This is a genomic window from Mycolicibacterium lutetiense, assembly GCF_017876775.1.
GTDB lineage: Bacteria > Actinomycetota > Actinomycetes > Mycobacteriales > Mycobacteriaceae > Mycobacterium > Mycobacterium lutetiense.
On record NZ_JAGIOP010000001.1, the window covers coordinates 1,712,817 to 1,768,416 of the forward strand.

Sequence of the window (55,600 nt, forward strand, 5' to 3'; positions counted from 1 at the left end):
AAGGAAGGTCGCGCTGTCGACCCGGCTGTGGAGGGCCGGTTCAAACAGATCATCGAGATCATGTGGGACACCGATGCAAAGGGCGACAGGGTTCTCGACGTCGCCGGTAACGGCCGCTTCGCCCGCAACGTCTTTGAGCAGGCGCAGGGTCTGTCTTCGCGCCGGCTGATGAGCGGCGGCGTCGATCTTGCATCACTGACCAACGAACAATTCATGCAGCTGTCCTCCGAAGATGTGCTTGGCGCGTCGGCCAACATACTCAAAGGGTTCGGCATCATCAACGTGGCCTAGCCGCAACGATATTGCGCACGCCGCCCCGGCGATAGAACAGATCACCGGGGCGGCGACGTCTTCGGCGTCAGGACAGTGGCGAGTTCTGCTGCAGAAAAGCGCGAATGCTCACGGCGCTGAGCTGGTTGCCGAACCGGTCGATGCCGACACGCGCCACGAGCCGATGCTGGGCGTACACGTGGACCATCGCGGTGTCCTCTCCGCATCGGAAGCGCAGCCTGATCCCGGCGACCGTTACGCAGTACTCGCGGCCGGGTCGAATCTGCCGGACGTCGCCCGAGATCAGTCCGAGCTTCGCCTCGCACGCAAGAGGATCAGGCACAGACACCGTCCCCGATCGCGCGCATCGCCGGTGCCGTGACGCACTGCACTGGGTCGGGAACGTCCGGCGGCCCGTGCTGGACCCATCGCGATGTTCCCGTCTCGAGCAGCCACTGATCGTCGCGAACCGCGAGACTGTCTGCCAGCACAGCGTATTCCTCGGCCACGCGCCGACGCTGTGCGCTGTAGCGGATCTCATAGGCCAGAACTCGGCGGTCCGGGTAGAGCTCTAGGATGCGCGGATCCTCGTCGTAGGTGAGCAGCCACCTAGCGCGGCAACCGGTGAGCGCACCAGAAAGCCGCTCGTGGTCGTCGATGGACATTCCACTCGAATACAGTCCGTTGCCGGCAACCAGGTACGGCGGATCGACGAACAACAGGAGTTCATCTTCGATCCCGACGGTTCCGTTCAGCTCGGCGATCCACACGATCCCGTCGCCTTCGCGGACCCGTATCCGGCTTCCCAGCCGGCCGATTCGGGCGATGCGGTCGGACAGCCCCTCAGGGTTCCACCGCGAACCCAGATGCCAGCGGCCGGTCTGGCTCTTCCCGCCGATCGGACCGACGCGAGAATTGACCATCCCGGACCGGGAGCACCGGTTGATGACCAACGCGGCGAACGCCAGGTCGATGTCGTCGACGTCGGCGCCGGACTCCCGGGCAGCGACCAGCTCGCGAGCGGCGTGCCACGTACCCATGTCGGGCTGGCTGGCACGTACCACCGCGGCCAACTCGGCGCTGTTGCCGGTGACGGTCCGCCACAGTGCTGCCAGCGCCGGGTTCCTCTCGGTCAGCCAGAACTCGTCGACGACACCGTGATCGAGAAGGTGTAGTCCTGCGCCGGCACCTCCGGCGAATGGCTCGGCCCACACTTCGACGTCCAGGAGGCCGAACTGCGACTGGAAGATCTCGGCGAGGGCAGAGGCCATGCGGGCTTTCCCTCCGGGGTAACGCAGTGGGCTCAGCCACCGGTCAGACTGTGGCGGCATTGGGGATGTCCTTCAGCCGCCGTGGATTACGCGGCATCCGCGCGACTGACTGGCGTGGGGCGAAGGCCTGACCAGTGGCCGTCGCCCGACACGACGACGGGCGCCTGCAGGTCACGATGTTGCGGGCGGTCAGCATTCGTAGCGCCCTCGTCCATCGAGACTGGGGTGTGATGAGCCAAGCCACATGATCCTTGTTTGCGCTCGTCAACACATCGACACACCTGACGAAGGACGATTACGTCAGCTGCCGCCACTGTGGCTCACCCAGATAAGCGACGAAGAACAGTACGTTCGGATCGTCGGCGTTCGCCTCGGAGGCGAAGCGTTCAGCCACATCAAGGGCGGGAGTGGGGCTACCCACTGGGCAAACCTCTCCATGCTGATTGCGGTAGGCGGCGGTATACATCTTCATGATTCTCCGATCCGATAATGGCGCCGATTACGTCAACCTGCGTGGGGGCAAGGGTCGCGGTCACCGCACTGCTCGAAGTGCTCACGCCAATGCTGGTGGTCACGGCGTTCCTCGTACTCGCGCTGCGTAGCCCTGCGTTCTGCTTGTCGGCGTTCTGCCCAGTTTGTGTCCATGCCGATAAATCTCCTGCTCTAACAGCGGGCCGATGACATCTGTCAGGCCGAGCGGCGTGCATTGGTGACCTGAAGCGTCTTCTGCTCGGTCATCGGCGAACCCTGGTAGCAGCGGCAGACTTTCGGCGAGTCTTGGGCAGAGCAGGGATCTGGTTATTGTCGATCCTGCCTGTGGTGAGCATCGCCGCGCTGACCTCGGCGGTGCTCACGTCAGCGGCGTCGGCAGCGAAACTCTCCCAGGCGGCGGCCATTGCACCGTCCACCTCGTCACTTGGGCGCACCCGGCTCGGGATGATCGTGCCGTCGGCCACCGCAGCGGTGACTTCCGCCAGCAGCGCGAACACCTCGGCGATTTCCTCAGCCCGCAACTCGTCGTCGGGGTCCTCCTCCAGCTCGGGGTGCAGGATCCCGCGGCCGGTGCACGCTGCGATCACTGCTTCGGAAATTTCCTCGGCGGTCTCGGTTTCCAGCGTTGCGGCGATCTCGTCGAAGAAACCGTCTGGGATCTTGGCCCCCCGTGGCGCTGTGTGCACCGGGAATGTAGGTCCGGTCATCGTCTATCTCTCCTTGGTGGAAGTCCACCCGTGCGCCGGTGGGGAAGGGCGGCGTATGAGTGGGGCCGACGTTATTGCCGAATCAGCCGCGCTCGAAGTCGAACGGCACGACACGCCGGGGGCGTGAGGTGGCAGCCCTCGGTGAGCTTGAGTGTGTGTCGCGAGCTCACGGCGTTGACCGTGACAGCTGTGCGGCGAGTTGGTCGTCCACGGCGCGCACCTCCACGGTCCCGTCCACTGTGACTTCGGCGGAGATCACCCGGAATGTGGTTTTCGTGTCGATGATGTCGGCGTTGGTGACCGGCATCGCGTCGCCGGTGAGGTAGCGCACTCGGACCCGGCCTGCGCCGCCGCGTACGTTGCCGTCCCTGCGGGTCAGCGTGTATCCCTTTGTGGTGAACGCGCCGCCGGTGGGGAACACTTCTGCGATGAACTCCGCTTCACGGCCTCGATAGACTGAGGGAACCACCTGCGTGGAGGTCAGTACACGAGGCTGATGGTCACGTCCAGCCACAGCGCGGTGTACTTCGAAGGCGCTGGCCAGCTTCGCCTCGGCCAGTAGAGCTTGCGCGCCGGCCAGTTCGGGGTTGCGGCCGTGGCGTGCAATCTGATTGGCTGCGGCCACCATTGCCACGCCGTCAGCGCGGACATCTGCGTGTTCGGGGCACAATGCCTTGCCGGGGGGATTCGTGTGCACCGGCGTGACGGCGTTCCAGTCAACGACCAGCTTCTCGCGAGCCCCCGGATAGTCCGCGTCCAGCGTGTTCGAGCGGTGGCGGATCTGGAACCCGGCGCGTGCGGCGGCATCGCGGTTGTCCTTGGAAACGCTTCCCGCGTAGCGCTTGAGCGTGGCCTGGGCGGCTCGTTCGGTCAGCAGCTCTGGCGGAACCTTCGTCTGCAGGAACTCTTTTCGCGCGGCTCGGGCGAAACGCAGGTGCCTGGAGAGGTCGAAGCCCTCTATCCGGGTGGTCTGCGCTTCGGTGTCTGCCCCGTGGCGCGAGCTGTGTGGACGAGAAGCCAACGCGGCTGCCGTGTGGGCGCGGGCCTTGCCGGCGAGCAGTTGCGCGCTGCCCGAAGCGTCGGCGGTGTATCCCATGGGTGTGTCACCGTAGAAGGTCCGCTCCAGGATGCGACGGCGTGCGGCCAAACGCATCGACTGTGCCCGTGGGCTTTTGCCGACCAACATCGACTGGACTGCCGTGTTGAGCCCTGAAGCGTTGGCTCCGGCCGGAACTCGGGTGAAGTGCTCGAAATCCACATCGGGAATCCGTGCCAGCACGTCTGCGACACGAGCGTCCGGCTCAACAGGCAGCCGCACACCGTCGACGAGCACTGCGGTCCCTCCACCGGCTCCCGCTACCAATGTGGCGCCGGAAGCCATTTGGATCCCGGCTGTGGAATCGATGTGATGGCGGCGTGCGCCGTCGATCAGGTCGGCCACGGTCAGGGGACGGTCCTGCTCGTCGTTCAGCCGCTTCACCAGATCGCTGGCGGGGCGTGGGGAGGCAGCGACCTGCGCCTGCTCTGTCACGTCCTCGAACAACTTGTCGCTCATGCGCTGCGACACCGTGGTCAGCGCCCCGATCTCATCGAGTGTGTGCCGCGCATAGAACTTCTGTGTGTGCTCCGGCAGCTGGTCGAACGCGGTGCCCGGCGCTGGAGCAGACATCGCCCCACTGGCGATCGCGTCGATGCGTGTCTCGATGCGCTCCAATTCGGCGGCGGCATCGAGCGGATCAACGATGGCGCCGTCGGCGACCAGGTCGCGCTCACATAGCGCCGAGGCCAACTGAATCTTGGTGACCACCATCGGATCGCTCTTGCCGCCGTTGATCTTGGACGAGGCCTCATTGGAGTTCTCGCGAACTTCACTGAACACGTCGTTGTGCATGCCCGGAACACGCCGCAGCGCCCCCGACTGGGACCGCAACAATTCCGAAGAGATTCCCGGCGAAACGGCTTCGAGGCTGACCAAGAGGTTGCTCAGTGATGAGGGCGCCAGAGATGCCACTGCCGCTGCGCTGGCGTTGCTCATCTGACTGCGAACGTTGTGGGTCACAGTGCGCACCGTGACCCGGTTCTCCTGACGCCGAGCCGAGGCGTCGGCACGCTTGGCGTCGGTCATGACACAGCGGCGGCACTGACGAGCTGATCCTGCGAATTCGCTGAGGGAAACGCACATGTCTGGGTTCTGGCCTTCCGATGCGACAGCTGTGTCATGTCCTTTCTATGCATTCTGGCATGCCTGTTCTAAATGCCGGGCAAAATACGCGGCAAATCACTGAACCTGATCCTTCAGGCAGAGGCCTGAAGGCGTTCGTCGAGCAGATTGAGCGCACGCAGCGTTGCGGCCTGATCTTCGGACAAACGTCCGCCGCGGTGCCGCCGTCGCTGGGAGACCACCCAGCTGTAGAACCGGTGCCCGGTGTCGATCGGCCGGCCACCCAGTTCAACGGACAATGCGACGGCACGGGCGTCGAAATCCGCTTCGCGCGCTGTCCATCGCCATCCGGGAAGTGCGGCCAGGGCATCAGTGCGGGCTGCGCTCAAATCACCGCGGCGGTGATTGTCGCGCTGGTCGCACACCCAGGCGGCGAGGGCGCATTCGAGGGCCTCTGCAGCTCCCGTCCGCGGGTAGTGTCGGTGTGCGCTCACGAAGTCACGCAGCGCTTCAAGCTGCTGGGGCCAGGAGATCGGGGACCGAGGGCCGGCCAACGACTGTGCCCAGCCCGGCAAGGTGTCCAACAACTGGGCCCGGCGCGCGGATAGTCGGCCTGAACGCAACTCGAAACGTTGCGTGGCAAGCCACCCGGCCAACGCTTCATCATCCCCACGTGCAGGGATATGCCCGAACGTGTCGACGAAGTCGCGCACTCGGGCGAATGCGGATTCCCAGCGGCGCTCCCCAGGGGTCCACGCGAACCCTGGGAGTCGACTCAGGAGTTCAGCGCGTCCGGCCGGCAGGGACCCTGCCATCGCCCGTCGCCGCTGGCGGCTCAACCACGCGGTGCGTGGGCCGCCGCTGAGATCGTCTCCGGCCTCGCCGCGGGCGGCGACCTCCAGGTAACGCGAGACCCAGATGTCGCGACGCAGGGACGTGATCCCGGCGGGCAACGCATCCAGTGCGAGCTGCTGGCGCTCCGACAGCTTGCCTGCCGCTCGACGGCACCACGACCACACCAGCCATGCGAAGTCGCCGGAAACAGGGTCGGGAGGGGTCGCGGAAGCGGCTACCGACGCGCAGCGCACCAGCCACGCGGTCTCGGTGTCAGTGGACGTGCCTTGGCGGGCGGGGGTATTCAAAACCGTCGGGTCCTCTCGAGCTTGTCGATGCAGAGCCGCACGACCGTAACCACCCGGGGGACGGGGGAGCGAGGGTAGCGCGGTGCTGCACAAGCACCCGTCAGACCAGCGTCGGCACCGCATTCAATAGCAGTGCTTCGTCGTCAGCCCACGCGACCAGATCGTCACCGGCACGCTGCAGCTGCGGGTTGCTGGCCGAGCGGGCCGCTGCCTCATGGACATGTCGGACCCAAGTTGCGGTGTCCATCAACCGCTTTCCCAGCCTCAGATCAACGGAGTAGATACGGCAACTGGGAACTGCGGCGTCCTTGGGCACCGCCGCCACCTTCGCGATCACCTGTGATACCGGGGGCATCGGTTCCCATCCGCTACCGTTCCACGTCAACATCAGCGACGCGGTCGCATATTGGGCGAGCTGCACCGCGATCGCCAACCAGGACAGGTCGATGGAGCTCGACGTCTTGAGGTCGCCGATCATGAGAGTGCCTTCAGCGTCAATGACCAGGAAGTCGAACGTCCCGACCATCCCGGTGGCGGGGATGAACACAGTGCGTTCGACCATGGAGGAGACGAAATTCAGGTTATGGCGGCGCATCGCCGCGAACAGCACCACAAGGTAGGGACGAATCATCGAGGGAACGTCATCGAGCGTCAAGACGCCCTCCAGTACGGCTTGCAGATAGCCGTGCACCATCGTGCCGAACTCGCTGCCGTCGTGGGCGCCGGAGCGGCGGGCCGCCTGCCACGCCACTGAACTCAGCGCACGCTTGGACGACCAGTCCAGTTCGGAGATGTGCTCGGCGCCGTCAAGGGCAAGTCCGTCGAGCAGTTCTGGGTTGCGGGCCAGTCCCAGCACCGTCGACCGCAGCTGCCAGTCGGTCAAGTTTCCTGTGTCGTCGAGGACCTTGGCGTGGCTGGTGGCGCGAGTCAGGGTGTCGGTCTGGCGGATCCCGTCCAGGCCGGGGACCACATAGCTCTTCTTGTCGCGGGTGTAGGCAGGCTGCCACTTGCCGGGAACCTCAGGAGGCGCGGGGATGGCGTCGGTGGGCGGTGCGTAGGGAGTCCGGGCCGGCGCCACCGGGTCGTCGCACATGGCCAAAACCTGCGACGGGGCTGGCGTGACGCTGCCAATGAGCGGTGCCGCGGATGGCCCCGCCAAGGTGCCGTTACTGATCACCGACGCAGTCGTCGAGCCGACCGGGGCGACGCTGCCGATTTCCGGGGCAGCGGACAGGGTCGTCACAGTGATCGAGGGGCCAGCCGGGGCGACGCTGTAGATCGCCGGTGCGGGCGCCAGTGCTGTGCTCATGCGGGGCACGTTAACTTGCGTGGGCGACAAGACGAATTGCCACATGACGGCACGCCGATGCCGATAGCGCGCAGCGGTAGGAGATGTCAGTGCATCGTAAAACAAGTGGCATGTGATGGCGCAAGTTAAGCGGCGTGCACGGCGACGCGCTCCGGACTGGTGGGGGCAGGGAGCTTCGCAATCACCTTTCGGCGTGTGACTGTGCTGCTCAGTGGAAGGCCTTTGCAGCCGAGCCATGCGGCACCCAAGGCGGCGGCGAACGCGGCGTCTGCACGGTCCTCGATGTTCTTGTCTCGGGTGGCGTCCGGCCAAGCCACCGCATAGGCGGCGACCACCTGGCTTTTGCTCGCGTTGCCCTTTCCAGTGGCGAACTGTTTGATCTGTTGCGGAGTCACTTCCATCACCGGAACCCCCGCCGTGCACAGGCCTTCGATCACTGCCCACCACAGGAATCCGCGACGTGTCAGTGAGCTGTCCTTCTCGCGGACCGAGAACTGCAGACCCTCCACCACTGCCAGCGCCGGGTTGCAGGCCCGCACCTGGTTGACAATCCCGTCGACGAGGATCCGGTGTCGAGAGACGTGGGCGTCGATGGTGCTGGTGGCCGGCGGCACTGAGCGATGCACCGCAGTGGTCAGCGCCGCTGTCGCCAGGTCGATCGCTCCGATGCCGGTTCCGGTCAAGGACAAGTCCAGACCGATGGCACAGGCTCTGCCGGCGGAGTCGGGGGTCGTGGCCATGGCTCCCACGGTCGCATCGCCTGGCGGCATGGACGGCCCGCGGCGCGGTTCTCGCTGTCGTCTCACGAGTCCCGCATGCATCTGTTCGAACAGGTTTTCGACACACCGGTTCCCGTTTTCCGGTTCCCGGTTTCCCGCTGGATTTGTCGGATGTAAATTGTCACGGACGCGCTGAACCTCCCCGTACTTCGACGTAAATTACCCGTTTGACCAGCGGTAACTGTCAGAGATCCGGTTACTTCACCGCTCAGCTGGGCAAACACGCATCTGTCGTGGGAATGGGGGGTGCCTCCGGCAGCGGATATTCTCTGTTTCAGAGAGAATGCAGGTAAAGATATGTATCTAGAACAACTAACTAATTAGCTTCCACCTATAGACCCTGTTTCCTTCTGTCACGCCGAGCTGTCCGAGGCACCCCCCCTTTCCACGACAGCTACGCATTGCTGCAGGTGAACCGAAAAGTCACCGATTTACTGACAGTTACCGCAGGTCAAACGGGTAATTTACGGTGAAACTCGGGGAGGTCTAGCGAGCGGCGAACCGCAGAGAAGACGAACACCGAGCAGCCGTTCGGAAGGGGGCGGGGGTGCGGGTGGGGACCCGAGAGCTTGTCCGATGACCTGTCACACCGCCAATGCACGATGTCGGCGTGGGGTTTCTGTGCGTCTGGATCGTGGTTTCGAGGCTGCTTGCCCGGCCGCCGCATGGTTGAGTGGCTGACCCCGCGCCCCGCTGTGTGCTCGCTCCAGTGTTCGGCCAGCATCAACGGATCCAGCCGCCGAAGCATGACCAAGGAGACAGCCCTGTGACCAACTCTTCCGCCGGGACTGCTATCGAGATGGCAGCTGCACACCGAGCAATGATCAGAACCTGTGGATGAGCCTCGGCGAGGCGGCGTAGGAAAGGGCGCACCTTCCCGAGGATGATCTGAATGTCGAAGGTCTGATCAAGAGCCGGCGTTGGCGCGCTGGTTCGGGAAGGTACGCCCATGCTCACGGTAGTTCACGATGCGGATTCATCCAACGAGGATGCTGGCTCGTCGCGGTCGTTGCTCGATGAGATTGTCCGCGACGGTGCCCGCCAGATGCTGGCCGCAGCGTTGCGGGCTGAGGTCGCCGCCTACATCGAGGCTCATGCCGGTGAGCTTGATGAGAACGGGCACCGGCTGGTGGTGCGCAATGGCTATCACCGCGAGCGCGAGGTGCTCACCGCGGCGGGCGCGGTGAGTGTGACCGCGCCGCGGGTCAATGACAAACGTGTTGACCCGGACACTGGTGAGCGGCAACGGTTTTCCTCGGCGATCCTGCCGGCGTGGGTGCGCAAGTCGCCGCAGATGACCGAGGTGTTGCCGTTGCTGTATCTGCATGGCTTGTCGACCAGTGATTTCGGTCCGGCGTTGGAGCAGTTCCTGGGCTCGGGTGCCGGCTTGTCGGCCACGACGATCACCCGACTCACCACGCAGTGGCAGGACGAGGCCAAGGCCTTCGAGGCCCGTGATCTGTCGGGCACCGACTACGTCTACCTGTGGGTCGACGGCATCCATCTCAAGGTGCGCCTGGAGCAGGAGAAGCTCTGTTTGCTGGTGATGATCGGTGTGCGCGCTGACGGCCGCAAGGAGCTGGTCGCGCTCACCGACGGGTACCGGGAGTCGGCCGAGTCGTGGGCTGATCTGTTGCGGTCGTGCCGACGTCGCGGGATGACCGCACCGGTGCTGGCCGTCGGCGATGGGGCCCTGGGGTTCTGGAAGGCCGTGCGTGAGGTGTTCCCGGCCACCGGCGAGCAGCGGTGCTGGTTTCACAAGCAGGCCAATGTTCTTGCCTGCCTGCCAAAGTCGGCTCATCCGGGGGCGATCGCGGCGATGCGGGAGATCTACAACGCCGAGGATATCGACCACGCGCAGGTGGCGATCAAGGCGTTCGAGGTGGACTACGGCGCCAAGTACCCCAAGGCGGTCGCCAAGATCGTCGATGACGCCGATGTGCTGCTGGAGTTCTATAAGTACCCGGCCGAGCACTGGGTCCATCTGCGCACTACCAACCCGATCGAATCAACGTTTGCCACGGTACGTTTGAGGACCAAGGTGACCAAGGGGCCGGGTTCACGCGTCGCCGGAATGGCCATGGCTTACAAGCTGATCGACGCCGCGCAAGCCCGCTGGCGAGCCGTCAACGCACCGCACCTGGTCGCTCTGGTCCGGGCCGGCGCGATCTTCCACAAAGGCAAACTGCTCGAGCGACCCACCGACATCACCCCGTCGGCGGACTCGGCACCGACCGAATCAACTGGAACGGAGGTCGCCTGAAACAAGCCGATCCACAGGTATTGACAATTCCTCCTGCACACCCGCGGATCAGTCCTATCGGGTCGCCGCAGCGTCACTACCGGTTGGACCCGCCGCTGAAGAGGTCCGGACGTTGCAGCGTCGATGTGGCGATCATCCGCGGGTTCAGCACCTTCTATGTGTTCGCCGCGAATGGCTCTGGCGATGTCGCTGATTGGACCGCGCTGGCGGTGCTGCGTGAGCCCGAGGTTGTTGACTACGAATCAGCGCTCGCTGCGGTCGGATACCGCCTCGGCGACCGCAACGGTGATCCCAGGCCCGCGGGCAGTTGCGGCTAAGGCTCGGCATGGCGTACGGCCCGCAGGCCTCGGCGAAGTTTGCGGGGCGGTGTTCCCCGGGATCGAGTGCGCATCGGGCCATTTATCTGAGCATATGTTTGTGATTCAATGCATATACTACTGTTGGTTTCGCGACTACCTGGAGAGGCGCCGGGAATGCAACACCACACGACTCGGGTCAGGCGATGTGTGACTCGAGTCGTCAGTTTCCACAGGCCTTTCCAGCGCGAGTCGGTTGAAGTTGCCCCGCTGTCCGACCCTGAGCAGGAGCTGCGCTATGACCCACCCCGCCCACTCTGGAACTGCGTACGAAGTACTTGCGCACCGGCGTGTCAGCCCGATCGGGTCACCGCAGCGGCACTTCTCTGTGACGCCTGCGATCGTTGCTGTTGATGGTCGCTCCCATCGCAATATCGCCCTCATCCCGGATGCGGAGACCTTCTACGCGTTTGTCTCCAGTGCCCGTGGGGTGATCACTGACTGGACCAACCTGCTCGGCGGGGAGGCCGGACCTGTCGGAAGTGTCGAGGATGCTCTATCCCGTCTCGGCTACCTTCTCACCATCCCCTCGCGGCGCGACTCTGTCGCTTGACCCGCCGCCGCGGCATTCCCGCGTCGGTGAAGCCGCGCCGTGCGCCACTCCGTGCCGGCCGGTCTACAACGATCGCGGACGCCGTTGTAGAGCCGAACGCAAGGAGTGGCTGTGAGTCATTACGCCTTTAAAGGGGCCATCTTCACCCCCGGCCCGCTGGTCGAGGAGTTGATCCGAATCGGCGAGGCTTCACCTGGGGCGCGAGGCATGGACATCGAGGAGGTGCTCGTTCAGATCGCCGAAGCGAATGGGATCGACCGCGCGACCGTCAGCTCTGACGAATTTCCCCTGGCCGTCTGACATGGCCAGGCTGATCATCTACGTCCCGGCCTCCGGGGCCTCGGAGTACCTGGCGGAGGTCCGGACACAGATCCGCGACGGGTCCACCAGCGGTTACGTCAACAACGACATGCACTGGGGCGTCGAGTACGACCTCGACGAGCTCGGAAGCGGTCTTCAATGAGGGAGTGGGATCTGCCGCGCCAGGCCGCTGAGCTGGCCGAGGCGAAAGCTGCACACGACAACCCGGAGAATCGCGTCATCCGCGGGGGCCGGGCAATCTGCAAGCGGTGCGGCCTCAACTGGGAGCGCATGGTGCACGGCTGTTGAGATCCTCTCCGGCGGGGGAGGCGCGCTAGGCGGTTTCCCAGCGCTCACAGCGAGGGTTGGTCAGCGCATAGTCCGGTGTTTGGTCGATCTCGCCATGTCAGTTGAGCCCCGCGGTTTCCGTGGGCGGCCACCTCCGGTGCCGCGTCCGGGCCGGTTGATGAACCAGTCGGTGACCGCATCGGCGTCGAAGAGCGGACTATTGCCGATTCGTGCGGCGGGCGCCGGAAAGTCGTGCGGGCGTGGTGATCCGGCTCGGCGGCGCTGAGCGGCTTGGCCGTTGTACGTCCGAACGGTGGCGGCGCCAAGTCGGTACGTCTCTGCGATATCGGCGATCGAGAGAAGTGTCGCCTTGGGAGGCTTCGTCATGGCGCAGCCTCCTCGGTTCAGACGCACAGGCGAAAACATAACTATATGGGCTATAGCCATGTTTTGCGCTCGGAAAGGATGAGCGACCATGTCAATCGTGACGTGCACGCGAAAATCTGCAGATTTACACGGTGCTCAGTGTCACGGAAGATCAGTCCTCTGCCTCGGTGTGTTCTGTGAGACGGCCTCGCCTCACGTTGCGTGACTCCGTCCACCGCTGCGTGTACCGCTGACGCAGTGTTTCGCCAACATCGGTCACATCGCCGGCAAGCCACTGCGCGTAGCGGCTTGAGGGGTCGTTGGGCGCCAGATCGCCGGATATGGCAAGGAACGTCTCGTAGAGGGGACGCACACCCGGATGCAATGCGTTGCTCGGCAGACAGTTGTCCTCGACGAGTCGGATCACGTAAGGCCAACTCAGTGCTACGAGCGCGGCGCCGATCTGGTCGACCGCCGAATCGTCGTGCGCCGCATCGCTGCCCCGTTTGCGTGCCCGGCTGGCGCTGCGTTTGCGCGTGAAGCTGTCGAGCACGGCGATGGCGCGTTCCACTGCCGCAACATCAACGGGAACGGGCCGGCGGTCGTAGTTGGGCGGCCGGAATAGGAAATCACTGCCGATCTCGGGTCCGGGGGGAGTGAATTCGGGGTCGGCCACGATCTGATCCATCGTCCCCGGCGGCCACCCGACCCCTGCCTCCAGCCGACCCAGCACGCGGGACGAGAAGTTCGTTCTGCGCCCTGCTTCCAGATCGGACAACACCCGAATCGAGACTCCGCACTGTTCGGCGAAAGCCTCCATGCGGGGGTACCCGCTGTCGATGCGCGCCTGCCGTAGCGCAGCTCCCAAGCGGTGCCATCCACTGTCGTCGTTGCTCACCACGGTCCTCTCCGGTTGGTTCCGTGCGGCCTGAGTATGCACCATTGCCAGGCATCAGTGATGTCTGAGGTGCTGGATCCTTCCTCTCGCTAAGTAGTTCTGTGGTGGTTTGCCAGCAGGTGTGAGATCTGAAAAGATCGCCCGCGCTCCGGATATGGAGGCAAGGGCCACGTGTGGATCGTCAACACGCGTTAAATCGTGGCATATCGCGCGGATCCGCACCGGAAATGGGTGAAACTGGTTGTGAAGTGCGGCTATGGGCCGCTCCTTGCACGCTGCAACTGTAAACATGTCGGGAGTCGTCTCAGCTAACGGCACGCTTTTCTCGTGATGTTTGCTAAAGAGTATCGCTGCGTCGGTTCGAGGGCCCGAAGTTGCACAGGCATTCAGCTGCGCGTTCACGGCATATGCTGCGTGTTTCCCTCCTGCGGGACGTGCAGATGCATGCTCAAGTGCCGCTGCTGTTTGCAGGCGTGACTGCATGCCAGATTCCGGATGATCTGGAAGAGCAGCTACTCCCGAGGTCTTTCGTGCCGGGTTGGACGGACCATGAACCTGCGCGCGAGCAGCAGGACGATAGGACAGCTGGGCCTATTCGTGGTCGGCGTCTTCAGGGTCACCGCACAGGCCCAGTCCGATTCGGTGTGAACGGCGGGCATCGTCGAGCTCGGCATCGCTGGATGCTGTAACAGCACTGCGCCACTCTTCACTGTCGGTCATGGCGCACATCGTGTTTCGCGACATTGAAGGCTGACGAGCGCGGCGCGGTCGGACGACAGCGGATCTGCCGATACATCCGTGGACCTTCTGCAAGTCGCGCCGCGGCCAAGGGGCGACGCCGGGCGCAGGTAACCATTGCGCGCATGACACAGCCCGTATCCGTGCTCGCCGACACCACGTTCGTCGCAGTCAACGTGCACGCCGGCGACTCCGCTTTCCAATGCAAACTGCACGCCCACACGACGGTAACGGCGCTGCTTCCCCAACTGCGCGAACAATTCGCCGGAAGCGTTCACTCCGAGGGGACGGTGCACGCCTATCTGACCGCTGAACGCGTGGAGTGGGCGCTGGAGGCCGGGCCGATGCGCAAACGGCTGGACCCCGAGATCACCCTGGCCGAAGCCCAAATAGCCCCGGGGGCCGACCTCTACCTGACTCACCGCACCCGCACCGAGAGCTATCCGGTCCTGCGTGACGACGTCGCCGAGGGCGCCGCGGAGGTATCTCGGCGGCTATTCGCCGTTCTTGACGGCCGCGACACTCGGCGGTTGGCCGCCGCAGCGCTGCCGCTGGCAGTCGCAGCTGTCGGAGCTGTCGGCATAGCCGACGTTCTGGCCGGTAATGCCGCCGCGCGGTGGCCGGTGGTGGGTGTTTTAGCCGCGCTGGCCGTAATGTGCGCCACCATCGCCGGGGTTCTGTCTCGGGCCCGCGACGAGTTCGACGATGTCAGTGCCTCGCTATGCGTTTGTGCCTACCTGGCCACGGCGGGGGCCGCGCTGGCGGGGGTGCCACGGAGCCTCGGGATCTGGCACCTGGCCACTGTCGGCGCAGCTGTGGCGACCATGGTCGTGGCGTTGTGGTCGGTGACGGCGAACAAACCTGCCGGACTACACGTAGGTGCGGCCGCAGTCTCGGCATGCGCGGTGCTCGTCGGTGCGCTGCACATCATTTTGCCGGCGTCATCACAAGCGGCGGCCGCGCAGATGGTGTTCCTGTCATTGGTCGTCATCGTGTGTGCTGTGCAGTTCTCCCGCGGAGTGGGACGAGTGTTGGTGAACTACATCCCGACCACCGGCGAGCCGGTCATACGGCGGTCCGAGCAAACCGTCGCCGCTGTGTCACGAAGGTCGACGTCCGGCGTCGCCATCGAAGCGATGCTCAACCAAGAGGCTCGTGTCATCACCACACTCAAGGCCCTGATCGGCATGGTCGCAGGGGCGGGAATGGCACTGGTCGCCGCGGCGGCGGCCGGCGGCTACTTCACCTCCAACTACGAGTGGCACATGTTCGCACTGGTCGGTTCTGCGTCAGTTGCAACGGTCGCGATCGGACGCGGTCTGGTCATTCGTGCTGCTGCCGTGCCGCTGATGGTGGCCGGTCCCTTAGCCGCCACCGCCTATTTGGCCGGTCGGGCGGTGTCACCGCATCAGGCGGACTCGGTCGTGCTGATCGCCGGAGCAGCGCCGCTGATGCTGTTCGTGCTGCTCTCGACGCTGTGGGCGATCCGGGCCCAGTCCATGCATTCACCGCTGGATAAGCGCCGTCTGGAAAGGGTCGCGGTGTTGGCCGTCGTTGCGGTCTTCCCGCTGCTGGTTCTCATCATGGACGGCTGGTCGAAGGTCCGAAACCGCTAAGCACCGCCACCTCCACCCACTGCCGAGAAAGGTTCGTCGTGCCCCGTCTCCGCATCCTGACAGCGCTCCAACGCAGCGGTGCCATCCTCGCCGCCGTTCTGTTGGCCGCAGTGCTATCGCCTGTGCCGCACGCCTCGGCCTACAGCCCGTACGTGTTCGACCCAGCGGTAGACATCGCCCCGCCTGACGCCCCACCAGGACCTGACCCTCGGTTCCCGATGAAGCAGCAATACGAGTGCGCTACCTCCGGGCAACTGGCCGGATCACAGTTCGACTCGGTGCCGATCGACACTGTCTGGGGCGTTCGGGATCTGCACGGCTTGTCCACCGGGAAAGGCCAGACAGTCGCGGTCGTCGATTCCGGGGTCAATCGAAACGATCGGCTGCCGCGTCTGCTCGGTGGCGGTGACTACATCATGGGCACGGATGGGCTGCTTGACTGCGACCATCACGGCACCCTGGTCGCCGGGATCATCGCGGCACAGCCGAAGCCCGGCGACGGCTTCGTTGGAATTGCCCCCGATGCCGCGATCATTTCGATCCGCCAGACATCCGACCGCTACAGCATCGATACCACCAAACAACCGGGCAATGCCCGCGACGCACAGGCCGCGTCCAACCTCACCACGATGGCCCGCGCGATTGTGCGGGCGGCATCATTGAACGCCACGGTCATCAACATTTCGGCCACAGCATGTGTGCCTGTATCGGCGCCGGTGGATCTGAAGGAGTTGGCCGGCGCTCTCTATTTCGCAGCGGTGGTGAAGAACGTAGTGGTGGTGACCGCGGCCGGAAACCTCGGCAACGACTGCGCCCCGAACCCAGGCCCCGACCCGGCCACCCCGTCCGACGAACGCGGCTGGGGCGCGGTGAGCGCTTTGTCGCTGCCCTCGCTGTTCGACCAGTTCGTGCTCAGTGTCGGCGGCACATCACTATTCGGCGACCCGTACGTCAAGTCGATGCCGGGACCGTGGGTGGGTGTGGCCGCCCCGGCGATCAACGTCGTCAGCCTCGACCCGGCCAAGATCACCGGTGAGCTGATCAACGCGCAGACAACCAAAGCCGGCGACGAGCCGATCGCCGGAACCAGTTTCGCTTCTGCAAACGTTGCTGGCCTGGCAGCCCTGATCCGGCAGCGCTGGCCGAACCTGAGTGCCCACCAAGTGATCGAGAGGATCAAGCGCACCGCCCACAGCCCATCGAGCGCATTGTCCTCACTGGTCGGCGCCGGGGTGGTGGATCCCAAAGCCGCGCTGACCGCCCCAATCGACGACTCGATCCCGATGCTGCCCGACGGTGTTCCCGCGGTCGCAGCGGTTCCTGGGGCTCCGCCACCCCCGCCGGACACTCTTGGCCGCACGGTCGCCCTGATCACGTTGGCCGTGCTCGGGTCCGCGGTGTTTATCGCCATGGTGGTGACCCTGGCCCGAGGAGGGCGCGGACGCAAGGAACAACAGCCATGACCACTCAGCGGTGGTGTCCGGTTTCCGGTGTCCGTTGCCGCGCAGTCAAAATCGAGGAGGACAACTGATGGCCCGCCGTGCGCGCACAACGACCGGGGACAACAACGCCACTGAATCGGCTCCGCCGCGGCTCGCGGTTCCGGATCGCAAACTGCTGTCGCTGACCCCCAGCACCGGCCTGGCCGCCTCGGCGCTGGCCACCACCGCCGTACTGGGGATGTCCCCGTACGGGCCGGCCGCCGCAGTTGGTTCGGCCGCCGCGATCGCGGCTGTCTTCGGAGCGCAGGTGGGGGGACGCACACTGGGACAATGGGTGGCGTTGCGTCGCGGCAGCCGTGACCTCCCGGAGCAGGCGGCAGCGTTCTCACGCGAAGGAATAGGCGTGATCTTCGACGGGAACACCGTCTCGACCCTGGTCCAGATCACGCCGAGGCCGTGGCAGTTGACCAGTATCACTGCAACGGGCTCCTGCCAGTCTCCGGTGATCTCAGCAGATGTCCTGCGCCGTCAATTGCGCCAGTACGACATCGGAGTCAACCGCTTGACCGCAATCTGCGCCGGGTACAAATTCGCCGCCCGCGACGTCGCCGCCGGCGTCCTAGACACCCTCATCGGACCAGTGTCGGTCCCCCTCGGCGGGATGACAGTGATTGAGGTGTCGCTGCGCCTGGAAGCCGACATGCTCGGTCCTGCTTATCGCCGCGCACAGCGTGATTCACTCCCACACGGCCTGTGCCAGGCACTGACGATCGCGGCGACCCGGGTCTGCCATGCACTGGCCGAGCAAGGCTTCGGTGGCCGAATCATGGATGTCAACTCGATCCGGGCATTCCAGTCCGATGTCCTCGCACAGGTGGGCCGTCCACTGGCCAGCCCCGGGTGGCGAAGCTGTGGCCCCCGTTCCGGTGTGCACACCCGCACCTACGTTCCAGCGCGAGGGCACTGGAACGCCGAGTCGGCCGGCGGCTGGCACCACCTGCAGTCCCACCGGCAATACACCACGCTGACACTGACCCCGCAGGGCGATAATCAGGCGCTGGCCCAGCCTCTGATCACGTACCTGGTGCGCGGCGAGGACGGCCTGGCCAAAGCTTCCGGATACGGCCTGCGCGCCGCTGTCGGACAGCAGGCCGCGGGCCTGGTTCAGGCGTTGCCGGTGACTAGGCAGCTTCCGCTGCGGTCTCCAGGTGCCCTCATCGACGACGATCATCACCTCGGATTCGGTATCCCGGCCGGGGGAGCAGGTGTGTTTGTGGGTACGCGCGAGGACAAGACGCGCGTCTTCGTGGCAGTTTCTCCGACCGCCGAGCCGTTGTGGCTGTCGGGTCCGGTCCTGTTCGCGATGCAGATGGTGGCGCGGCTGTCGACGCAGGACCAGACCATCGCAGTGATGATCGACGATCCGCGCTGGCACCGGTTAGTTGCGCATCGCGACTGCCCGACACTGACTGTGGGGTCACTGGATTCGGCCCCCGCCGACGTTGTGGTGTGCACGCCCGCATGGTGGGAGCGCCACCGCGAACGGTGCGCCGGCAAGGCAGTTCTGCTGGTCACCGAAGACGTCCCCGGACGGGGGGCCTCCAACAGTCTCACCGTAACGACAACGGCCAGCGGACATTCGGAGATCGCGGTAGCAGTCGATGAGCAGACCACGACCGTGCGCTGGGAACTGACACCGATGGAGCGCCGGACGCTGCTCGGGGACGTCGACACCGAGGGATCTGCTGCACCACGCGAAGGTTCGGATCTGCGCCTTCCACAGGTCGTGGATCTGCCGACGGCCACCGCGGCGATCCGCCCCAAGCGCCGGCCAGCTGCCGCTGTGCCGGCGGTCGAGACCGTGAGACAGGCCGCGGTTCCAGCGACCCCGGCTGCAGTCCCGGTGACGCGACCGGACCCTCCCGTCTCCAAGCGGCGCGCGACTCCAACGACGCTGTCCGTGCGGGACGTGACAGAGCTGCCTCCGGTGGTGTCCGCGCCACCTGCTGCCGCCCGGTCACCGCGACGTACCGCGGCGCCGACGCCGACGAGAGCGCCTGCGCCGCGAGTCGACACCGCCCCGGTCGCGGCTTCGCCCCCGCTGACCCCGCCGCCGGCGGTGCGAGCAGACACGCCCGCCCAGGACGCCAAGACCCCGCCCCGTCGTCGCGACCGCACTCCGCTGCGGCCCGCCCCGGCAGGGTCACCTCCACTGGCACCGGTGGATCCGCCCCCGAACCGGTCCCGGGACCGCCAGCCGAGCCCGCCACCTTCGCCAGCTCTTCCGCAGAAACCGCCGGCGCGCCGGGGAAAGCACCGTCACGGATCGGATGAGGAGGGCAAGCCGTGACCAGCTATAGCGACGATCTGTTAGGTGCGTCGCAGCCGTGAAGCCCGGTGGCAGTCGCGACACCAGCGGGTTCGCTCGAGCCTCCTACCATTCCCAGGCGTTGTGCTTGTCCGCACTGGGAATTGCTGGGCTGCTGGCTCCGATCGCCGTGTGGGGCTATCCCTCGCCGGTACGCACCGCTGTGGGGTGGGGCGGCGCAGCAGTCGGAGCGTGGATTCTGGCCGCGGCGCGCCGCCAGTGGCGGATGCAGGACGGTGGCTACCGCCGTGAGGTGCCGTTGGGCGTGAGCGAGGCCGCACACGTCTCAGGCAGCGCAGTTCCAGAGCTCCCGCCGACCCTGTATGAGCACGGGAAGCTGCACCCTGAGGTGCGCCGCATCCTTGATATCGCCGCCTCCCAGTTCCGCGACAGGCTGGTGCTCGACCCGGCCCAAGTCGAATTCGAAGAAGACGGCAGAGGTGGAAGGAAGCTTGTTCTGTGGGGATTCCATTGTGTGGATTCAGGTTTCCTCACTACCGCTGGCATCCAGGACAGATTGCAGTCGACATTTCGCAAAGGACTCGGCGGGGTTTGGGCGTTCGAGTGGGATGAGACTGGTGACCGCTTTCTGGCGAGTCGCAAGTCGCGGATCGAGAGGCTGGTGTTTCCCCCGGACTGGCCTGTCGTTACCGACGCCGCTGCGGCCAAGCGGCTCTACATCGGCTGGGAGTTCAAAGTCGGCAAGTCGGCTCGGGGTGTGGAAGGTGTGTGCCCGCAGAAAATGCCGCACCTCATGTGCATCGGTGAGTCGGGCTCTGGAAAGTCGGTGAGTGTGCGCAGCTTGCTTGAGCAGTTCCGCGCCGCTGGATGGCAGTTGATTCTCGCCGATGGCAAAGGGCCGGACTACGCCGGATACTTCGCTCCGCACCCAGAGGACAACAATCTTCCCGTTCCGGGCACAGTCGCGGTCGGGATCGGTGCCTCCCCGCGCGGTATGAGCTATGTCGGCGCGATCGTTCTGGCATATCTGATTCTGCAGGAGCGGCAGAACGGTTCCATGGAAGCCAAGATCACTGATCCGGAAGGGTGGAACAACTTTGCGCCGGTGCTGCTGGTGATGGACGAGATCAAAGGCATGCGCGAGAAGTGGAAGAGCGCCTTGCCGGGCAAGGACTTCGAGGCCATCGAATCGATGGTGACCGAGATTCTCTCCCTGGGCCGCGAACTGCGGGTGCACGTCCTGCTGGTATCCCAAGACGCCCGTGCCGTGTCGATCCCGAACACCTGGAAGTCGAACGTACCCATGAGTATCTGCTTGGGCCGGCCCAAAGAACTGACGCTGAAGTATGGGTTCCCCGAGTCGGTGCAGCCCAAGGTTCGATTGATCACTGACGCGATGGACCCGAAGATTAAGGGCCGCTGCGTGATTGCCTCCGTCGACGAGAAGACCGGTGCTTCCGACGCCACTGAGTACCAAGGTTACCTCGGATATTCCCCAGGCGAGTCGTGGGATAACGCGAACCTGCCGCCACAGGTCAAAGATCATTGGCCGTCGTTCAAACAGAATGTGTCGGACAAGGTTCCGCGGATGTACACGCGGCAGTGGTTCAAGATCGAGGAGAAATCCGAGGCGCAGCTCACCGCCGAGGAGAAGAGCGGCGACCGCGGCTACATCGACTTCGAAATGTTCACCGTCGATGAACTCAAGAAGATGCACCGTGTGGCCTTGGACAAACGAGGATCTGACGGCCGCATCATCCCTGATCCCGCCGTGACCAAGTTTGACCCGGCCAGCCCGCACTACGTGTGCAGACCACCTCGCGATGACGCGAACCGAGTAGTCGCCGAGCTTTGAGAGGGAAGGCTTTGCGGCTACGCCCGAGCAATGCTGGAGCAAGGCGTTTGTCCCAGTCGCGAAGCACTGGCCGGCGCTGACCTTCCACTTGTTTCGACCGGTGACCTCCATCATTACTTTGTGTCTGCCGCAGGGCATTTCAGATCCTCACTGCATCGCTGCAGCCTGCGCCGCGCACAGTCCGAATCGCGTCTGCTTACACCGCGCTGTCACGTCCTCCCGACCGCGCCCCGGACAGCTCCCGGTCGACAGCTTCCTGCAATTCGTCGCGTGTGTAGGGTCCATCGCCGATATGAACCACGACGCGGTAGCCGCAAGCGGCATAGGAACGTGCTGGTTCATGGTCATCGACGTAGTCGTAGGGCTGCCCGTCTGCTCCATACACAGTGGCAACTGGGTAGTCCGGATGAATGTCGTTGGGATATCTCTTCATTAGATCTCACGCCTCTGTGTCGTCACTTCGGATGTCCACGTCCGGGGCCGCCCTGAACGTGTTCGCAGCCTGGCACCGCTGAGGCCGCGTTCGTGTACGTGGCGCGGCCGCCGTGACCGAGGAAGTTAGATTTGCTGCGGTTGGGTGGGACTGGCGCCTTCAACTGGACTTCACGACGACCCTTGTCACGTCCTCCTAAGACTGCCGCCCCGCGTGCTTCGTGATTCGATAGGCAGAACCCTGCGGCTGCAAAACCTCACCGCGCCGCGCACATGCGATGCCGCCGCCCGGCGAGATGCTGCCGGACATGAGCGAATTTCCGACTAACTCTTTGGCCGGATCCTGTGGCGACTGTGGACGGCCATTCGAGCTCGACTCGCGTGGAGTGAGCTTCCACATCAACGAAGACGGCAGCTGCGATTTCGGGTCAGACCGCGACCACGTCGCCTACGGCTGATTACCCGCGCCCTGGACGAGAAACAGCGACGGCGAAGGGCAACCTGTGCGCCGCCCCTTCGCAGCGCCGCGACTTGCGGACTTAGCGCGATTCGGCACCACACTGACAGGGAAAGGACGACCGATGAGCAAGTTTGCGTGCCCCCGAGACGAAGTGCTCTACCAGCTCACCCTTGACGGAACGGGGGAGTCGTTCGGTGACGTCACTACTTGGGGGCTGCACTACACCGGGTTAGGCGAGCTGACCCGTCAGGAGCTGAACAGCCAGCACAGTGACCTGCTGGCCGAGGCTGGGGCGTCCGTCTCGGACTTCCCGGAGAACTGCTACTGGATGGTGGCCGAGGACGGCCAGGGGTTCGTCAGCACCTACGCCTACTCGGACGAGGCCCAGTACCGATCCGCGCTCGATGACGCCGAGAGCCGCTGGTCCGTATTCAACGACGGAGCCGCCTGAACCTGGCACCGCACGCCGACGCGCGGCGTGCCGCCGCGTCTCATTCTCCAGCCCAGCTACATGGCTGGTGTGCTGCCAGCGACCGCTACGAGAGGACCCCCGTACATGAGCCTGACCCGGGAGCAGCTGCACGACCGCATAGACGACTTACACCTGGACGAACTCGACCTGATCATCACCCGTGACGGCGACGGATTCGCGGTCACGGAGAGCCGCGGTTGCAGGTCGTACGTCTCCGACATCGGATCGTCCTACGAGGTGCCCGACGCCGCCGACGAGCACGGCCGGCACGCGTTCACCGCTGGCCCATGGACCGCCTACCAGTACCACAGCTCGTACACGGCACCCAACCGCGGGAACTATGCGCGTGAGATCGAAGACCTGGTCAACGGCGATGCGTCAAAAGTGGTCGTCGGTGTCACCGCGGTCTTCGAGGAGGAGTCCGACGCCGGTACGTGGGTGTTCGGCATCCGGACAGTGGAGTAGGACATGCACCCGATATCCGCAGGTGAACGGGTCGAATTCAGGCTCTGGCCGAACGACCAGCCCTACATAGGAACCGTGGCCGAGGTTCGAGAGGCGGTTCCGCAAGCCGATCCCCGAATCCGGCGCGTAGACAACGAGGCACATGCCCTTGTCGACGTTGACACCGGAGGACAGGCGGCCGTCGCGCTGTCTGAACTGCGAAAGATAGAGGGCTGACCTATGGCCGGATTCGATGCCTGGATCGACACGTTCGTCGAGGAGAAGGGGGTCGATCTCGAGCACCGCTTCGACGTGGACGGACCGCAGTGGGGTTGGAACTCGATCCCGCTCTCCGTGGTCATCGACACGGCGAAGAACACCAGTCCCGCTGAGCAGGAGCAGATCAAGAAGCAGCTGGTCGAGATCGACTTCAAGAACGGCGACGCGATGCACTTCTTTGAGTTCCTCGCGCAACAACTGGCCCGCTGATGGCCGGCCAGTTTCCGCGTGGTGGCACCTGACCGCACTGTGCACCGCAGCCTCTGCGGAGCCGATCGGCGTGTCCTGCATCTGAGGCTGTGCTTTTGAGATCCCGTGAAACGGTTGACCAATGGCTGTCCCTGAGACCATCACCATCTACACCGACGGCGCCTGTCATGGGAATCCGGGGCCGGGCGGTTGGGGTGTAGTGCTGCGTTTCGGTGAACACGAGAAGCACCTCTACGGCGGAGAGAAGGCGACCACCAACAACCGCATGGAGTTGTTGGCCGCAATCGTGGCGCTTGAAGCGATCACCGCGGCGCGTCCCATACAGCTGTGGACCGACAGCCAATACGTGCGCCAGGGCATCACAAGCTGGATCTCCGGATGGAAGCGCAAGGGGTGGAAGACATCTACAGGCCAGCCGGTGAAGAACGCAGATCTCTGGCGACGCTTGGATACCGTCGCCGCGCAGCACACGGTGGACTGGCGTTGGGTGAAGGGCCACGCAGGGCACGAAGGCAATGAACTCGCCGATCAGCTCGCCACACGGGGTGCGAAAGAGTTCGGAGGTTCGACAAGGGCCGCGGGAATACCTAACCAGGGGAGCGGACGGCAACGACATCGGAGGTGGTCACGATGACGGCGCACACGCGGGGCGCCGGAGGTGGCCCGATGAGCCAATCAGAGTGCCGGTTTGCCCGCAAGCGCCGGTATTCGACCCGAGACCTGGCCGTGATGGGCGCTGACGAGGTCAAGGCCGCGGTCGAGGCCAGCGGTCGTCGATTCGACTCGCTGTACCCGTACCGTTGCCCTGACGGTCCGCACTGGCATCTGTCTCACTATGAGCAAGCCCTGGGAATGTGTCCCGTCTGCGAGGAGTGGCATCCTGCCTGGTGCGGGTCTCAGCCGGACAAGCGGTGGATAATTTCCGGGCACGTGGTTGACGAACAGCCGTGCCCCGGTGAGGGACAGCTGACGGCGGCGCTGTCCCGATGAGTATGTACGTCGACATCGCCGTGAACAGTGAACTGATCGCCGGTGTGGCCATCACCCGCACCACCAGCGGTGGTGAGCAGCCCGACTCGACCAACACCTACCGGTGGACGTATGCCCGCAACGGCGACACGGCCGTCGGGTTCGTCGAACACCGGTACGGGAACGGCGCTATCGCACTGGCGCACAAGGTTCTCGGTGAGATCGCCGAACGCCACCGGATCGCCCAGGAGACCAACCCATGAGCGTGTGCGACGCCTGCGACGGTCAGGACCACGGGGAGTTCGAGCCACTGAAGTTCAGCGGACTGTACCGCGAGTGGCTGTGCGGGATATGCCGATCGGTCCTGCTCGACCAGCCGATGGACTCGGCTGGTGATCCCGCAACACGGCTCATGACAACACCCGCGGCCGCCGAAAGACGGACGCTGACGGTCGCTGACCAGAACCCAGCGCGCACCGACGACAACGGGACCACCTGGTATCGACCATCATTCGAGGGCCCGGCGCCACCGAAGATGTGGGGTTGGACTTCCGACCCCACCCACGCGCACCCGGACTACGCCGCGGCTGCGACCGCGTGTGTGCTGCCCGCCGATGTCACGGCTGAAGATCGTGCTGCGGTCTTGGAGTTCGCCAACCATTTAGCAAGGGATTCACGGAACCGTGGCCTGGCTCAGCATCCGCTGCCGAACCCGTCTGAGGTGTCGGAATCGGAGTCCGGCAACGGATGTGGCCACGCAACTGACGAGGGCTGTTTCCGGTGCTGCAGTGACTGCAACTACGACACCCACACGTGCCGGGGCTGTGGGGAACCGTACAAGCACGGGCACGATCCCCGCTGCAAGGACTGCGAACCCAGCTCTACAGATCCAGTAACGAAAGGCACGAACTGATGCGCGAATACAGGTCCCTCATCATGGGCTGTGCTTTGGTACTGGCGATGGGCTTCATACTGCCCACGATGTTGCAGTCGGCCGCCAAGATAGGCGAGACCTTCACTGACCCAGACAGCGCCAATCCTCCCGCCACGGTCAACGCTCCACCGCCGCCCGCTCCGGCCGAGCCTACTGATTGGTCCACAGTCGCACTCGTGGCCGTCATCGCCGGCGCGGTCCTCGCCACGGCCGTACTGATGTGGTTCGCTTGGCGGCACCTGACCAAACGCGGCGCCGATAAGAGCGAGAAGCGAGCCCGACGCAACGACCAGATCGAAATGTGGCAGCGAGGCCTCGACGTACTGGCCGAAACCCAGGACGCCCTCATGGGATTCGAGACCGACCCCGAATCGGTGTACTTCACTCGACCCCTGCTGGGCGACGTCAACGAGCCGGCCACCGCCACCTTCTACACAGCCCTTGGCTCCGCCCAAACCCTTTGCACCGAAATCGTTCCCACCGATCCCGTACTGATCACCGCATTCGTCAACGCGGCCAACGCCGCGCGCCGAGCGTTCGACGTCGCAGACGACAACGCCCGCAACAAGGCCCGCCGCGGCATCAGCCACAACGGCCACAAACTATCGCCCCAGGAGCTCCGCAAGATCGACCAGGCCCGAAAGTTCATGCGGCAGGCCCACGATCCAGCCCTCACCGAGGCCCACGCCCGCAACGCCCTCGCCAAGGCTCTGGACCTGCTCGACGGCGCCGGCGTGGTTGTTCCTGAACGACTGACAGCCACTGTCACCAAGAGCGTCGAGACCATCCACCGCAAAGCCCTGGACAGATAACCGCACCAATCAAGAACAGGGGGACACTGTGGTGCTCCAAGCAGTAGATGCCGCTGGCTACCTGTACCCGGTCGACGTCGAGTTGGCGCAGCAACAGCGCGGACGCCCGCGGCGCCCAACCCCCGCCAAGATGACGCACACGGGCCCGCACTTCGCACCTGCCCGCCTCCGGTCCATGACCGGGTCACCATCGCGTCCGGGGCCCGAGCTGGCGGAAGTGGGACCGTGCCGGTCAGCCTAAACAGTGAAGTCTCACGAAAGGGAGGCAATGACAAACATGTTGAAGCACCGAAATGTCGATGAAACTGTCGACGACGGCGACGAACTGCTCAACGCTTTCGGCGATCGGTTGATTCTGGGCGGGGCGTGGACGTGGGCTGATGGTGGCCAGTCACCTACCCGCAGGTGCACGAAGGCATGACGCAGAGTTCATCAGCCTGAAAGGGGCCACCATGATTCTCGGATTCACCGGGACCCGCCGCGATCCCACGTCCGATCAGAAGCGTTTTATTCGACGCAACCTGCTCAACGCCACCGAACTGCATCACGGCTGTTGTGAGGGCAGCGACTACGCGTCTCATCTGTGCGCGGTAGACCTCGATCTACCGACAATCTGGCTGCATCCACCGACCGATGAGAAACTGATGGTGCCGCTGTCCAAGCTGCTCACGCGGGGTGGGATTCACGCGCTCGGCGCCAAGCCGTACCACGCCCGAAACCGCGACATCGTGGACGCCTGCGAGGTGTTGATCGCAACGCCAGACGGGCCGCGCCGTCCGCACAGCGGAACGTGGTACACCGTTGACTATGCCAGGGCCAACAAAGTCCCTGTCGTCGTCTGTCTGCCAGACGGCACCATCGACAACGACTACTCGACCTGACGTAGGGCAAGCTCAGCTGACCCGCATGCATCTTCGCGACCATGCCTGGTGACGCGCCGCGTACCGGGTGATCCGCACCGAACCCATAGCGTCGAGCAATGATCAGAACCTGTGGATCCCGGGCGGGCGTGCCTTCCCGGAAGATGATCTGCAAGGAATCCGAATTCTGATCAAGACCAGCGTTGGCGCGCTGGCGGGAAGGCACGCCCGTGCTCACGGTAGTAGACAACAACGACGACTCCAACGAGACCCGCAATGCGGCCGGTGCGGGCCGGTCGTTGCTCGACCAGATCGTCCGCGACGGTGCCCGGCAGATGCTGGCCGCGGCGTTGCAGGCCGAGGTCGCCGACTATGTAGCCCGGTATGCCGGTGAGGTCGACGAACACGGCCACCGACTGGTGGTCCGCAACGGATACCACGCCGAACGTGAGGTCGTGACCTCGGCGGGTGCGGTGGCGGTGAAGGCGCCCCGCGTGAACGACAAGCGGATCGACCCCGATACCGGCGAGCGCAAGCGGTTCTCCTCGGCGATCCTGCCCGCCTGGGCTCGCAAGTCCGAGCAGGTATCGGAGGTGCTGCCGCTGCTGTACCTGCACGGCCTGTCAACCAGTGACTTCGGGCCGGCGCTCGAACAGTTCCTCGGCACCGGCGCCGGACTGTCCGCATCCTCGATCACCCGGCTCACGGCCCAGTGGCAGGACGAGGCGAAGGCCTTCGGCACCAGGGACCTCTCGCAGGTCGACTACGTGTACCTGTGGGTCGACGGCATCCACCTGAAAGTCCGGCTCGAGCAGGAAAAGCTCTGCCTGTTGGTGATGCTCGGGGTGCGGGCGGACGGCCGCAAGGAACTCGTCGCCCTGGCCGACGGCTACCGAGAGTCCACCGAGTCCTGGGCGGACCTGCTGCGGGATTGCCGCCGCCGCGGGATGCGCGCGCCGGCGCTCGCGGTCGGGGACGGAGCTTTGGGATTCTGGCGGGCACTGCGGGAGGTGTTCCCCGCCACCCGCGAACAACGCTGCTGGTTCCACAAACAAGCCAACGTTCTTGCTGCACTCCCGAAATCGGCGCATCCGGGTGCGTTGGCGGCGATGAAGGAGATCATCGGGGCCGAGGACATCGACAAGGCGCAGTTGGCGATCGCAGCGTTCGAACGTGACTACAGCGCGAAGTACCCGAAAGCGGTGAAGAAAATCGTCGATGACGCCGACGTGCTGCTCGAGTACTTCCGGTATCCCGCCGAGCACTGGGTGCATCTACGCACCACGAACCCGATCGAATCGACCTTCGCGACGGTTCGGCTTCGGACCAGGGTGACCAAGGGCCCGGGATCACGGGCGGCGGGCATGGCGATGGCCTACAAGCTGATCGAAGCAGCGCAGTCGCGGTGGCGGGCGGTCAACGCACCACACCTGGTGGCGTTGGTGCGGGCCGGCGCAGTGTTCCACCAGGGCAAGCTCCTCGAACGTCCGGTCGACATCACCCCGGAACCATCGCCCGACACCCCAGTGTCCGAGGTCGCCTGACGACCCTCGATCCACAGGATTTGACTATTTCTCCATAGCGTCATTTCTCCACTATAGAGAGAACGCCATGGCCGCAGTGCAAATGTCACGTCCCCGACTAACTTTGGTGACGCATCAAACTTGGCGAGCCGAAGACTTGGCGCCCTGGGCGGATGTGCACCTGGACTTTGGGCTGGACACCGCCGCCGGCGCTGATGCTGAGGCGATGCTGTGGTGCCCGGGCGGATGGGCTGCGGCCGCAACGGTACGACACCGCCACCTGCAGCTGTCCTCGGCCGGGCCCCGTTGGCTGGACTACCTGCCGATCGAGCTGAAGGGGCGTGAGGTCGTGACATCGCACGCCGGTGCGCTGCGGCAGACTCCGCCTGTCATTTATGGCGGGACAGTATTCGCCAAGCTCCCTGAAACCAAGCACGATTCGTTTCCGGCGCAGCTGCGTCCACTCGATGAACTTCTCACAGATCTGAGCCGGCTACCGGACCGTGAGCCGGTACAGCTGCAGACTCCGGTGCATTTCGACTCCGAGGTCCGTTGCTGGGTGCGTGACGGCCGAGTCGTCGCACGAGCCAGCTACTTTCCAGGCCGGGCACGGGAGGACTGGCTGGATCTCGATGATCCGGTGCGAGCAACGGCGGCAGTCCTGTGGCTGGAAGAGGCACTGGTGACGTGTCATGTCCCCGTTCCGCCGGCCGTGGTGATCGACGTCGGCTGGTGCTCGGGTCCCTGGTTCGGGGAGCCCGGATGGCGAATCGTGGAAGCCAACGCCGCATGGTCGGCGGACTGGTACGGCGCATTGGAGCTGTCCTCAGTAGTCGAGACAGTCATCGCGAGCCAAGTCGGCGTGTCGGATCGGTGGCGTTGGTATCCCAGCCCATTGCTGCTGCACTTGTCGGCGGGACTTGCACAGCGCTGACTGCTTCGTCGCGGCGTGGGGCTACGGCGTTACCGACCACCGGATAGAGGAGCTGCAAGGAATTGCGCTGCAGCACGAGGGCAGCAGCGCGAGGCTATTGGTAAAGCTAAGGAGTGAGCATGGCCAAGATAGTCATCACCTACGAGTACGAACCCAACCTTGACCACTACCCAACTGGCACGGAAACCGCTGCTGAGGCTATGCGCTTCGACGTTGACCAGGTGCTGAACGGAAACACCTACTGGGGTGAATTGCTCGACGGCGACGGCAAGATTACCGCATCGGTGGTCGAGTAGCCGGCACAGGGAATTGTTTTTCGGCGCAAGGACTCAGCGCCGAATCATCGCAGTGGAGAAACCGATGGACGAGTGGCCCGCGATGGCGGAGAACGTGCGGAGTGAACTCCGCTTCCAGGGAATGTGCAAAACGTGCGCTGAGCAAGGGCGCAGGGTGCATGTGTGCGTCTGGATTTCATGCCCGACCGGCGGTTGGTGGTCACATCGGGAACATCCCGACGATAACCACGACGCCGAAATTGGTTGGCAGCCTGAGGAAGCCATGGATGACCAGGGACACGTCTTCACCGTCGGCGAGTACACGCCGGGAGGAACAGCGGTGTAGACCCGCGCCCGAGCCGGAACGGCTGTTTCAAAAGGTGCGAGCATGCGAGCAGGTCCCGCTTGGGGATCACAAAACGAACCAATGACAAAGGGAGCAGCAATGTCCCATACCGAACAGGTCAAACCGATCGACCTTCGTGAAGGCGACCCTATTGACCTCGCCCCACTCTTGAACGATCCGTCATCGCACCCGTGGACGTGGCAGCCGTTCGGCGCTGACGACCGGAACCGGGCAGAAGCGATCGTCTCGGCCCGAGACGTGGCGCAATACGAGTTGGCGGTCGTGGAATCGGTGGAGCACGTCGACGGAGACAAGGTGGTGGTCTACAACGATCAGATCAATGTCACCGTCGCCGCGGACCACCTCATCACCCGGACGGTGGGCTGACCTGTGGCGAGCACCGACATCGTCGGCTACACGTTCCAGGCCGAGAATCTGTGTCCATCTTGCATGCGCGACAAAGTGATCAACTGGGGCAGGTTCGATCCGGAGTCCACGGCGTCCACTGAGTCGCTGCTTGCCGATCTTGCCAAAGTTGTCGGCATCGACCACATGAACGAACGCACCTACGACAGCGGGGATTTCCCCAAAGTTGTGTTCGACAGCCAGGTCGAGGATTCCGAAGACCGATGCGGCGGGTGCCATGAGCCCCTCATCGGATAGCTCGTCGAATCAACGATCTCGCCAGGGGAGTGGGCCTATGGCGATGGAGAGAATCGTTTCGTCGCGAGCTGGAGGAACTGAACGCATGAGCCCCAATCCCAGCGGCACTGGCCGACACAGTTCCGGTGACGTAGCTGCTCACAGCTCCCACCGAGGACGGCACCGCGCGCCTGATCCCCTCGTCCGCCCGGAGATCAAGATCGGATCGATGGATGCTCCCACTGATCCGATCCAAATTGGACCGCAGCAATGAGCACCGCAGCCGAGCACGCGAAAGTTGCCCAGGACACCGCTCCGTACGAGTCGAAGCGGATCGCCAACGCGATTATCGAACGCTTTCAGATCCCCGCCGAGCACGCGCTGCGTGCGGCGTCGGTGCTGGCCATCGACGATCGGCAGTGGGCATTCAAGATCAGCCAGGGCTACTGGATAGACCCTGTCCTTCAAGCAATCGAGGCGACACGATATGAGTAACCTTCACGTCGGCGGTCAGGTCCGCATCCATGTCCGCGGCGTCGATCTTCCCGCCGAGATCGTCGCGCTGTCACGGTCACGGGCGACGGTCGAATACATCGACGCCCACGGTGAGAAGCGCGCGACCAAGGTACCCATCAACGCCCTTACCCCGGCGGGCGTGGGATGACCGACGCGGTCATCGTCGACGTCGACGGGACTCTGTGTGACGTGTCGAGTGTGCGGCACTTCGTTGCTGCGCGGCCCAAGGATTTCGACGCATTCCACTGCGCCGCCGAAACGTGCCCGCCGCATACGCATGTGCTCGACGAAGTTCGTGAACATCACCACGCCGGACACCGCATCGTCGTAGTCACGGCTCGTATGTACCGCTGGGAGCAATCCACCCGCACGTGGCTCGACCGGCACATGCCGGTGCCTTACGCGGGCCCGTTCATGCGTGGCGACAACGACTTCCGCGCTGACGTGGAGGTCAAGCGCGACATCCATCGAATACTCACGCGCGATCACGGTTTCCGCATCGTTCACTGCATCGATGACAATCCGGAGATCGTTGCGCTCTGGACGGAACTCGGCATACCCACCACGGTCGTTCCTGGCTGGACGCAGTGATGCGCCGGTGTTTGTGCGGTCGACGAAGCGCCGGGTCGAGCAGCGAACACCGATGCGTGGATGTCCTCGGCGGCTACTGTCAAAACCGTCATTGGCCGACACGTTGTCCAGCTGTAGGGCGCCATCTGCGCAGACGCATCGGACCCGGTAGACGATCCAGAATCCCTTCTCCGCTTGATCTCGCAGCTCGACCAAATCGCCAACGGAGAAGCTGCGGTCGCGAAAATCGTTCGGCTTCCACGATGTCATCGTTTCCTCCTCACTTGGACTGTTCCCATTCACCCCGGTACACGACACAGACGTCGGACCTCATCGCGCGAGGCCCCCAACCCGTGTTTTTCCGAGCCTCGTTCTCGTCCTTCTTCACAGTGAGGACGGTTGTGGAGAAGGGGCGACCCTCGGCGTCGAGTTCGTCGCAACTTACCTGCCAGCGATGCCATACAGCGGCCACAAGCGAGACCCTTACCCTCGGCGTGCCAGAGCGCCAAGATCGGCCATCTTGAGTGCGCCGAACACAGTGGCTGGGTTGTACCCGAACGAAACTGGACCGTCCTTGGGCCGGGTGAACGTCGCTTCCAGCAGGCCATCGTTCGTGGCCACGGCGAACACTTCCACCCATCTGTCAGTGGTCTCGAGGAGTGCGTGTGCCTGCGTCGGGTCCAGCACCGAGGTGCCCACAGCGGCGTTGTGGTAGCCGGTGGTCTGGTCGGGCGCGGTGCGGCAGGTGTCCAGATAGCGGCGATAGGAAGCCAGCGCGTAGCTGGAGGCGTTGATGCCGCTATAGCCGGCACCGGAGACCGTGCCGGCCCACCCTTCGGTTCCCGCTGGGTTGCTGGGTCGCAGTTCAGCGACGAACACTGGGCTGGTCGCCGCTGCGCGGTGATCGAGATCGGTTTCAGCGGGGATCCCGTCGACAGAGCAGGACGCTAGGCCAGGCAGTACGCCGCTGGTGCGGTCATGACCCAGTACCGGTTGCCAGCCGGCGGCCGGCAGAGGGAGGTCTGCGACCGAGATGACTGAGAACGGTTCCTGTGCGGTGATGACCCCGCCCGAGACCGGGGAATCAGAGTCGGCCGGGTCAGCCTGAGCCGCTGACGCGGTGAACACCGCGGCGGCGCCAACGAGGGCGGCAGCGCTGGCGAAAGTGCGGGTGAGCTTCATGAGCGGTGACGGTAGGTGTTCCCCGGAGAAGGGGGAGGCAGCGGCGCGCTCCGCTGGAGCGGGTTGTGTTGCGCCGGCATGCCTCTGCGTTTACCGGGGCAGACCGGTCTGGTCGATCACCAGCGCCAGCGAGCCCCCTTGTGACGGATCGGCGTAGCGGCGGGCGAGGTAGGCGTGCAGGTCGCGGTACTGGTACTCGACGGCCGGCGGCTGCTCGCGCACCCACTCGATCGAACCTTCGTCGTGCTCGCCCACTCGCATGTAGGTCATAAGGTTGCCGGGGTTGCAATCCGCAGCGGAGTCGAGGAAAACCGCCACGGGCTCCCCGCCGCTGAGCACGTATGCCACTCGGTAATTGGTCATGGTGGCCATGCTGGTGTGATCATGGCGCTTGGGCCCGCTGCGGCGCGTCAGGGCAGCTCGATGCAGCGATGAGTAATCGGTCACCCGCGACGAAGATGCAGGGACGGGATACCCGTCGGTGTCCGTCAGGAGTATTGCCGCGCTCAGTCGAACGCCTTCCAATGGTGGCCGACGTAGCCGATGACAGCGTCCATATCGGCAACAGATTCTGGAGTGGGCATCGCCGTCTTCACGGCGCCTGCTGCACAGTGCAAGTCTCGGTGCGAGACGTACTGTCCGCGCACGTAGTCGATGAAGGCTCCGCGCGTCTCTGGACGGTCCTGATACTGCGCGCACAGGGCACGGAATTCGTCGTGAGTGATCATCGCCTTGGGCCTTTCCCGTTGGGGTGCAACGGGAAATATGCTGCGTTCTAGCGCCGCCACTGACTGTCTGCGGCGCGGTCGGGATACACCGGAACCCTGGATCGCCGCCCGTAGCGCAACCCGGATCACCCCTGGTAGTTCCGTCTGTAGCGCCGTCCGTAGTGCCGGGTGTGCACCGTGCGCGGGCGGCGGGACTGGTTGGCTCCGTGCAAGTCGTGGCGGCGGGCCGGTCTGGTATCTGGACCTGGACACCCACACAGGAGAAATTCTGCGTGCCGCTGTAACTCCCGAGCAGAGCGTGTTCAACGTGGCTGGCCCGCGCGGGTTTCGACTATGCAGCGGCGTCCAGTGCGAACAACTCCATCTGATTCGGATCGTTCGCAGTCAACAGTGTCACGTCCTCGATGTGGTCCGGATCCTCGGTCAGCAGCTCGGCTGCGTCCGCCAGTTCCACGAGCTGCCACTGCCGCTCGATGCGCTCAGCGAAGCTACCGGTGGGAAGATCGCGCGCGGCGCGGGCGCGATCGATGATCGCGTCGGCCACTGCCTGCATACGGAGATCGTGGTGCTGGTGCAGCATTTTCACGTGGGTCACCATCGCCTCGACCACGTTTGACTCCGGCAGATAGACCCCTCCGGAGGAATAGGTAGCGACACCGTCGTACAGGTCGAACGGGTCGTCGCCGATCAGATGCCGGGGACGTAACAGTCTGTCGAGAATGACCTGGTGCCGGACCGGACCGCTCGACGGGAAGACTTTCCACGCCGCGTCGGTGTCTTCTTCCCAGCGTCGCGCCGCGGTTTCGACGGCCTCGGAGACTTTCAATGCCCTGCGGTGCGACGCGCGGGTCGCGAACGCTGCAACATCAGAGCTGGAGAACACAGTCTCGATGTCGGTAGCCACAGCCTCGCGGGCTTTCCGCTCGTCGCCGTCGGCCCGCGTCAGATAGGCCTTCCAGTTCACCTCGCCGATCGCCTCAGCCGGGGTGTCGCACCGTCCGATGTGCACGCCATGAGCCAGGACCGCGTCGGAGTGGGTGGCGAAGAATCGGATATCGACGTCGTTCCCGGACAGTCGCGTGTACGCGGCGGCTATGTGGGTGGCGGTCGCGGGGTCGATGTTCTCCTCAAAGCCGTCGGCGGTGTGGAAACTGATCTGTGGAGCGGTTTGTCGTTCCGTGCTTGTCTTCCGGGTGGGCGCGGTGTTTGACACTGTCTCGGTGGTGGTGATCGAGTTCTGCTCAGCGGCAAGCCATTCCGACCATTGTTCGCTGTCACCGGCGTCGGCGCGGTCTTGCCGTGTCTCGGCGACGAACAGGTCGGCGATCTCTTGACGCCGCCTCGCCCGGTCAGCCTCGATAGCGCCGAGTTCGGAGACGGTCAGGCGAGCGTTGCCGGCGCCGAGACCGTCACTGGCGGTGTGCTCGTGCACCTTGGCGTAGCTGGTCCGCAGATCGTCCAGCTCGCGAGGCGGTGCGATCACGCCGACAAACAGCGGGTGCAGCGGTTCGTAACCTCGGAAGTGCTCGTAGTTCAGGATGGCGGCCCGCCGAAGGGTGTGTTCGGAAGGAACGTGACCGGCGTCGGCGGCTTTGGCGGCGGCGAGTCCGCGCAGTGCTCCGGAGATGTCGTGGGTGACGTGCGTCGACGGGGACACTGAGGATACCGTGGCGGGATCCAGCCCCAGGTCGGTGGCGATCGGTGCCAGCGCGGAGGCGGGTGCGGCAGCAATGACCGAGAGCACACCAGGACCTGCGAACTGCGCTGCTGCGGAAGCCAAGTCGGCGCGGTAAGTCTTCATCGCGGCCCGACGTTCTCGGTCCCGTTGTGGATTGTGGGGGCAGCGGCGCTTGGCGGTGCGGCACATTGGCGGCGTCTCCTTATCTGGTGCGGGCGACGGTCCCCGCTCCGGTCAGGAACGTAGCGTGCAGCGCCGACAAGAACAGGCCGCGCCACAGCTCTCGCACCCGCCACGTGAAACGCCGAGAAGTGCCGCACCGTAGACGGATTCACCGCCCGGACTGATTTTGGCAGCGGGGACAACAGCACCTTTCCCGGTGCGGCTCAGTTCTCTTCGATCCGACAGGTGATCGCGTACTCATCGAAGTCGGTCCAGTCGCTGCAGGTCTGCACAGCGACACGCACCGTCTCCTGGTCAGGGATCGAGGTATGGGCGACCAGGGCATGGACGAGGAGATCACGGGCGCCGTCGAGTGTGTCGCTGGTTCCGGCGATGAACGCTCCGCGGTCGGGGTGCTCGTGAGTTGGGTACAGAGACAGGCTCCAGGTGTACGCCACTGTGTTTGGGCTCCTCTTTCCGATCCGCGATCTGTCTCAGTCCTGCATAAGTCTCGGGGCCTTGCCGCTCGCCTGCGCCGTCCAGCTGCTAAACGCCGTGAAGATGGCGGCGTTGAGAACGTCTTGGAGAACTTCAAGGTCGACATGCAGCATCGGGTCACTGATCCCGATGTAGGTGATGCATCCGCCGTGCACGGCGACCGCGACGTGCGGATCGTCGGGGTCGTCGACCCCGATCCCTACCGCCTCAACGCTGGGGAACGTCGCCTGAGTCCATGCCTCATCCGCATGCCCCGCTGAGTCGATGGCTTGCTGGAGCTTCGGGGGTAGCGCGGTCATCGCGGTGCCGGTGCTGCGGGCAGCGTCGAGGACGTGGTGGGCTCGCTTAAAGGACCCTGCGTTGAGGTCGCTTCGGTATCGGCTCCACCGGAGACTCGGCTGCCGTCGGAACCGGGGTAGGGGGCCAGCGGAGCGGTGTAGGTGGGTATTTCTGCGTCCGTCCGCGCGGGGGCCGCCGGTGTCGCGCTGGACGTGGCCGCTGCGGGGACAGGGGCGCAGGTGTAGGGGTCGAAGCGGCTGGTGGACGCACCGGAGGGTCCTGCCTCCCCGTCGGCTGACACGGTGGCCGTGCTCGGCGCGACTTGGCCCTCGGAAAGCTGCGGCTCCGCGGCCGTATCGGTCACTGCGATGTTCGGTGGCCCGCCGGCCACCGGGGCGCATTGGCCGGGAGCGACGGTAGCGGTGACGGTAACGGTCGCGGGGGTCACGCGCACGTCAGCGGTCTCGGATTCGGGGAGTTCGCTGCCGGGGTCGGCGACAGCCACGGTGACGGCCGCTGACAGGGCGATGGATGCAGCGGCGGGGATCAGAAGGGCGGTCTTGAGCCTCATGGCGCGCCACGTTAGGCACGCGCCACTGCCTTCCACGAGCGCGGCGCGTCGTTACGGTGGCGCAGGTGAACACCCCCTCGATGCTGGCACGCACCGCGGTTTACGCGTTGCTGGGCCAACTGCTGGTGATCGTGGTGGTGGCAGCGGCGGTACCGGGTGGTTCGTCGTGGCTGGTGCTGTCCGGATTTGCCACCGCCTACTACGACCGAAATCTGTTCGCAGTGCGCATCGCGGCGCTGCCGTGGACCGATCCGGCTGTGTACGTGTCGATCCAGACCACGGTGCAGATGTCGATGGTCGCACTGGTGATCGCGGGGGCCTCGACGTTGGTGCGCACCAACCCGTGGCAGCACGGGGTACTCCCGGATTCCAGCCCGCCGCGCCGCGGCAAACCCAGCCCAGCGGACACCCACGCAGCTGGACCTGCACCCGCCCCCGGACTTCCTCCCGCTGCTGGGCCCGGGGCAGGCCTGTCGGGAAGTGACGCATCATGATCACCGCCCCTGCATTGCGCGCGTTGGCGCGACGGGCACTGGACACCCGACAACCCCTCAGCGCGTTGCGTGACGCCTGTTTGCGATACCGACGGCTGGCGATGCTGGCCGTCGGGCTGGCCACGGTTGTGGGTGCGGTGATGGGTGGGCTGGTGTTGGTGGCTGGTGTGTCCTCTCCAGCTGCCGCTCCGGTCGCGATTTCAGGGGTAGTGCTCACGAAGGCGGCCGATCTGTTCGGGCCGGGCGGAAGCGACAAGCTCTCGGGGGCGGAGCTGGCCGAATCCGGTGCCGATTCGAAGATCAAGTGCCTTCCGATCCCACCGATGCGGGTGGATACGCAGGACGTGACAACGCCTCCGGACCCGGTCGAGGGTGAGATGTCTCAGACACCCGAGGCGGGCCCGGTGCTGGCGCCGCTTCCGATCGCGGAGGATGGCTCACTGGAGCGCGCTGACGCCCAGACGCTCATCGACCCCGTTCCTCCCGGCACCAGCACGTTGGTCGCCCACGTCTGGTTCCTGTATCGGCTAGCCGGCCTGGGGGACTGGGACACGTTCGTGGCCGCCTACCATGCCGCGGATTTGCATGAGGACGACGAATCAGCCGATGCCCCACTGCAGCAGGTGCAGGCGCTCAACACCGCCGGTGTAGACCTAAGCCGGTACCGGCTTACCGCGGCCTCATTGACCGCTGCGGGGCAATACACGGGGCGGCTGAACGATCCGTACCCGGGATACCGGGAACTGGTGGCGATCGAGCTCGCAGCTACCTGCTTTGGTGACGAGGATGTCGCAGCGTCCCAGATGACGATGCCGCCGCCATCGACTGCCACACCACCGCCGGATCCCGTTGCAGCCGCACAGATCCCGGAACCCCACGAGTGATGATCGCAGATGAACGCGTAAAGGAGTCGCGTGGCATGCCGGATGCTCACCGTTACTGTTACCGGACGGCCCGCGGGGTTTCCGTCGGAGCTACTCGAACGACATGGAAGTTGGGGTCTACTTCCTGAATTTCGCCAACAACCTTCCAGTCCTCTGGAAGCTGGGCGAATGCCCCAGCTACGTCGGCGACGTCATGCGAGATGAGGTCGCGTCGGAAGTTGATACTCACTCCGCCTCGAGCGTGGTGCTCGCCGACGGTCAGGGTCGGATGGTGGTATGTCGCAAACTCAGCCCACCAAGTGGAACCCGCATTCTCCGTTTCCATGATGTGCTCAGTCTCCTTGCCGGCTCTGCTATTTCGTACCTTCACCGGACGTCGTTGATGGCATCGAGGAGCTGGTCCACGATCAGGCCGCTCCCCGCCGCGAACCGGCGCCCGTCGCCGGCCAGCGCCACGCCGTGATCGAGCAGGTCTCCGCGCGCGAGAACGATCCGGCCGCGACCGCGGCCCCCGGCGAGGAACGTCGAGGAGGACGTAACGGTCAGCCGACCGTCCCCCTCATCCACCAACAGGTCATGGCGCGGATCCATGATCGCCAACGCGTGCGCTCGCGTGAGCGGAGGTTGCTTCAAAGGAATCTCCCTGTATCGCGTACCTTCTGTGGACACTTATCCGCGCAGTCCGTTCGTTCGGTTTGACTTGCGTACATCCGAGGCCACCACCCATAGCTGGCACGCCAACAAAGCCCCCGTAACGCCGAGCCAGGCACCGTGGAGACCTTGACCACCGACGCCAAACACGATGTTGATCGCACCGATGCACATCGTCAGAACTCCAACGATGACCCCGCCGCGGAGGCTGAGCGCGCGGCCGGACAGGCCCGCTTGCAAGTTCAGTGCACCCAGCAGTACCAGCGCTATTCCTAGGGCGATCGTTATTTCGCCAATCATCAAGCCTTCCTCTCTTTCCGGTTATTCGAGTGTCCGTTGGGCTCTGACAGCGGATACCTTTGCCGGATCCGGTTTTCCGGTCTAGCGTTCGGCCAGTTTTCGCTGCGCTGCGTCGTCGACTTGAGTCTTCAGCATGCGTTCACGTGAGCGTCGGGAGGCGACAACCAGCGCTGCAAGCATCAGCGAGCTTGCGAATGCTGCGATGTAGACGCCGGCCGGCGGCGGCGGACTTGATGGAGCCGCCAGGTGGGCGCCGATCAGCACGCTGGAGCCAGCGAAGGTGAGCGCGACCGACAGAAACACGAGAGTGGTCCAAATGTTCTTCGACACTTCAATTTCTCCTTGTTGATGTTCGTACTCGTTCGGCTGCGCGCAGGACCCGCGTGAGTCCACTCATTCATCCTCCATACGCCAGGCAGTCGTGCGGGATTCCCCTGGATACCTGTTCAGGCAGCGGCACGGTGGGTGTGGGAGGCCGTGTCGCCGAGAACCTGAACCTCGTAGCGGAAAACGTCTCCGTCAGCGTCTGTGTCGTCCACCGAAACCAGCAGGTACGCGGCTTCGGTGGCACTGCGTTCGTCCGCAGCGGTGATGGTTGCGGAGATATCCGTCGACACCCACCACAGCGGCTGTTGCCCGTGATGTCGGTAGATCGCGGCCCGTGTGCCGGCAAGGCCCGCGTCTTCGATGACAGCGCCCAGCCCGTGGATTGGTCCGGTGCACAGGCGCACACCGTGGGTGGAAGCGCGGCGGGCCGCCTCTGCGTCCTTGGCTCCGATGAACCGGTGCAGTGTCACGCGGCGATCGAAGCGGTCAACGGATCCTGAAGTGTTCACCCGTTCATCGTATCTCTATTTTAGAGAATTCGTTATCCGATCGAGGAGATCGGTGGGGCCGGACGAAGCGGGGTTACCGTGTTGTCCCCGGGTTCGGTGCGCAACGTGAGCACGTACGTTCTACCGTCGTCGGTCGGAGCCATCTGGCCGGCCGACACCATTGACCGAACCGCCTCGCCTACGAAGTCCGGATTGCCCAGCGGGGTGTGCTCCATTTCGGCGGCAAGCGCATCGATCGTCAGTGGAATGCGTTGTCGGGTCAACGCGAATGCAGCATTCATCACCGCAGCGTTGGCTTCAGCGCCGCGGGTCCGCGACTCGGTCTCGTAGGCCGCATCAGCGTGTCGACGCATGATCCCTTGTTCCTTGCCTCTCTTGCGGGCCTGCTCGTCGCGCACCGCATCCGCCACGGCGACAAGCTCTTTGATGACCCTCCTGCGCACCTCCATTACCGCCTCGGCGGCGTACCAGTGCACATCCTGCGGCTGGGCTAGTCCGTCCAGTACGGCCAACACCACACAGACCTTGAGCTGCTGTAGCAGTGCGTGCCGGTCGGCAATCGCGCTGGCACGGTCCGCTACGGCCTCAGCGGCGACATACCCTCCCGAGGGGCTCATCGGATTGGCGGTAGCGCTGCGCCACAGTTCATCGTCCATGAACTCTTTGGCCGCCGGGGGCGGCTTCACCCAGACAGGGGGACGAGGACCGCCAGTCTGCGGAAGCATGGACGGCGCACCGCCGTACCAGTAGACCGGGGCGATCTGCAACCGCTCGGGGTAGTACCCGCCACGCATCGGCATCCGTTGAGCACCCAGCCACAAAAAGCGTTGCGGGGTGCCGCGATCGGATTCACTGAACAGAGGCGAGACCGCCTCGGGCTGGGCGCCCAGGCGGATGCCGAATCGGTAGGTGTGCGCGGTAACCATCGAGTGGCGTTCCCGGTCGGAGGTGATGTTTCCGACGTCCCCACCCATCCACATCTGGCGGTAGAGGCCGGTGGCCTTGGTGCCCTGGCGCCCCATCTCAGCAACGAACACATCGATCTCGTCAGAAGACAGCAGCACCGAGTCGCAGGCGCGCTCCTCGCCGACGCTGCCGATATGCGGAGCTTCTCCATCTGCCGATCGGTCCTCGGCTGCCTCCACGGATTCGCCGCCGGCACGGGGGAACAGCTTCAAGATCCCTTCACCGGTGCCGACCGGGACCATCATCACCCCTGGGACCAGCGTGTCGGAGGCTGTCAGCGTCACCGACTTGCCCGAGGCAGGGGGGCCGACCAGCACGCTGTAAAGGTTGATCGAGGTTCCTGCTCCAGTGGGTCCGGTCTCGGCGGGGATCGACCCGTCGGCGGGGATCAAACGCACGGTCGGCGGGACATTGGCCGCCACTCGCGGCAGCAGCGCGCCCAGCATTCCCCACCGGCCAACCCCACGTGCATCGGCAGCCGCGGCGACCTGGGATAGCCCTGGGGTCGCGGTGAAGATCCACTCGTGCTCAATTGTCTCGTGCGTTTTGCGGTTGGCGATTGGAGCGAGCATCTCGGCCCACTGCGTGCGGGTGCTGTGCACCGCTGGAACGTGCGCAGGCGTGCGGGGGAACGGGTACTCGTAGATCTCATCGTCGCCAGGTATCGGCATGTCGGCGACGTCGCTGATTTCCGGAAAGCGCCGCACCTTACGCGGTTTCGGCTCTGGCACGGAGGCAGGCATCGGGGGAGGCGCGGGCTGGGGGCTCAGCGCTGTAGCGCCATCGGTCAACGAGGGGGCCATCTCGGCGCGGGTAGCCGGCTCCGGCGGCCGAGTCACCTCGATCACCAGTGGAGTGGGCGCGCCACCGGCGATCGGTGACGAGGTATACATCTCGTCACTGTTCTCGCGCACGACGCCGTCACGTGACAGCGCTTCGCGCAGGCCCTCGGCGGCTTGCCGCAGCAGCGTGGCGCGGGTATGCGCACCGCTACGTTCAGCGTCGGCAGCCTGTTGTTCGTAGTGTTCGGGAAGTACTGGTGCCAGCGATTCGGAACTGCCTCCGATCGAGATCCCGTGCGCGCGGCCGGCTTCGACGACACTGCACCCTCGCAGCTTGGCCGCAAGCTCCAGCCGCGAGACGTGGTCGCCGGGCAAGCCGAGCTGGGCGATCATCGTTGCGCTCCACACGTGTGCGCCGTTGCCGACTTCGCAGCGGTCGTGCAGCGTCATGGATTTCTCGTTGTCAGACCCGGCCCAGTGCGCGATGTCGCACCCGCAGCCGTCGACCTGCCCAACCAGGGTGATGCGGTGATCCCCGGCGATCCAGGTCTCCCAGGAGACCGCGTCGACAGCATCGGTGAGCTCGATCGAACGGGCATCGGCAGTTACACGGTCATAAACGGTCTGCGGCCGCGGCGCCAGGCATCCGTGCAGCGGTTCCAGTCCTGCCGGAACGGGCACGCTGCGATCGAACAGCCACGCAGGAGCCACATCGAGATTCAATGCAGGGTCGGCGCCATAGGCGCTGTGGTCCAGCGGGCCACCTTGTGCGGCGGCGTAGGAGTATTGCGGAGCCTCGGCAAGCTTCGATCCGGGTGCGACGGCGTAGCGGGTTCCGGCCAGCACATCGATCAGGCCGCCGCCAGGCAGCGAAATCCCCATGGCGTCGGCAGGCAGGGTCGCGGCGTCCATGCCGTCGGGAACGCGCAGCCAGGTGTGCGACCCGCCCCACTTCTTGTTGTGGGGTTGATTCATCTGCGCTTTTGCCGGAATGACGGTGACACGTAGCCCCGCATTTTGCACGGCAATCGTGGCGTGGGTGTTTTCGGCGTCCAAGCAGATCATCCGGCTCAGCGACAGGTTCACACCGACGTTTCCGCCGCGGTGCATGTGCTCTGCGATCTGGTCCACGGTGTAGGCGGGCGCGAACGGCCAACCTGTCTGTGTCGGTCTCTTTAACTGTGCTTTCAGTGGCATCAGATGCGCACCGAGTGACACCATCCTGGTCAACGTCACAGTGTCGACCTGCGGGGTGCTGGTGTCTGGGCTCATCGCGCAAACTCTCCTGGCCGGTGGTTTTGACAGCGCCTCGGGCAAGGGTGGGAGATGCCTGAAACGCGCCTGCGACGCTACGTTGAAAGGGGGAAAATGCCGGTCTCGAACGCAGAAAACGGAAACGGCGTGTCGTCTATGCCGATCATGTTTCCTTGCAATAATTCGAACACGTGTTCCGGAACGGCTGGAAGCGTGAGGCAGTGACAGAGAGGCGGTGCACCGGGGCCATGGCGACAATCACCCCCATCGAAACCGCAGATTCCTCTGCGTCGCCCGAGCGTAACGCGGAGGTGGACAACGAAATCGCCGCGAAGCTGGTGCGCGTCGCTGTTCAGCACGGATGGGTGGTGCACCAGCGCACGGCCCGGTACTTCACCGCTCGCCGCATTCGTGAAGGCGTCAGCACGGGTATCGGGATACACGTGTCTAGTGGGCGCATCCATGCCAGCCGGGCAATCACGGTCGATCGATCCGCCGGGGTCGATGGCGTTCACGGCTGGTTGGTTGAACCGTCAGGGGAGCTCGGATGATCCTGCCTCCAGAGATCTGCGCACACGAGATTGACGTCCGGGAGGGTCGGCCTGTTGACCTCACAAAACTGACACACCACGGAGAGCTCCGGTTCCGCTGGTCGCTGCACGTGAACGAGCAGGACGCGGCGGCGTGTGTGCATGTGTGGTCCCCGTCTCTATGGCAGTGGAGCGAGGTGTGGTCGCTGAACAACACTCAGCCGATCCTGGCCCCCGCTGACCCCATGTTCAGTGCCGCCGACAAAGCTGCGGACTGGGGCCTGCTTTTCGCGGAGTTGGCGAAGTATGCGACGGAACTCTTCGAAGGCGGCTGATCGATTCCCGCACCTGTATATCTCTAAAATGGAGAGTAGTGTGTCGGCATGGGCTCCGAACAGATCGTCGGCGAGGTCACGGCAATTCCCGCCACGACGCGGCAAGAGATCGCAGCCTGCCGGGCGCTTGGGCTCGGCTACTGGTCGCAGGCGCCGCACCCCGGATGCGTCTGGGCGATTGACGATGAGCGCGTCGCGCATCTGGTACGAGTTATCGCCTCCCGCAATGCGGTACAGGCAAAGTGCGGGCGGATCGACGCGCCCCTCAGGCCGCGCCTCTGCACGCACACAAACGCGCGAATCACTTTCGGTGCGGCGCTGGCGCCCGACCCGCCGACGCTATTCGACGACACCGGTCTCCTAAGCGCCTGACACAGATGATGGCACATCAAAACGAGAGGAAGACGCAGCGCCTTGAACGACACTCGTCACGAGAATCGGCACGGACCATCAGACCTCGCACGCCTGACCTCGATCCTTGATCAAGTCGCCGCCTCCGGCACGAACCTGGCCCCCACGAACAGAAGCGCCCGCCGCGCTGCTGCACGGACAGCGCTGCGTCAGGCCCGCGCCGAAGAAAGAGCAGCAGCACACCCGCGAAACGAGGCGAACTGATGGCGAATGCCTACTGGAACAAAGATTCTGGAGCTGTGTGGGTCAACCCAGGAGCAGGAGAATCCGCAGTGAAAATAGCCGGCGACGCCACCAGCGCCCTGGCCGCCTACGACGCGCTTGCCCTGGCCGGTTTCGTTCGTCACGGGAACTGGGAGATCGTCCCCGGTGCGTCGCGGCACCGTGTCGCCGCCGTCACCCGGTCCGACTGACAAGGCACGACAACAGCTTCCGGCTCAGTAGCCCTGGTATCCACCCGTGCCGACCCCCTGACGCGACATGAACGCGCCGAGACCCGAACCGTCAGCCGCGACCTTGTAAGTGTCCATGACGTAGTTGATCGAAGCGCTCGCCGAGGCGACCGGATCGTAGATCGAGTTCGACGTACCTGCCATGTGGTAGGCCGCGAATGTGGACGGAATGCACTGCCATTGACCGCGGCTGCTGTTGGACGGTAGCCCATCTTCCATGATCATTCCGGTCGCGTTGGAATCCCATCCATTGCCGGCGTTCGGATTTCCGCCGGACTCGCCTTGGGACATGTGCTGATACAAGGCCTGCCACTGCTCACGCAGTGCAGGGTCATCAGGGATCCCGTTGATGGTCAGCGCCTGGTTGATCACGGACGCTGTTTCCTGGGCCGTTAGCGGTCCACCGGGGTACTTCGCCAGCGATACTTGCGATACGTCAAGGGGATCGGGGTTTTGTGGCGAGGTCGCCGAAGAGCCCGCGAACGGATCGTCGCTGTGAGGGAAGATTCCATTGGCGCCATCGGATTCGGCCTGCGCGCGCGACGCTTCGATCAGCGCTGCCAGAATCTGTGGGTCGATACTGGTGACACCGGCTGGCGGGGTTGCGGCCACCGGGGCCGGCATTGGTGCGGGCGAGGGAGCCGTTGGTGCGCTCTGCTGGGGTGCCGATGACGGAACCGTGGGCATCGAACCAACATTGTTGACGCCCTTGGCGCCCTTGTTGTCGAGATCCTCAACACCCTTGGCGAACTTGTCGGTCTTCTTTGTGCCGTCTTTGACCTTGCCGCGCGCTCGCTCACCGTCCTTGGTGGTGTCATCGACTGCTGCCGTCAACCCTGGATGCACCCCCGCAGCCCCGGGGGTGCGGTCAGCATTGCCCGGAAGCGTGCTGTCGGCCTTCTGCGCCCCGGAAACAAGCGCCGCTCCGTCACTGCTGATCTCACCGGCCATCAATCGTTCCTTCCGCGTATCCGCACTTACTTGACCGCACCCGGATCCAGTCGCGGCGCCGTTGACGACGGGACGTCGGTTCCGGTGCCGGTGTCGGTGGCCGCGGCGTTGGCCGGCCCACCCTCGCCCTGGCGTGGCACACCGGGAGTTCCGACGGACGGGATGGCCTGCGTCCCGGATTCCGGCGCCCCGGCAGGATCGGCCCCGGCCGGTGATGCTGACGATCCGTCGGCCGGAACTTGTGGCTCGGGGGTCCCGCCGGGAACGTCGAAGGTCGTCGCGGCGGGAGCCTGACCGGATACCGGTGAGGATGCGGCACCGGCATCTTCGAGATGGAAGTACGCGGCGCGCTCACCCATGTCTTGCGGCAGCGCGCTCGCGTCGACCACCTTGTACTCCGACAGGTCGTAGAACGCGCCGTCACCGAGCAGCATGAACTTCTTGTCACCGGTGTCGAGGATGTCGCCGGGTTTGGCGTCGACCGGTGCGACCTGCTGCCCAAGGTCCTGACCCGGTACCGGAGGCTTGAGTCCGGCCTGGGCCGCGGCATCGGCCAGCGACACCGGATGCGTCGGATCGGCGGCCGCCAGCACCTGCGCCAGCTTGGCGCTCTTGGCGTCGGGGAAGGTGACTTTGCGGTCTTTCACTTGAACCTCTTTGCTCTGCTCGGGTACGGCCGCCGGCTTGGCAGTCGGTGGAACACCGGTCACCGGCGCGGCCGGGGCAGCCCCAGCGGTGACCGGCGCCGTGCCCGCCGGCTTGGCCGTGTCGGACTTCACCGCGGTCAGCGGCTCGGGCTTGCGGTCCTCGCGCTTCTTGTGGTCCTTGTCGTCATCGAGCAACTTCTTGGGCTCAGAATCCGGTTTCGACGATGCCGGGCTGGTCAACGGGGTGCCGCCACCGCCGGAGCCGGTCGACGGTGCGCCCATCGGCGTGCCCATCGAACCGGCGGACGGGGTGTGGCCCAGCTTCGACAACAGATTGCCCAGGTCCGACTTGTCGTCTTTGCCGGCGTCTTTCACCGACGGTCCGGTCGGCGATGCGGGTGTCGGGGCTAGTGGCGAAGGATGCGCGGTGACCGGGGTGGTGGCGGTCTTGTCGTGCGGGCTGGCGGTTGCCGACCGTGCCTGTACCGGGGCCGGGATCGGGCCGTCGAACACGGTCGCCAGCTTGTCGGCGGCGGCCTGCACTTTGGTCAGCTCTGATTCGAGGGTGTTCTTCAGCGTTGTCGCCGCTGATTGATCGGTCAGCGCGCCGTGGTCGGTGAGCTGGTTGCGGGCGTTGCGATTGGCGGCCAGCAGCGCGTCGTAGGCGGATTCGGCTGCCTTGGACCCGGCGCGCAGCTGCGTCATCACCTCGGGCACTTTGTCGGGCAGTTCCGCGATCGCCGAAAAGTGCGGGGCCAGCTTCTGGCGGTACTGCTCGAAGTAGGGCTCCCCGGACTGGGCCATGGTCTGCTCCATTTGATGGAACAGGTCCGCGATACCGGTCAGCCACGTTTTCACCGCGGCTTCGACCTGCGGGGTATCCAGGGTCAGTGCCGGCGGCGGGTTCGAGTTCCACACCGAGCCGTTCGGCCCGTCTTCGAAGCCGAAGATGTTGCGCTGCACCGTCGCCAGCGCCGCGTCGACCTCTCGGACCCCTGCGGCCTCACTGGCCGAGGCCGGCAACATGCGTGTGGAAGTGCCGTCGGGTGCGTCCCACATACCGTAGCCGGCGCCGCCGTTGCCCCACAGGTGCCAGTCGGGCCCGAATGCCTCCCACGCCTGGCCTGCGCCCAATCCGATCCATCCGATGGGGCCGGGGATTGCGCCGATGGTATTGAGAAGGGCACCGACAACGTCGCCGTCTTTGAGGTCTTGCGCGGCGAATCCGAGGCCGACGACGGTGCCGATACCGGGCACTGCACGGGCGCCTATCTTCAAGGCACTCTTGGCCATTCCCTTGGGCGCCAAGTTTTTCGATCCCCTTGTCGAGAACATCGACACCCCTGCTGTACTGGGCCTTATAGAGGCCCCCGGCCCCCTGGACCGTTCCGGTCGCGGTGAGCTTGCCGGCGGGCTTGGCGGCGCCGGCCGTTGACGGAGCTGGGGCTGCCAGTTTGGCCGCATTCGTCGGTGACGTGGTGTTGGTAGCAGCGGCAGGAGCATCCGCTGCTGTCGGTGCGGTGCCCGATGCCGATGTAGGGGGAGCGTCAGCGGCAGGCTTGGTCGCGTCACTCGTTGCGGCGTCGTGGGTCGGGTTGGGGACACCCTGCGCCCCTGTGGACTCACTCACGATCGGCTCTCCTCATCTGACTGGATCTGCGGACGGAACGGGGTCACGTCTAGCCGCGGCTGCCGGCGACGAAAGCGGTGACGAAGGCGGCGAAAGGGAATCCCGGCTGGTAGGTGTGGGCGACGGCGTCGTAGACCTCGCCGTCCTGAATCATCAGGCGTCCCTGCGTGGCTCGCGGCATCCGTGACGGTGCCACTTTCTTCGACCGGATCGTGGCGTCCAGCCGAGCCATTGCAGCGTCCAGATGTGCGGCCACCGCTGACTTCTGCGCGGCCGGGGACGGTTCCCGCACACCGGCCAGGCCCAGCAGCACCACCGTCTCGTCGGATGCGGTGGCCAGTGCCGAAGCCAGAGTGTGCATGTACAGCAGAGTCCCTCGGCCCGCGTCCTGGATCGGAATCATGGCGGGCACAGTAGGTTGCATCCGCCAGTTCTCGCGTACACGGCGCGGGTCGCAGCTGCGGTTGTGTCGGCATCTAGGCGTAAGGTGCGACACCGGCGTGTCGTGCCGCGGGCACGACCACAACCTCCACAGCTGCATACCGTGTGCATCATGGATCTGACACAGGCTCCGCTTCGCCGCCGGTCAGCGGTACGCGCCAACGCCCTGCGGTTGACCCGTGCACAGAAAGCGATCGCGGCGGTGATGAACGGGGTGGACCCCGATCCCGACGACGTCGCCTATACCGCCGGGCATCGCATCGACGAGCAGATGCTGCATTTGTCAGCCGCGGCTGCCCTTCGGCAGGTGCTGCTGTCACGTCCCGCCCGGACCCGCAGGGCCGCTGAGTCCGATCAGCAGGCCGTCCTCGATGCCTATTACTTGGCGCTGGCGCTGGCCGATGCCGCGGCGGGGCACCCCGACACACTCAACGCTGCCGTGGCGCGCCCGTGGCGTGAGTGGTTCGCCGCGGCGGCGTTGGTGGCACGGTTGCAGATCCGGTTCCTCGAGCACGCCTGCAGCCAGATCGAGATGACCGCCAAAGACGCCCCCACACCAGCGCCGCTGGCCGGCGTACTCGCCAGCGATCTGCTTTCCAGCACCGGAATGCTCGGCTGCCGTACTGCGCTGCTTCCCGACTACGCCACCCGGGAAGACTCCCGTCGTGCGACAGGGATGCGCTGGCTGCGAGCCACCTCGACGATCACCGTCGCCGGACACCCCGCAACCGTTGTGGTCGACGCGGGACCCGATGCGCTGCCCGGCGCATGGACCGCACGAATCGCCGCACCTCTAGTGATCACCGCGGGCGCGGGGGACACCCGCAGCCCAACGCGCTGGCCTCGGGAGGTGGTCACGGACTGCTTGCGGATGTGTTCACCGGGTGTTCGCAGCTGGGTGGCCTCGATGACGCGCCGGCTCAGCGGCGAAGCGGGCGAGGAGCTGGTGCTGCAGCCTGGGGCCGCACCAGGAAAATTCCTTGTCAGCCCAGCGGCGACAGCGATCGCGGATTTGGTTGGCGGCCAGCGCTCCGAAGAGGTTGCAGCAACCGGTCCGTTCGAAGCACTGGCCGCAGGCGAACTGCCACTGGCGCCGGACACCTCCATACGGCCGGTGGAAGCGCCGCCTGGGATGCTCGCCAGGATGCGACACGGTGGTGATCCAGGCGACGAGCTCAGCGCCGACACCCGCCTCGAGGATTACGTCACGCTTCCGAACGTGCACCGTGACGAGATAACGCTGCTCGCTGCTGCAGAGCCTTTCGATTTCGGTACTGAAGTCGAAGTCACCATCAACTTCGCGACCCCTCCATGGCAGGACGTGAGCGCTCTGGCCGCAGAGTTGCGCAGCGCCGGTGGAGCAACATTGACAGCACCGACGCTGGGACGCATCGACCAGGATGTCGTGCCCGGGGAAGGCCACCGGCTTGCGCTGAAGGCACGCGTGCGTCGCGGTGTCGCAGTGCGCACCCGCCGCGGCTACGCGGTGATGCTCCCGGCTGGAACCCGGCTGGCGGTGATTGGCTCAGATGTCACCAAGCATCACACCACGCTGTATGCGGTCTGTGACCCCGAGCCGGCGGAGCCGGTGGCACTGGCCGTCCTCGGCGGCGATGCAGTGGGAAACGTGGCTTGAATTGCCGCTCAAGCGAACTGCTCGCGCTCGTTACCCTCGGCTGCCCGGCGTGGGATGTCCCCGCTGCCGGCGTACGACAGAACGACCGAATCGGAGCGGCTGCGGTCACGTGCGCCAGCACCAGCGGCGCCGGCTCCTGGTGCCATCCCCGAACCCGGGGTTCCCACCGGGGCGCTGCCGATCACTTTCTCCTGGGCGACATTTGACACGCCGGACAGCACTGTATTCCGTGCACTGACACTGTCACTGGAGCCAGTAGGCTTGGCCATCAACGGCGATCCCATGCCCCCCATTCCGGGGACTCCGCCGCCCCCGCCGGCGCCCATCGAGGCAGGGCTGATCCCGTTACTGCCCAGTGGAAGACCACCGCCACCGGCCAACGTCGCAGGCGCGAAGGAACTTCCGGTCGATCCGCCGTTGAGCAGATCACCCATACCGGACAACGACCCGAACATCTGCATCGGTGCCGACAGCAGCTGCTGAAACGACTGCGGCAAGCTGGAGGCCATCTGCATCGGGCTCGACAGCACCGAACCGAACTGCCCCAGCATCGAGGTCATGTCCGAGGAGGTGCCGGCCGTGCTCGCTCCCGTATCGGTAACCGCCGAAGTGGCCTGCGTGGCCGCTTGTGAAGCTCCTTGTCCGGCGCTGCTCACCATATTGGTGGCCCCTTGCACCGCCTGAGCACCGTCGGCGACAGCGGACGCCGCATTGCTCAGCGGCGGCGGAGGCGGGATCGGCACCGGTAGCGTGGCCGCCGTGATCACCTCGCCGTAAGTGGTTCCAATCATGGTGTTCTGGGCGGTGTACGCGGCGTACTCCCCATTGAGCTCGCCGATCAGCGGTGTGTTCTGCCCGAAGAAGTTGGTCGACTCGGCTGCCAGCTCCCGCACGCGATTGTTGATCGACTGCTCCGACGGGATCATCGATGTCCGCGACATTCCATAACTTTCGGCAACTACAGCATCGATCGCCGACTGTTTAAACGCGATCGCAGCCATGGACGCCAGCCAGGTCATAAAGGGCGGCGTCGCCGCTGATTGGATGGCCGAACGCATGCCTGAGATGGACGACAGTGAGGCCATCATTTGTTCGCCAACAATGCCCAGTGTTGCCAAGGTGGTCGACGCCAAACCCATCCACGCGGCCGACGCGGCTGCCCACGTCGCCCCTGTAGAACCGGTTTCGAGCATCCCTGCGCTCAGCTCGGGCGGCAGGGACCAGGGTTGTGCCGTCATTTGCGTCTGCCTCTCATGCAGTCGGGGTGTGCTGGCCAGGGTGCCACCGGGAAACAGTGTCCGACAACGCGGACACGGACCGCTGAGGCTGTCATGTCCCGCGCTGCCAACGGTTTTCGAAAGACCAGCGGCCGGTGGTCAGGAACCGGGGGCCGGAACTGGTGGGGGCTCCGGCGCGGGCGGCGCCGAAACCGTCAGCGATCCGGAAGCGCCGACCAATTTCGCCGCGGCCGGATCGGAGCCCGCAACTGCCGACACGCGGGCCGGCGCGTCGGCGGGGGCACGCGTCACCGCCGCACTGCGGCCGCCGACAGTCAACGCTGATACCCCCGCCGCGTTGAAGTCGGCGACCAAGTTGCCGATACGCGCCGTCATCGTGTCCGACCCGGCCGTGGGGGTGTTCACTTCCACCCTGTCTGCGCCCAGTGCCGTGATGGCCTCGGACAGCGGGAACGGGATGCGTCCGAGACGGTCACCGACTTCGATCCACCCGGGCTCTGCGGTGGGGACACCGACACTGGACCAAAACGCCGAATCACCTCGCAGCAGCACACGTGTTCCGATCACCAACAGCTCGGCGGTCTGCGTACCTGAGCGGACTTTTCCGTAGGAGACGGCGTGTGAGGGATCGGCGGTTTCTTGAACCTCCAGCCGCGCGGTCGCCGTCGTCACCGTCGAGGCCAGTGTCACCGGCCCTGTCGACAGAGTCTGGCCGGCGTATCGCAACGCTGCGGCTTCGAGCACCGATGGGGTTCGGGTGGCTGGCACCGGTTCCGGCGGCGGGGTACGCAAAGCCAGCCAGACGGTCAGTGGGACCGCCACCGTTGCCCACACGAGCGCCAGCGTCAACACGACGCGGGTCGCACGGCTGCCCGCACTTGGCCGTGGCAGTTCCCACATCTCACGCACGTCGGCTCCTTCCGCTGGTGACCGCCCCTGCGGCGGCCACCGTGCGCGCACGGTAACCAGGGGCGGCTGTGCACTATGTCCCGCGGCGCGTCCGGAACCTCCTCCGAAAACTAGCGATGCCGCTGGTTTCTTACCGGAGAGGCAAAGAAACCAGCGGCATCGAGCCGGCCCGTCTCCGGCGAGGGGGAGGGGATTTTCCGGAGACGGGTCAGATCAAACAGCCATGGCGGCAAGTCCACCGGCGGCGTTGAGCGCCTCGAAAGTGCCGTTGACACTAGCGGTCTCGGCGGCACGCTCACCAAGCTGCTCGATGCCCAACCCGAGCATCGCGATGAAATCGGCGGTCGTTACGGCCTGCTGAGTGACCGCCATTGCCGAGTCGGCGTCGTTTCCGGGCGGGGTGACCGCCGCAGCGGCGGCGGTCGCGGTCCCGGCTGCCGCCGTGAATCCGGTCGTCTCGGTGATCAGTCCGGACACCTGGCCGACAACGTCGGCGAAGCTGCTCACTCCAATGGTCATCGTTTTCTCTCCTCACGTTCGCGATCATCGGCCCTGGACGGAGCTGGCCGAGTTTTGCTCTAGCTGAAATCATTCCACGTCTTCACTCCAGCGACGGTCGATGTGCCGTGTCGCGGGCACTGTCGAAATGTCATGTCCTGCAGTGCGCCGGCAATCGGTAGCTCAACTGCGTACCTGGCCGCTGGGGCGACGTATGCGTCACGGGGGTGCTTTGTCGGCTAACCGGGGCTGCTGCAAGGACAACGGACGCGCCTCGTGGCTCGAGTAGAAGATCGCGCTCATCACCTTGGACGCGAGTTCGGCGCCACTTCGTTCAGTCACCGTCCCCGACAGCCGCACCAGCGGTATCCCGCCGACAATCAACGGCTCAACCTGCGTCACTGCCCACCTCCGAAAGTCTCAGGGACCCGCAGCGCGCTGCGCAGCGCGTAACGGGCATCGTCGATGTCTCCGGCGGTGCGGTCGGCCAGCGCCGCCGAAAGCAGGTAGCGGGCCCACATCCGGGGATACCGGCCCGGACCCGCGCTGCCGGTCCATCGGGCTTGATTGACCAGACGTTCCAGATCCGCTGCTGCCTGCACGGGGCGACCCCACACCGTGGACAGATAGGTCAGGGTGTCGTCGATGTCTTCAGGGTCGATCGCATCGAAACCCCAGCGGTCTTTGGAGCCGGCCGCGATGTTCACCGCGTCGATCTCCTGCTCCGAGAGCACCAGCACCCCGCTGCGGGCAGCTTCGGGGTCGGTGGCCACCACTGCGTCGAACGGGCCGACGACACCGATCGCCACCGCCTCCAGCAATGGCCGCCACGGCTGGTCACATCCCAGCCATCGGGCGGCGAATCCATCGGAGACCTTGGTAATCAACGGAATCAGGTGTGGTGCGGCCCGCATACCCGGCGCCAGAAATCCGAGACCGTCACCGGTGACGAACACTGCCTCGGAGCTGTTCACCCCAACCGCCACCTGGATGACTCGACCCTCTCGGCGGTGCGCCCGGTAGATTCCCGCGACGATAGACGCTGCGACCAGGTCCATGTCCGTGGCATGGTCAAGGCCTTTGAGATCCGCTCCGAAATCGAAAAGCTCCCTAGGGGTTTCACGTTCCTTCGGCACATACGCGACGGAATCGGAGTCCTTACCGGGCTTGATCGCGGGACCACTGGTGGGACGTCCACCGGCTGCGCCGCCGGCAGCCCCTGGACCACCCAGTCCGCCACCCATTGGCCCCATCATCGGACCCATCGCGGGTGCCATCGGCACGGCCGGGGACACCGATGAACCGGGCGCACCTGTGCCCGGACTCAGCGTGTTGGTACCTGCGCCCGCGTCACCCGAGGAGACATGGGTGGTTGGCGTCGACAACGAGCTGTCGCCGCTGACTGCCTCGCCCGAGGACAGAGTCGTGGTTGGCGCTGCCGGTGTCGGTGCCGCAGTGGTTGCCGGTTCCGATGGTGTATCGGCCCGGGTTTCCCCTGCGGGCACCTCGACTGGACTTTCCTCCTCTTTGGGGGAGGTTCCTGTGGGGGTGTAGCGCGCGTTCTCCCCGTCACGTGACCCGCTGAGTGGTCGGCCGAGTGGAGATCCCGCGGTGCTGTTGTTCTCGGAACTTCCGGTCTTGTCTGCGCGCGGCCCCGATAGCGGGTTGCTGCTATCGGCAAGCCCTGAGGCTTTGGTGAGCCGTGACAGCGCATCGTCGCTGATCGGCACGCCGTTGTTGCCGGGCAGCTTCTTCATCAGATCCTGGATCACCGACTGCCCGGCCTGGATGATTGGCTGGGCCTGCTGGCCCAGGTTCGGCATCCCGGATCCCACCTTCGACACCTGACCGCCGACGTTCTGCAGCAGCGACGCCAAGGAGCCATCGGGCATTCCTGGCACCATCTGGCCGTTCTCAGGCATCGGAGCCATCGTCGAAGGAATGGTGGGTGTAGCTCCCTTCTGTACGCCGCTGACCAACTCCTCCTGAGTGCTGTTGTGATTGCCACCGATCTGGTCGGCCTGGTCCTTGGCCGCCTGCAGCAACTCGTTGTATTTCTGAGTGAACTCTGCCTGGTTCTTGGGCGAGTTGGGGCCACCTGACCCGGCGTAGGACGCGATCAACTCCTCCACGGCCGTCTCGAAAGTCGTGGCCACACCGTTGAGTTGGATCTTGGTGTTAAGGATGTCCTGTGCCATCACACTGGCACCGTTACCCATATTCAGCTGCGCCAGTGCCCGGTCGAACGCCGCCCGCTGGTCCTCAGTGAACCCGGAGAGCAGCTGATCAGGAGTGTTACCGGTGGCGTTGGCTTCGATCAGCGCGTACATCACCTCAGCGGTGTTGCCCGTGCCAACAGATGCGGCGGATTGCTCGAACAACTGCAACGCCGAAGCCACCGTCTGCGTCTCCGACGTGGTCGGGAAGTTGGTGCCGATGATCTCGGCGGAGTGCGGGGTGGGGACGGGGGGAATGTCGGTGGGGGACACGGAGCGGTTCCGTCCTCTCTGTCAGGCCGCACCGCCGGAGATGGGGTGCGGGTGCGTGTCGTGTTGCCATATTGGGGGCTGGGGTCCACCGGCGGCGGGCCCGGCGCGGCCTACGAGTCGCTGACCACGCGCACGAATTGAGTAGCCCCGCGGCTTGCGGCGTCGCTGAACATGATGTTGGTCCCGGACTGTTGGGCTTCGACAACCTGGCCGTCACCGACGTAAATCATGACGTGGTGATCTGGGTTGTCATCGAAGGCGAGATCACCGGGACGCGCGTCGGCGGCACTTACGAGCTGCCCAGCCGCGTACTGCTCGCCGGACACGCGGGGAATCTCCACTCCGGATGCCTGGT

The 55,600-nt window shown here is 64.9% G+C and carries 66 protein-coding genes (2 of these 66 only partly in view); 35 read left to right on the forward strand and 31 right to left on the reverse strand.

Features of this window, described 5'->3' with window-relative positions; translation table 11 throughout:
* Window positions 1-291 carry the end of an AAA family ATPase gene (locus JOF57_RS08205; protein ID WP_019343711.1) on the forward strand. It extends 1,527 nt beyond the left edge of the window, so 291 of the gene's 1,818 nt are visible here — the last part of the coding sequence; its start codon lies off the left edge, out of view; its stop codon occupies window positions 289-291.
* Window positions 292-358: 67 nt separating this feature from the next.
* Here JOF57_RS08205 and JOF57_RS08210 read toward each other — a convergent pair whose 3' ends face one another.
* The 8 genes from JOF57_RS08210 to JOF57_RS08240 all read right to left on the reverse strand — a co-directional run bounded on the left by JOF57_RS08210 (window position 359) and on the right by JOF57_RS08240 (window position 8,092).
* Window positions 359-613, reverse strand: coding sequence for a hypothetical protein (locus tag JOF57_RS08210; RefSeq protein ID WP_019343710.1), 255 nt, complete (start codon window positions 611-613; stop codon window positions 359-361).
* Complete coding sequence (locus JOF57_RS08215) at window positions 606-1,541, reverse strand: DNA adenine methylase (protein ID WP_019343709.1); 936 nt, start codon at window positions 1,539-1,541, stop codon at window positions 606-608. Before JOF57_RS08215 ends, JOF57_RS08210 begins: the two co-directional genes overlap by 8 nt.
* 295 nt (window positions 1,542-1,836) lie before the next feature.
* Window positions 1,837-1,962: a hypothetical protein gene (locus tag JOF57_RS31185; RefSeq protein ID WP_267880518.1), complete on the reverse strand. Its 126-nt coding sequence runs from the start codon at window positions 1,960-1,962 to the stop codon at window positions 1,837-1,839.
* A gap of 313 nt (window positions 1,963-2,275) precedes the next feature.
* On the reverse strand, window positions 2,276-2,740 hold the full coding sequence (locus tag JOF57_RS08220) for a hypothetical protein (RefSeq protein ID WP_075909286.1): 465 nt from the start codon (window positions 2,738-2,740) through the stop codon (window positions 2,276-2,278).
* A 166-nt stretch (window positions 2,741-2,906) separates the two neighbouring features.
* Window positions 2,907-4,865, reverse strand: coding sequence for a hypothetical protein (locus JOF57_RS08225; RefSeq protein ID WP_019343706.1), 1,959 nt, complete (start codon window positions 4,863-4,865; stop codon window positions 2,907-2,909).
* A gap of 170 nt (window positions 4,866-5,035) precedes the next feature.
* On the reverse strand, window positions 5,036-6,043 hold the full coding sequence (locus JOF57_RS08230; protein ID WP_019343705.1) for a helicase associated domain-containing protein: 1,008 nt from the start codon (window positions 6,041-6,043) through the stop codon (window positions 5,036-5,038).
* 100 nt (window positions 6,044-6,143) lie between these two features.
* Window positions 6,144-7,352 carry a hypothetical protein gene (locus JOF57_RS08235; protein WP_019343704.1) on the reverse strand — a complete coding sequence of 403 codons (1,209 nt, stop codon included), beginning with the start codon at window positions 7,350-7,352 and terminating at the stop codon, window positions 6,144-6,146.
* Window positions 7,353-7,477: 125 nt separating this feature from the next.
* Complete coding sequence (locus JOF57_RS08240) at window positions 7,478-8,092, reverse strand: crossover junction endodeoxyribonuclease RuvC (protein ID WP_019343703.1); 615 nt, start codon at window positions 8,090-8,092, stop codon at window positions 7,478-7,480.
* A gap of 988 nt (window positions 8,093-9,080) precedes the next feature.
* On the opposite strand from JOF57_RS08240, the gene JOF57_RS08245 reads away from it, so the two are divergent.
* The 6 genes from JOF57_RS08245 (at window position 9,081) to JOF57_RS08270 (ending at window position 11,912) form a co-directional block, all read left to right on the forward strand.
* Entirely contained in the window at window positions 9,081-10,394 is a 1,314-nt protein-coding gene (locus JOF57_RS08245; RefSeq protein ID WP_052536990.1) for an IS256 family transposase, read from the forward strand.
* Window positions 10,395-10,519: 125 nt separating this feature from the next.
* Window positions 10,520-10,711 (forward strand): hypothetical protein, encoded by a 192-nt coding sequence (locus JOF57_RS08250; RefSeq protein WP_019349198.1) that lies wholly within the window; start codon window positions 10,520-10,522, stop codon window positions 10,709-10,711.
* 277 nt (window positions 10,712-10,988) lie between these two features.
* Window positions 10,989-11,303, forward strand: coding sequence for a hypothetical protein (locus JOF57_RS08255; RefSeq protein WP_019349197.1), 315 nt, complete (start codon window positions 10,989-10,991; stop codon window positions 11,301-11,303).
* A gap of 111 nt (window positions 11,304-11,414) precedes the next feature.
* Window positions 11,415-11,603, forward strand: coding sequence for a hypothetical protein (locus tag JOF57_RS08260; RefSeq protein ID WP_043371641.1), 189 nt, complete (start codon window positions 11,415-11,417; stop codon window positions 11,601-11,603).
* 1 nt (window position 11,604) lies between these two features.
* Complete coding sequence (locus tag JOF57_RS08265) at window positions 11,605-11,766, forward strand: hypothetical protein (RefSeq protein ID WP_019349195.1); 162 nt, start codon at window positions 11,605-11,607, stop codon at window positions 11,764-11,766.
* Window positions 11,763-11,912 carry a hypothetical protein gene (locus tag JOF57_RS08270; protein ID WP_019349194.1) on the forward strand — a complete coding sequence of 50 codons (150 nt, stop codon included), beginning with the start codon at window positions 11,763-11,765 and terminating at the stop codon, window positions 11,910-11,912. Before JOF57_RS08265 ends, JOF57_RS08270 begins: the two co-directional genes overlap by 4 nt.
* 517 nt (window positions 11,913-12,429) lie before the next feature.
* Here the strand turns inward: JOF57_RS08270 and JOF57_RS08275 are convergent.
* Together JOF57_RS08275 and mip1 are read right to left on the reverse strand one after the other, a co-directional pair.
* Window positions 12,430-13,155, reverse strand: a complete 726-nt coding sequence (locus JOF57_RS08275; protein ID WP_234802092.1) for a helix-turn-helix domain-containing protein — start codon at window positions 13,153-13,155, stop codon at window positions 12,430-12,432.
* Window positions 13,156-13,746: 591 nt separating this feature from the next.
* On the reverse strand, window positions 13,747-13,875 hold the full coding sequence (mip1, locus tag JOF57_RS31190) for a microaggregate invasion protein 1 (RefSeq protein ID WP_267880555.1): 129 nt from the start codon (window positions 13,873-13,875) through the stop codon (window positions 13,747-13,749).
* Between the two features lie 143 nt (window positions 13,876-14,018).
* On the opposite strand from mip1, the gene eccD reads away from it, so the two are divergent.
* The 21 genes from eccD to JOF57_RS08380 all read left to right on the forward strand — a co-directional run bounded on the left by eccD (window position 14,019) and on the right by JOF57_RS08380 (window position 31,834).
* On the forward strand, window positions 14,019-15,509 hold the full coding sequence (gene eccD, locus JOF57_RS08280; RefSeq protein WP_047036742.1) for a type VII secretion integral membrane protein EccD: 1,491 nt from the start codon (window positions 14,019-14,021) through the stop codon (window positions 15,507-15,509).
* 38 nt (window positions 15,510-15,547) lie between these two features.
* Window positions 15,548-16,972, forward strand: a complete 1,425-nt coding sequence (gene mycP / locus JOF57_RS08285; protein ID WP_234802093.1) for a type VII secretion-associated serine protease mycosin — start codon at window positions 15,548-15,550, stop codon at window positions 16,970-16,972.
* Window positions 16,973-17,039: 67 nt separating this feature from the next.
* Entirely contained in the window at window positions 17,040-19,301 is a 2,262-nt protein-coding gene (locus JOF57_RS08290) for a type VII secretion EccE family protein (RefSeq protein ID WP_075909287.1), read from the forward strand.
* A gap of 367 nt (window positions 19,302-19,668) precedes the next feature.
* Window positions 19,669-21,135 (forward strand): ATP-binding protein, encoded by a 1,467-nt coding sequence (locus JOF57_RS08295; protein WP_307869980.1) that lies wholly within the window; start codon window positions 19,669-19,671, stop codon window positions 21,133-21,135.
* Between the two features lie 1,013 nt (window positions 21,136-22,148).
* A complete protein-coding gene (locus JOF57_RS08300; protein WP_075909289.1) occupies window positions 22,149-22,478 on the forward strand; it encodes a hypothetical protein in 330 nt (109 codons plus the stop codon).
* Between the two features lie 105 nt (window positions 22,479-22,583).
* Window positions 22,584-22,964 (forward strand): hypothetical protein, encoded by a 381-nt coding sequence (locus tag JOF57_RS08305; protein ID WP_070946941.1) that lies wholly within the window; start codon window positions 22,584-22,586, stop codon window positions 22,962-22,964.
* Between the two features lie 219 nt (window positions 22,965-23,183).
* Window positions 23,184-23,432: a hypothetical protein gene (locus JOF57_RS08310; protein ID WP_019346176.1), complete on the forward strand. Its 249-nt coding sequence runs from the start codon at window positions 23,184-23,186 to the stop codon at window positions 23,430-23,432.
* Window positions 23,433-23,553: 121 nt separating this feature from the next.
* A complete protein-coding gene (gene rnhA / locus JOF57_RS08315) occupies window positions 23,554-24,066 on the forward strand; it encodes a ribonuclease HI (RefSeq protein WP_019346175.1) in 513 nt (170 codons plus the stop codon).
* A gap of 32 nt (window positions 24,067-24,098) precedes the next feature.
* Entirely contained in the window at window positions 24,099-24,422 is a 324-nt protein-coding gene (locus tag JOF57_RS08320; protein ID WP_081489058.1) for a hypothetical protein, read from the forward strand.
* A complete protein-coding gene (locus JOF57_RS08325) occupies window positions 24,419-24,664 on the forward strand; it encodes a hypothetical protein (protein WP_131823421.1) in 246 nt (81 codons plus the stop codon). Before JOF57_RS08320 ends, JOF57_RS08325 begins: the two co-directional genes overlap by 4 nt.
* 649 nt (window positions 24,665-25,313) lie before the next feature.
* Complete coding sequence (locus tag JOF57_RS08330; protein WP_209915560.1) at window positions 25,314-26,147, forward strand: hypothetical protein; 834 nt, start codon at window positions 25,314-25,316, stop codon at window positions 26,145-26,147.
* 268 nt (window positions 26,148-26,415) lie between these two features.
* Window positions 26,416-26,568 (forward strand): hypothetical protein, encoded by a 153-nt coding sequence (locus tag JOF57_RS08335; RefSeq protein ID WP_209915562.1) that lies wholly within the window; start codon window positions 26,416-26,418, stop codon window positions 26,566-26,568.
* A 31-nt stretch (window positions 26,569-26,599) separates the two neighbouring features.
* Entirely contained in the window at window positions 26,600-27,028 is a 429-nt protein-coding gene (locus tag JOF57_RS08340) for a hypothetical protein (RefSeq protein WP_209915564.1), read from the forward strand.
* Window positions 27,029-27,237: 209 nt separating this feature from the next.
* A complete protein-coding gene (locus tag JOF57_RS08345; RefSeq protein ID WP_019344575.1) occupies window positions 27,238-28,551 on the forward strand; it encodes an IS256 family transposase in 1,314 nt (437 codons plus the stop codon).
* A gap of 106 nt (window positions 28,552-28,657) precedes the next feature.
* Entirely contained in the window at window positions 28,658-29,464 is an 807-nt protein-coding gene (locus JOF57_RS08350) for an ATP-grasp domain-containing protein (protein ID WP_307869981.1), read from the forward strand.
* 119 nt (window positions 29,465-29,583) lie between these two features.
* Window positions 29,584-29,760 (forward strand): hypothetical protein, encoded by a 177-nt coding sequence (locus JOF57_RS08355; protein ID WP_209915566.1) that lies wholly within the window; start codon window positions 29,584-29,586, stop codon window positions 29,758-29,760.
* Between the two features lie 424 nt (window positions 29,761-30,184).
* Window positions 30,185-30,472, forward strand: a complete 288-nt coding sequence (locus tag JOF57_RS08360) for a hypothetical protein (RefSeq protein WP_075909296.1) — start codon at window positions 30,185-30,187, stop codon at window positions 30,470-30,472.
* Window positions 30,473-30,475: 3 nt separating this feature from the next.
* Entirely contained in the window at window positions 30,476-30,748 is a 273-nt protein-coding gene (locus JOF57_RS08365; RefSeq protein WP_075909297.1) for a hypothetical protein, read from the forward strand.
* A 249-nt stretch (window positions 30,749-30,997) separates the two neighbouring features.
* Window positions 30,998-31,222, forward strand: a complete 225-nt coding sequence (locus JOF57_RS08370; RefSeq protein WP_075909298.1) for a hypothetical protein — start codon at window positions 30,998-31,000, stop codon at window positions 31,220-31,222.
* Window positions 31,215-31,391, forward strand: a complete 177-nt coding sequence (locus tag JOF57_RS08375; RefSeq protein WP_165617838.1) for a hypothetical protein — start codon at window positions 31,215-31,217, stop codon at window positions 31,389-31,391. The genes JOF57_RS08370 and JOF57_RS08375 overlap by 8 nt, the downstream gene beginning before the upstream one ends.
* Entirely contained in the window at window positions 31,388-31,834 is a 447-nt protein-coding gene (locus JOF57_RS08380) for a phosphatase domain-containing protein (RefSeq protein ID WP_075909299.1), read from the forward strand. Before JOF57_RS08375 ends, JOF57_RS08380 begins: the two co-directional genes overlap by 4 nt.
* A 462-nt stretch (window positions 31,835-32,296) precedes the next feature.
* On the opposite strand, the gene JOF57_RS08385 is transcribed toward JOF57_RS08380, so the two are convergent.
* The 7 genes from JOF57_RS08385 to JOF57_RS08415 all read right to left on the reverse strand — a co-directional run bounded on the left by JOF57_RS08385 (window position 32,297) and on the right by JOF57_RS08415 (window position 36,911).
* A complete protein-coding gene (locus JOF57_RS08385; protein WP_075909300.1) occupies window positions 32,297-32,995 on the reverse strand; it encodes a hypothetical protein in 699 nt (232 codons plus the stop codon).
* Window positions 32,996-33,085: 90 nt separating this feature from the next.
* A complete protein-coding gene (locus JOF57_RS08390) occupies window positions 33,086-33,358 on the reverse strand; it encodes a hypothetical protein (RefSeq protein WP_131827507.1) in 273 nt (90 codons plus the stop codon).
* A 143-nt stretch (window positions 33,359-33,501) separates the two neighbouring features.
* Entirely contained in the window at window positions 33,502-33,723 is a 222-nt protein-coding gene (locus JOF57_RS08395) for a hypothetical protein (protein WP_019346161.1), read from the reverse strand.
* A 331-nt stretch (window positions 33,724-34,054) separates the two neighbouring features.
* The gene (locus tag JOF57_RS08400; RefSeq protein WP_209915568.1) at window positions 34,055-35,590 is read right to left on the reverse strand and encodes a hypothetical protein; all 1,536 of its coding nucleotides are present in this window, start codon (window positions 35,588-35,590) and stop codon (window positions 34,055-34,057) included.
* A gap of 197 nt (window positions 35,591-35,787) precedes the next feature.
* The gene (locus JOF57_RS08405) at window positions 35,788-36,021 is read right to left on the reverse strand and encodes a hypothetical protein (RefSeq protein WP_019346159.1); all 234 of its coding nucleotides are present in this window, start codon (window positions 36,019-36,021) and stop codon (window positions 35,788-35,790) included.
* 36 nt (window positions 36,022-36,057) lie between these two features.
* Window positions 36,058-36,360, reverse strand: coding sequence for a hypothetical protein (locus JOF57_RS08410; RefSeq protein ID WP_019346158.1), 303 nt, complete (start codon window positions 36,358-36,360; stop codon window positions 36,058-36,060).
* Complete coding sequence (locus tag JOF57_RS08415) at window positions 36,357-36,911, reverse strand: hypothetical protein (protein ID WP_075909302.1); 555 nt, start codon at window positions 36,909-36,911, stop codon at window positions 36,357-36,359. Before JOF57_RS08415 ends, JOF57_RS08410 begins: the two co-directional genes overlap by 4 nt.
* A gap of 65 nt (window positions 36,912-36,976) precedes the next feature.
* Here JOF57_RS08415 and JOF57_RS08420 point away from each other — a divergent pair, with 65 nt between their 5' ends.
* On the forward strand, window positions 36,977-37,405 hold the full coding sequence (locus JOF57_RS08420; RefSeq protein ID WP_075909323.1) for a hypothetical protein: 429 nt from the start codon (window positions 36,977-36,979) through the stop codon (window positions 37,403-37,405).
* Window positions 37,402-38,289, forward strand: a complete 888-nt coding sequence (locus JOF57_RS08425; RefSeq protein WP_075909303.1) for a hypothetical protein — start codon at window positions 37,402-37,404, stop codon at window positions 38,287-38,289. The genes JOF57_RS08420 and JOF57_RS08425 overlap by 4 nt, the downstream gene beginning before the upstream one ends.
* 366 nt (window positions 38,290-38,655) lie before the next feature.
* Here JOF57_RS08425 and JOF57_RS08430 read toward each other — a convergent pair whose 3' ends face one another.
* Entirely contained in the window at window positions 38,656-38,922 is a 267-nt protein-coding gene (locus JOF57_RS08430) for a hypothetical protein (protein ID WP_131827508.1), read from the reverse strand.
* Window positions 38,923-39,069: 147 nt separating this feature from the next.
* On the opposite strand from JOF57_RS08430, the gene JOF57_RS08435 reads away from it, so the two are divergent.
* On the forward strand, window positions 39,070-39,216 hold the full coding sequence (locus tag JOF57_RS08435) for a hypothetical protein (protein ID WP_165688701.1): 147 nt from the start codon (window positions 39,070-39,072) through the stop codon (window positions 39,214-39,216).
* A 105-nt stretch (window positions 39,217-39,321) separates the two neighbouring features.
* On the opposite strand, the gene JOF57_RS08440 is transcribed toward JOF57_RS08435, so the two are convergent.
* The 4 genes from JOF57_RS08440 to JOF57_RS08455 form a co-directional block, all read right to left on the reverse strand.
* Window positions 39,322-39,633, reverse strand: coding sequence for a hypothetical protein (locus tag JOF57_RS08440; protein ID WP_131827509.1), 312 nt, complete (start codon window positions 39,631-39,633; stop codon window positions 39,322-39,324).
* A gap of 53 nt (window positions 39,634-39,686) precedes the next feature.
* Window positions 39,687-40,076 carry a hypothetical protein gene (locus JOF57_RS08445; protein ID WP_131827510.1) on the reverse strand — a complete coding sequence of 130 codons (390 nt, stop codon included), beginning with the start codon at window positions 40,074-40,076 and terminating at the stop codon, window positions 39,687-39,689.
* Window positions 40,077-40,108: 32 nt separating this feature from the next.
* Window positions 40,109-43,096: a bifunctional DNA primase/polymerase gene (locus JOF57_RS08450; RefSeq protein ID WP_209915570.1), complete on the reverse strand. Its 2,988-nt coding sequence runs from the start codon at window positions 43,094-43,096 to the stop codon at window positions 40,109-40,111.
* Between the two features lie 77 nt (window positions 43,097-43,173).
* Window positions 43,174-43,593, reverse strand: coding sequence for a hypothetical protein (locus JOF57_RS08455; RefSeq protein ID WP_131823427.1), 420 nt, complete (start codon window positions 43,591-43,593; stop codon window positions 43,174-43,176).
* A gap of 32 nt (window positions 43,594-43,625) precedes the next feature.
* On the opposite strand from JOF57_RS08455, the gene JOF57_RS08460 reads away from it, so the two are divergent.
* From JOF57_RS08460 to JOF57_RS08470, 3 genes are all read left to right on the forward strand, one after another.
* A complete protein-coding gene (locus tag JOF57_RS08460; RefSeq protein WP_019346148.1) occupies window positions 43,626-43,943 on the forward strand; it encodes a hypothetical protein in 318 nt (105 codons plus the stop codon).
* Between the two features lie 48 nt (window positions 43,944-43,991).
* A complete protein-coding gene (locus JOF57_RS08465; RefSeq protein WP_019346147.1) occupies window positions 43,992-44,315 on the forward strand; it encodes a DUF7457 domain-containing protein in 324 nt (107 codons plus the stop codon).
* 311 nt (window positions 44,316-44,626) lie between these two features.
* On the forward strand, window positions 44,627-44,767 hold the full coding sequence (locus tag JOF57_RS08470) for a hypothetical protein (protein WP_019346146.1): 141 nt from the start codon (window positions 44,627-44,629) through the stop codon (window positions 44,765-44,767).
* 24 nt (window positions 44,768-44,791) lie between these two features.
* Here the strand turns inward: JOF57_RS08470 and JOF57_RS08475 are convergent, their stop codons facing one another.
* The 3 genes from JOF57_RS08475 to JOF57_RS08485 form a co-directional block, all read right to left on the reverse strand.
* A complete protein-coding gene (locus tag JOF57_RS08475; RefSeq protein WP_070946516.1) occupies window positions 44,792-45,757 on the reverse strand; it encodes a transglycosylase SLT domain-containing protein in 966 nt (321 codons plus the stop codon).
* 26 nt (window positions 45,758-45,783) lie between these two features.
* On the reverse strand, window positions 45,784-47,712 hold the full coding sequence (locus JOF57_RS08480; RefSeq protein ID WP_209915572.1) for a hypothetical protein: 1,929 nt from the start codon (window positions 47,710-47,712) through the stop codon (window positions 45,784-45,786).
* Between the two features lie 371 nt (window positions 47,713-48,083).
* On the reverse strand, window positions 48,084-48,437 hold the full coding sequence (locus tag JOF57_RS08485) for a hypothetical protein (RefSeq protein WP_019346742.1): 354 nt from the start codon (window positions 48,435-48,437) through the stop codon (window positions 48,084-48,086).
* Window positions 48,438-48,587: 150 nt separating this feature from the next.
* Between JOF57_RS08485 and JOF57_RS08490 the strand changes: the two genes are divergently transcribed.
* Complete coding sequence (locus tag JOF57_RS08490; protein ID WP_070946517.1) at window positions 48,588-50,111, forward strand: hypothetical protein; 1,524 nt, start codon at window positions 48,588-48,590, stop codon at window positions 50,109-50,111.
* Between the two features lie 8 nt (window positions 50,112-50,119).
* Here JOF57_RS08490 and JOF57_RS08495 read toward each other — a convergent pair whose 3' ends face one another.
* The 6 genes from JOF57_RS08495 to JOF57_RS08520 all read right to left on the reverse strand — a co-directional run.
* The gene (locus tag JOF57_RS08495) at window positions 50,120-51,349 is read right to left on the reverse strand and encodes a PPE domain-containing protein (RefSeq protein ID WP_209915574.1); all 1,230 of its coding nucleotides are present in this window, start codon (window positions 51,347-51,349) and stop codon (window positions 50,120-50,122) included.
* A gap of 138 nt (window positions 51,350-51,487) precedes the next feature.
* The gene (locus JOF57_RS08500) at window positions 51,488-52,258 is read right to left on the reverse strand and encodes a hypothetical protein (protein ID WP_209915576.1); all 771 of its coding nucleotides are present in this window, start codon (window positions 52,256-52,258) and stop codon (window positions 51,488-51,490) included.
* Window positions 52,259-52,471: 213 nt separating this feature from the next.
* A complete protein-coding gene (locus JOF57_RS08505; RefSeq protein WP_047036684.1) occupies window positions 52,472-52,777 on the reverse strand; it encodes a hypothetical protein in 306 nt (101 codons plus the stop codon).
* Between the two features lie 198 nt (window positions 52,778-52,975).
* Window positions 52,976-53,158 (reverse strand): hypothetical protein, encoded by a 183-nt coding sequence (locus JOF57_RS08510; RefSeq protein ID WP_209915578.1) that lies wholly within the window; start codon window positions 53,156-53,158, stop codon window positions 52,976-52,978.
* A complete protein-coding gene (locus JOF57_RS08515) occupies window positions 53,155-55,245 on the reverse strand; it encodes a hypothetical protein (RefSeq protein ID WP_234937749.1) in 2,091 nt (696 codons plus the stop codon). Before JOF57_RS08515 ends, JOF57_RS08510 begins: the two co-directional genes overlap by 4 nt.
* Window positions 55,246-55,355: 110 nt before the next feature.
* Window positions 55,356-55,600, reverse strand: the final stretch of a protein-coding gene (locus JOF57_RS08520; RefSeq protein ID WP_070946518.1) for a C40 family peptidase. 694 nt of this gene lie beyond the right edge of the window; the window shows 245 of its 939 coding nt (coding positions 695-939); its start codon lies beyond the right edge, outside the window; the stop codon is at window positions 55,356-55,358.

Excerpts from the sequence above, each read along its gene's own strand:
- JOF57_RS08215 (WP_019343709.1), bottom strand. The coding sequence starts at position 1,541 with ATGGCCTCTGCCCTCGCCGAGATCTTCCAGTCGCAGTTCGGCCTCCTG.
- JOF57_RS08220 (WP_075909286.1), bottom strand. The coding sequence starts at position 2,740 with ATGACCGGACCTACATTCCCGGTGCACACAGCGCCACGGGGGGCCAAG.
- JOF57_RS08225 (WP_019343706.1), bottom strand. The coding sequence starts at position 4,865 with ATGACCGACGCCAAGCGTGCCGACGCCTCGGCTCGGCGTCAGGAGAAC.
- JOF57_RS08235 (WP_019343704.1), bottom strand. The coding sequence starts at position 7,352 with ATGAGCACAGCACTGGCGCCCGCACCGGCGATCTACAGCGTCGCCCCG.
- JOF57_RS08240 (WP_019343703.1), bottom strand. The coding sequence starts at position 8,092 with ATGGCCACGACCCCCGACTCCGCCGGCAGAGCCTGTGCCATCGGTCTG.
- JOF57_RS08245 (WP_052536990.1), top strand. The coding sequence starts at position 9,081 with ATGCTCACGGTAGTTCACGATGCGGATTCATCCAACGAGGATGCTGGC.
- JOF57_RS08255 (WP_019349197.1), top strand. The coding sequence starts at position 10,989 with ATGACCCACCCCGCCCACTCTGGAACTGCGTACGAAGTACTTGCGCAC.
- JOF57_RS08265 (WP_019349195.1), top strand. The coding sequence starts at position 11,605 with ATGGCCAGGCTGATCATCTACGTCCCGGCCTCCGGGGCCTCGGAGTAC.
- JOF57_RS08270 (WP_019349194.1), top strand. The coding sequence starts at position 11,763 with ATGAGGGAGTGGGATCTGCCGCGCCAGGCCGCTGAGCTGGCCGAGGCG.
- mip1 (WP_267880555.1), bottom strand. The coding sequence starts at position 13,875 with ATGACCGACAGTGAAGAGTGGCGCAGTGCTGTTACAGCATCCAGCGAT.
- eccD (WP_047036742.1), top strand. The coding sequence starts at position 14,019 with ATGACACAGCCCGTATCCGTGCTCGCCGACACCACGTTCGTCGCAGTC.
- JOF57_RS08290 (WP_075909287.1), top strand. The coding sequence starts at position 17,040 with ATGGCCCGCCGTGCGCGCACAACGACCGGGGACAACAACGCCACTGAA.
- JOF57_RS08300 (WP_075909289.1), top strand. The coding sequence starts at position 22,149 with ATGAGCAAGTTTGCGTGCCCCCGAGACGAAGTGCTCTACCAGCTCACC.
- JOF57_RS08305 (WP_070946941.1), top strand. The coding sequence starts at position 22,584 with ATGAGCCTGACCCGGGAGCAGCTGCACGACCGCATAGACGACTTACAC.
- JOF57_RS08310 (WP_019346176.1), top strand. The coding sequence starts at position 23,184 with ATGGCCGGATTCGATGCCTGGATCGACACGTTCGTCGAGGAGAAGGGG.
- rnhA (WP_019346175.1), top strand. The coding sequence starts at position 23,554 with ATGGCTGTCCCTGAGACCATCACCATCTACACCGACGGCGCCTGTCAT.
- JOF57_RS08320 (WP_081489058.1), top strand. The coding sequence starts at position 24,099 with ATGAGCCAATCAGAGTGCCGGTTTGCCCGCAAGCGCCGGTATTCGACC.
- JOF57_RS08325 (WP_131823421.1), top strand. The coding sequence starts at position 24,419 with ATGAGTATGTACGTCGACATCGCCGTGAACAGTGAACTGATCGCCGGT.
- JOF57_RS08330 (WP_209915560.1), top strand. The coding sequence starts at position 25,314 with ATGCGCGAATACAGGTCCCTCATCATGGGCTGTGCTTTGGTACTGGCG.
- JOF57_RS08335 (WP_209915562.1), top strand. The coding sequence starts at position 26,416 with ATGACAAACATGTTGAAGCACCGAAATGTCGATGAAACTGTCGACGAC.
- JOF57_RS08340 (WP_209915564.1), top strand. The coding sequence starts at position 26,600 with ATGATTCTCGGATTCACCGGGACCCGCCGCGATCCCACGTCCGATCAG.
- JOF57_RS08355 (WP_209915566.1), top strand. The coding sequence starts at position 29,584 with ATGGCCAAGATAGTCATCACCTACGAGTACGAACCCAACCTTGACCAC.
- JOF57_RS08360 (WP_075909296.1), top strand. The coding sequence starts at position 30,185 with ATGTCCCATACCGAACAGGTCAAACCGATCGACCTTCGTGAAGGCGAC.
- JOF57_RS08370 (WP_075909298.1), top strand. The coding sequence starts at position 30,998 with ATGAGCACCGCAGCCGAGCACGCGAAAGTTGCCCAGGACACCGCTCCG.
- JOF57_RS08375 (WP_165617838.1), top strand. The coding sequence starts at position 31,215 with ATGAGTAACCTTCACGTCGGCGGTCAGGTCCGCATCCATGTCCGCGGC.
- JOF57_RS08380 (WP_075909299.1), top strand. The coding sequence starts at position 31,388 with ATGACCGACGCGGTCATCGTCGACGTCGACGGGACTCTGTGTGACGTG.
- JOF57_RS08385 (WP_075909300.1), bottom strand. The coding sequence starts at position 32,995 with ATGAAGCTCACCCGCACTTTCGCCAGCGCTGCCGCCCTCGTTGGCGCC.
- JOF57_RS08390 (WP_131827507.1), bottom strand. The coding sequence starts at position 33,358 with ATGACCAATTACCGAGTGGCATACGTGCTCAGCGGCGGGGAGCCCGTG.
- JOF57_RS08395 (WP_019346161.1), bottom strand. The coding sequence starts at position 33,723 with ATGATCACTCACGACGAATTCCGTGCCCTGTGCGCGCAGTATCAGGAC.
- JOF57_RS08400 (WP_209915568.1), bottom strand. The coding sequence starts at position 35,590 with ATGTGCCGCACCGCCAAGCGCCGCTGCCCCCACAATCCACAACGGGAC.
- JOF57_RS08410 (WP_019346158.1), bottom strand. The coding sequence starts at position 36,360 with ATGACCGCGCTACCCCCGAAGCTCCAGCAAGCCATCGACTCAGCGGGG.
- JOF57_RS08415 (WP_075909302.1), bottom strand. The coding sequence starts at position 36,911 with ATGAGGCTCAAGACCGCCCTTCTGATCCCCGCCGCTGCATCCATCGCC.
- JOF57_RS08425 (WP_075909303.1), top strand. The coding sequence starts at position 37,402 with ATGATCACCGCCCCTGCATTGCGCGCGTTGGCGCGACGGGCACTGGAC.
- JOF57_RS08450 (WP_209915570.1), bottom strand. The coding sequence starts at position 43,096 with ATGAGCCCAGACACCAGCACCCCGCAGGTCGACACTGTGACGTTGACC.
- JOF57_RS08460 (WP_019346148.1), top strand. The coding sequence starts at position 43,626 with ATGATCCTGCCTCCAGAGATCTGCGCACACGAGATTGACGTCCGGGAG.
- JOF57_RS08465 (WP_019346147.1), top strand. The coding sequence starts at position 43,992 with ATGGGCTCCGAACAGATCGTCGGCGAGGTCACGGCAATTCCCGCCACG.
- JOF57_RS08475 (WP_070946516.1), bottom strand. The coding sequence starts at position 45,757 with ATGGCCGGTGAGATCAGCAGTGACGGAGCGGCGCTTGTTTCCGGGGCG.
- JOF57_RS08485 (WP_019346742.1), bottom strand. The coding sequence starts at position 48,437 with ATGATTCCGATCCAGGACGCGGGCCGAGGGACTCTGCTGTACATGCAC.
- JOF57_RS08490 (WP_070946517.1), top strand. The coding sequence starts at position 48,588 with ATGGATCTGACACAGGCTCCGCTTCGCCGCCGGTCAGCGGTACGCGCC.
- JOF57_RS08495 (WP_209915574.1), bottom strand. The coding sequence starts at position 51,349 with ATGACGGCACAACCCTGGTCCCTGCCGCCCGAGCTGAGCGCAGGGATG.
- JOF57_RS08505 (WP_047036684.1), bottom strand. The coding sequence starts at position 52,777 with ATGACCATTGGAGTGAGCAGCTTCGCCGACGTTGTCGGCCAGGTGTCC.